The 55,866-nt window shown below is 49.7% G+C and carries 61 protein-coding genes and 2 tRNA genes (2 of these 63 running past the window's edge); 51 read left to right on the top strand and 12 right to left on the bottom strand.

Going from position 1 to position 55,866, the window contains the following annotated elements; all coding sequences use genetic code 11:
- From O4H47_RS00980 to O4H47_RS00875, 22 genes are all read left to right on the top strand, one after another.
- Positions 1-387: the 3' portion of a hypothetical protein gene (locus tag O4H47_RS00980; protein ID WP_269392061.1), read on the top strand. It extends 162 nt beyond the left edge of the window; the window shows 387 of its 549 coding nt (coding positions 163-549); its start codon lies off the left edge, out of view; it ends in the stop codon at positions 385-387.
- A 164-nt stretch (positions 388-551) separates the two neighbouring features.
- Positions 552-624 (top strand) — tRNA-Cys (locus O4H47_RS00975).
- A gap of 355 nt (positions 625-979) precedes the next feature.
- The gene (locus O4H47_RS00970) at positions 980-1,276 is read left to right on the top strand and encodes a Gp49 family protein (protein ID WP_269392060.1); all 297 of its coding nucleotides are present in this window, start codon (positions 980-982) and stop codon (positions 1,274-1,276) included.
- A 24-nt stretch (positions 1,277-1,300) separates the two neighbouring features.
- Positions 1,301-1,528, top strand: coding sequence for a hypothetical protein (locus O4H47_RS00965; RefSeq protein ID WP_269392059.1), 228 nt, complete (start codon positions 1,301-1,303; stop codon positions 1,526-1,528).
- 3 nt (positions 1,529-1,531) lie between these two features.
- Entirely contained in the window at positions 1,532-1,708 is a 177-nt protein-coding gene (locus tag O4H47_RS00960) for a hypothetical protein (RefSeq protein ID WP_269392058.1), read from the top strand.
- Positions 1,709-1,993, top strand: coding sequence for a hypothetical protein (locus O4H47_RS00955; protein ID WP_269392057.1), 285 nt, complete (start codon positions 1,709-1,711; stop codon positions 1,991-1,993).
- Between the two features lie 48 nt (positions 1,994-2,041).
- Positions 2,042-2,221, top strand: coding sequence for a hypothetical protein (locus O4H47_RS00950; RefSeq protein WP_269392056.1), 180 nt, complete (start codon positions 2,042-2,044; stop codon positions 2,219-2,221).
- Between the two features lies 1 nt (position 2,222).
- Positions 2,223-2,444 (top strand): hypothetical protein, encoded by a 222-nt coding sequence (locus O4H47_RS00945; RefSeq protein ID WP_269392055.1) that lies wholly within the window; start codon positions 2,223-2,225, stop codon positions 2,442-2,444.
- Between the two features lie 87 nt (positions 2,445-2,531).
- Positions 2,532-2,831: a hypothetical protein gene (locus O4H47_RS00940; protein ID WP_269392054.1), complete on the top strand. Its 300-nt coding sequence runs from the start codon at positions 2,532-2,534 to the stop codon at positions 2,829-2,831.
- On the top strand, positions 2,824-4,107 hold the full coding sequence (locus O4H47_RS00935) for a hypothetical protein (protein WP_269392053.1): 1,284 nt from the start codon (positions 2,824-2,826) through the stop codon (positions 4,105-4,107). The genes O4H47_RS00940 and O4H47_RS00935 overlap by 8 nt, the downstream gene beginning before the upstream one ends.
- 19 nt (positions 4,108-4,126) lie before the next feature.
- Positions 4,127-6,340, top strand: coding sequence for a portal protein (locus O4H47_RS00930; RefSeq protein ID WP_269392052.1), 2,214 nt, complete (start codon positions 4,127-4,129; stop codon positions 6,338-6,340).
- A gap of 98 nt (positions 6,341-6,438) precedes the next feature.
- On the top strand, positions 6,439-7,452 hold the full coding sequence (locus tag O4H47_RS00925; protein WP_269392051.1) for a hypothetical protein: 1,014 nt from the start codon (positions 6,439-6,441) through the stop codon (positions 7,450-7,452).
- 43 nt (positions 7,453-7,495) lie between these two features.
- A complete protein-coding gene (locus O4H47_RS00920; RefSeq protein WP_269392050.1) occupies positions 7,496-8,674 on the top strand; it encodes a P22 phage major capsid protein family protein in 1,179 nt (392 codons plus the stop codon).
- A gap of 60 nt (positions 8,675-8,734) precedes the next feature.
- Positions 8,735-9,385 (top strand): phage adaptor protein, encoded by a 651-nt coding sequence (locus tag O4H47_RS00915; RefSeq protein WP_269392049.1) that lies wholly within the window; start codon positions 8,735-8,737, stop codon positions 9,383-9,385.
- Between the two features lie 60 nt (positions 9,386-9,445).
- Entirely contained in the window at positions 9,446-10,987 is a 1,542-nt protein-coding gene (locus O4H47_RS00910) for a hypothetical protein (RefSeq protein ID WP_269392048.1), read from the top strand.
- 1 nt (position 10,988) lies between these two features.
- Positions 10,989-11,354 carry a hypothetical protein gene (locus O4H47_RS00905; RefSeq protein ID WP_269392047.1) on the top strand — a complete coding sequence of 122 codons (366 nt, stop codon included), beginning with the start codon at positions 10,989-10,991 and terminating at the stop codon, positions 11,352-11,354.
- A 64-nt stretch (positions 11,355-11,418) separates the two neighbouring features.
- A complete protein-coding gene (locus O4H47_RS00900; protein ID WP_269392046.1) occupies positions 11,419-12,069 on the top strand; it encodes a hypothetical protein in 651 nt (216 codons plus the stop codon).
- Between the two features lie 160 nt (positions 12,070-12,229).
- On the top strand, positions 12,230-14,437 hold the full coding sequence (locus O4H47_RS00895; protein WP_269392045.1) for a hypothetical protein: 2,208 nt from the start codon (positions 12,230-12,232) through the stop codon (positions 14,435-14,437).
- Positions 14,434-14,832: a hypothetical protein gene (locus tag O4H47_RS00890; RefSeq protein WP_269392044.1), complete on the top strand. Its 399-nt coding sequence runs from the start codon at positions 14,434-14,436 to the stop codon at positions 14,830-14,832. Before O4H47_RS00895 ends, O4H47_RS00890 begins: the two co-directional genes overlap by 4 nt.
- Positions 14,822-15,676 (top strand): hypothetical protein, encoded by an 855-nt coding sequence (locus O4H47_RS00885; protein WP_269392043.1) that lies wholly within the window; start codon positions 14,822-14,824, stop codon positions 15,674-15,676. Before O4H47_RS00890 ends, O4H47_RS00885 begins: the two co-directional genes overlap by 11 nt.
- 9 nt (positions 15,677-15,685) lie before the next feature.
- Complete coding sequence (locus O4H47_RS00880; protein ID WP_269392042.1) at positions 15,686-16,912, top strand: hypothetical protein; 1,227 nt, start codon at positions 15,686-15,688, stop codon at positions 16,910-16,912.
- A complete protein-coding gene (locus O4H47_RS00875; RefSeq protein WP_269392041.1) occupies positions 16,912-19,107 on the top strand; it encodes a hypothetical protein in 2,196 nt (731 codons plus the stop codon). Before O4H47_RS00880 ends, O4H47_RS00875 begins: the two co-directional genes overlap by 1 nt.
- On the opposite strand, the gene O4H47_RS00870 is transcribed toward O4H47_RS00875, so the two are convergent.
- From O4H47_RS00870 to O4H47_RS00855, 4 genes are read right to left on the bottom strand one after another with little or no spacing between them, the layout of a single operon-like run.
- Positions 19,104-19,304 (bottom strand): hypothetical protein, encoded by a 201-nt coding sequence (locus O4H47_RS00870; RefSeq protein ID WP_269392040.1) that lies wholly within the window; start codon positions 19,302-19,304, stop codon positions 19,104-19,106. The two genes, O4H47_RS00875 and O4H47_RS00870, sit on opposite strands and share 4 nt — an antisense overlap.
- A complete protein-coding gene (locus O4H47_RS00865) occupies positions 19,301-19,801 on the bottom strand; it encodes a hypothetical protein (protein ID WP_269392039.1) in 501 nt (166 codons plus the stop codon). The genes O4H47_RS00870 and O4H47_RS00865 overlap by 4 nt, the downstream gene beginning before the upstream one ends.
- Positions 19,802-20,125: a hypothetical protein gene (locus O4H47_RS00860; protein WP_269392038.1), complete on the bottom strand. Its 324-nt coding sequence runs from the start codon at positions 20,123-20,125 to the stop codon at positions 19,802-19,804.
- 48 nt (positions 20,126-20,173) lie between these two features.
- Complete coding sequence (locus O4H47_RS00855; RefSeq protein ID WP_269392037.1) at positions 20,174-20,476, bottom strand: Arc family DNA-binding protein; 303 nt, start codon at positions 20,474-20,476, stop codon at positions 20,174-20,176.
- A 102-nt stretch (positions 20,477-20,578) separates the two neighbouring features.
- Between O4H47_RS00855 and O4H47_RS00850 the strand changes: the two genes are divergently transcribed.
- From O4H47_RS00850 to O4H47_RS00835, 4 genes are all read left to right on the top strand, one after another.
- Positions 20,579-20,788 carry an Arc family DNA-binding protein gene (locus tag O4H47_RS00850; RefSeq protein ID WP_269392036.1) on the top strand — a complete coding sequence of 70 codons (210 nt, stop codon included), beginning with the start codon at positions 20,579-20,581 and terminating at the stop codon, positions 20,786-20,788.
- A gap of 55 nt (positions 20,789-20,843) precedes the next feature.
- Positions 20,844-21,662, top strand: a complete 819-nt coding sequence (locus tag O4H47_RS00845) for a KilA-N domain-containing protein (RefSeq protein ID WP_269392035.1) — start codon at positions 20,844-20,846, stop codon at positions 21,660-21,662.
- Positions 21,659-21,991, top strand: coding sequence for a hypothetical protein (locus tag O4H47_RS00840; protein ID WP_269392034.1), 333 nt, complete (start codon positions 21,659-21,661; stop codon positions 21,989-21,991). Before O4H47_RS00845 ends, O4H47_RS00840 begins: the two co-directional genes overlap by 4 nt.
- A gap of 72 nt (positions 21,992-22,063) precedes the next feature.
- Positions 22,064-22,438, top strand: a complete 375-nt coding sequence (locus tag O4H47_RS00835; protein WP_269392033.1) for a hypothetical protein — start codon at positions 22,064-22,066, stop codon at positions 22,436-22,438.
- 17 nt (positions 22,439-22,455) lie between these two features.
- Here O4H47_RS00835 and O4H47_RS00830 read toward each other — a convergent pair whose 3' ends face one another.
- Positions 22,456-22,662, bottom strand: a complete 207-nt coding sequence (locus O4H47_RS00830; protein ID WP_269392032.1) for a hypothetical protein — start codon at positions 22,660-22,662, stop codon at positions 22,456-22,458.
- A 90-nt stretch (positions 22,663-22,752) separates the two neighbouring features.
- On the opposite strand from O4H47_RS00830, the gene O4H47_RS00825 reads away from it, so the two are divergent.
- The 7 genes from O4H47_RS00825 (at position 22,753) to O4H47_RS00795 (ending at position 28,040) form a co-directional block, all read left to right on the top strand.
- On the top strand, positions 22,753-24,696 hold the full coding sequence (locus tag O4H47_RS00825) for a cell wall hydrolase (protein WP_269392031.1): 1,944 nt from the start codon (positions 22,753-22,755) through the stop codon (positions 24,694-24,696).
- 242 nt (positions 24,697-24,938) lie between these two features.
- Positions 24,939-25,601, top strand: coding sequence for an N-acetylmuramoyl-L-alanine amidase (locus tag O4H47_RS00820; RefSeq protein WP_269392030.1), 663 nt, complete (start codon positions 24,939-24,941; stop codon positions 25,599-25,601).
- Complete coding sequence (locus O4H47_RS00815) at positions 25,601-25,855, top strand: hypothetical protein (RefSeq protein ID WP_269392029.1); 255 nt, start codon at positions 25,601-25,603, stop codon at positions 25,853-25,855. Before O4H47_RS00820 ends, O4H47_RS00815 begins: the two co-directional genes overlap by 1 nt.
- A gap of 132 nt (positions 25,856-25,987) precedes the next feature.
- The gene (locus O4H47_RS00810) at positions 25,988-26,200 is read left to right on the top strand and encodes a hypothetical protein (RefSeq protein WP_269392028.1); all 213 of its coding nucleotides are present in this window, start codon (positions 25,988-25,990) and stop codon (positions 26,198-26,200) included.
- 8 nt (positions 26,201-26,208) lie between these two features.
- Positions 26,209-27,444, top strand: a complete 1,236-nt coding sequence (locus O4H47_RS00805; protein WP_269392027.1) for a hypothetical protein — start codon at positions 26,209-26,211, stop codon at positions 27,442-27,444.
- Positions 27,441-27,791, top strand: a complete 351-nt coding sequence (locus O4H47_RS00800; RefSeq protein ID WP_269392026.1) for a dATP/dGTP diphosphohydrolase domain-containing protein — start codon at positions 27,441-27,443, stop codon at positions 27,789-27,791. Before O4H47_RS00805 ends, O4H47_RS00800 begins: the two co-directional genes overlap by 4 nt.
- 159 nt (positions 27,792-27,950) lie before the next feature.
- Positions 27,951-28,040: transfer RNA gene (locus O4H47_RS00795), tRNA-Ser, on the top strand.
- Positions 28,041-28,212: 172 nt separating this feature from the next.
- Here the strand turns inward: O4H47_RS00795 and O4H47_RS00790 are convergent.
- Positions 28,213-29,211: a hypothetical protein gene (locus tag O4H47_RS00790; RefSeq protein WP_269392025.1), complete on the bottom strand. Its 999-nt coding sequence runs from the start codon at positions 29,209-29,211 to the stop codon at positions 28,213-28,215.
- Between the two features lie 437 nt (positions 29,212-29,648).
- Here O4H47_RS00790 and bioB point away from each other — a divergent pair, with 437 nt between their 5' ends.
- From bioB to O4H47_RS00755, 7 genes are read left to right on the top strand one after another with little or no spacing between them, the layout of a single operon-like run.
- Complete coding sequence (gene bioB, locus O4H47_RS00785) at positions 29,649-30,620, top strand: biotin synthase BioB (RefSeq protein ID WP_419719588.1); 972 nt, start codon at positions 29,649-29,651, stop codon at positions 30,618-30,620.
- Positions 30,617-31,774 carry an 8-amino-7-oxononanoate synthase gene (locus O4H47_RS00780; protein ID WP_269392024.1) on the top strand — a complete coding sequence of 386 codons (1,158 nt, stop codon included), beginning with the start codon at positions 30,617-30,619 and terminating at the stop codon, positions 31,772-31,774. Before bioB ends, O4H47_RS00780 begins: the two co-directional genes overlap by 4 nt.
- Positions 31,767-32,396, top strand: coding sequence for a dethiobiotin synthase (gene bioD, locus O4H47_RS00775; RefSeq protein WP_269392023.1), 630 nt, complete (start codon positions 31,767-31,769; stop codon positions 32,394-32,396). Before O4H47_RS00780 ends, bioD begins: the two co-directional genes overlap by 8 nt.
- Entirely contained in the window at positions 32,393-33,679 is a 1,287-nt protein-coding gene (gene bioA, locus O4H47_RS00770; RefSeq protein WP_269392022.1) for an adenosylmethionine--8-amino-7-oxononanoate transaminase, read from the top strand. Before bioD ends, bioA begins: the two co-directional genes overlap by 4 nt.
- Complete coding sequence (locus tag O4H47_RS00765; RefSeq protein ID WP_269392021.1) at positions 33,679-34,302, top strand: pimeloyl-ACP methyl esterase BioG family protein; 624 nt, start codon at positions 33,679-33,681, stop codon at positions 34,300-34,302. Before bioA ends, O4H47_RS00765 begins: the two co-directional genes overlap by 1 nt.
- On the top strand, positions 34,292-35,074 hold the full coding sequence (locus O4H47_RS00760; protein WP_269392020.1) for a methyltransferase domain-containing protein: 783 nt from the start codon (positions 34,292-34,294) through the stop codon (positions 35,072-35,074). Before O4H47_RS00765 ends, O4H47_RS00760 begins: the two co-directional genes overlap by 11 nt.
- A gap of 11 nt (positions 35,075-35,085) precedes the next feature.
- The gene (locus O4H47_RS00755) at positions 35,086-35,403 is read left to right on the top strand and encodes a Dabb family protein (RefSeq protein ID WP_269392019.1); all 318 of its coding nucleotides are present in this window, start codon (positions 35,086-35,088) and stop codon (positions 35,401-35,403) included.
- Here O4H47_RS00755 and O4H47_RS00750 read toward each other — a convergent pair.
- Both O4H47_RS00750 and O4H47_RS00745 read right to left on the bottom strand, forming a co-directional pair.
- On the bottom strand, positions 35,400-36,809 hold the full coding sequence (locus O4H47_RS00750; RefSeq protein WP_269392018.1) for a hypothetical protein: 1,410 nt from the start codon (positions 36,807-36,809) through the stop codon (positions 35,400-35,402). The two genes, O4H47_RS00755 and O4H47_RS00750, sit on opposite strands and share 4 nt — an antisense overlap.
- A 93-nt stretch (positions 36,810-36,902) precedes the next feature.
- A complete protein-coding gene (locus O4H47_RS00745) occupies positions 36,903-38,216 on the bottom strand; it encodes an Hsp70 family protein (RefSeq protein WP_269392017.1) in 1,314 nt (437 codons plus the stop codon).
- Between the two features lie 444 nt (positions 38,217-38,660).
- On the opposite strand from O4H47_RS00745, the gene O4H47_RS00740 reads away from it, so the two are divergent.
- The 3 genes from O4H47_RS00740 to O4H47_RS00730 all read left to right on the top strand — a co-directional run bounded on the left by O4H47_RS00740 (position 38,661) and on the right by O4H47_RS00730 (position 44,799).
- A complete protein-coding gene (locus tag O4H47_RS00740; RefSeq protein ID WP_269392016.1) occupies positions 38,661-39,806 on the top strand; it encodes a hypothetical protein in 1,146 nt (381 codons plus the stop codon).
- A 304-nt stretch (positions 39,807-40,110) separates the two neighbouring features.
- Positions 40,111-43,989, top strand: coding sequence for an OmpA family protein (locus tag O4H47_RS00735; protein ID WP_269392015.1), 3,879 nt, complete (start codon positions 40,111-40,113; stop codon positions 43,987-43,989).
- 171 nt (positions 43,990-44,160) lie between these two features.
- Positions 44,161-44,799 carry a hypothetical protein gene (locus O4H47_RS00730; protein WP_269392014.1) on the top strand — a complete coding sequence of 213 codons (639 nt, stop codon included), beginning with the start codon at positions 44,161-44,163 and terminating at the stop codon, positions 44,797-44,799.
- 51 nt (positions 44,800-44,850) lie between these two features.
- Here the strand turns inward: O4H47_RS00730 and O4H47_RS00725 are convergent, their stop codons facing one another.
- Positions 44,851-45,777, bottom strand: a complete 927-nt coding sequence (locus tag O4H47_RS00725) for an alpha/beta hydrolase (RefSeq protein ID WP_269392013.1) — start codon at positions 45,775-45,777, stop codon at positions 44,851-44,853.
- A 59-nt stretch (positions 45,778-45,836) separates the two neighbouring features.
- Entirely contained in the window at positions 45,837-47,873 is a 2,037-nt protein-coding gene (locus tag O4H47_RS00720) for a lytic transglycosylase domain-containing protein (protein ID WP_269392012.1), read from the bottom strand.
- A gap of 278 nt (positions 47,874-48,151) precedes the next feature.
- On the opposite strand from O4H47_RS00720, the gene dapA reads away from it, so the two are divergent.
- Entirely contained in the window at positions 48,152-49,027 is an 876-nt protein-coding gene (gene dapA, locus O4H47_RS00715) for a 4-hydroxy-tetrahydrodipicolinate synthase (RefSeq protein ID WP_269392011.1), read from the top strand.
- A 6-nt stretch (positions 49,028-49,033) separates the two neighbouring features.
- Positions 49,034-49,516 (top strand): SsrA-binding protein SmpB, encoded by a 483-nt coding sequence (gene smpB / locus O4H47_RS00710; RefSeq protein ID WP_269392010.1) that lies wholly within the window; start codon positions 49,034-49,036, stop codon positions 49,514-49,516.
- Between the two features lie 8 nt (positions 49,517-49,524).
- Here the strand turns inward: smpB and O4H47_RS00705 are convergent, their stop codons facing one another.
- Both O4H47_RS00705 and O4H47_RS00700 read right to left on the bottom strand, forming a co-directional pair.
- Entirely contained in the window at positions 49,525-50,172 is a 648-nt protein-coding gene (locus O4H47_RS00705) for a uracil-DNA glycosylase (RefSeq protein ID WP_269392009.1), read from the bottom strand.
- A 21-nt stretch (positions 50,173-50,193) separates the two neighbouring features.
- On the bottom strand, positions 50,194-50,739 hold the full coding sequence (locus O4H47_RS00700) for an NYN domain-containing protein (RefSeq protein ID WP_269392008.1): 546 nt from the start codon (positions 50,737-50,739) through the stop codon (positions 50,194-50,196).
- Positions 50,740-51,016: 277 nt separating this feature from the next.
- On the opposite strand from O4H47_RS00700, the gene rpoZ reads away from it, so the two are divergent.
- The 6 genes from rpoZ to rnc all read left to right on the top strand — a co-directional run.
- Positions 51,017-51,388, top strand: a complete 372-nt coding sequence (gene rpoZ / locus O4H47_RS00695) for a DNA-directed RNA polymerase subunit omega (protein WP_269392007.1) — start codon at positions 51,017-51,019, stop codon at positions 51,386-51,388.
- Positions 51,389-51,493: 105 nt separating this feature from the next.
- Positions 51,494-53,773: a RelA/SpoT family protein gene (locus O4H47_RS00690; protein WP_269392006.1), complete on the top strand. Its 2,280-nt coding sequence runs from the start codon at positions 51,494-51,496 to the stop codon at positions 53,771-53,773.
- A 3-nt stretch (positions 53,774-53,776) separates the two neighbouring features.
- Complete coding sequence (pyrE, locus tag O4H47_RS00685; protein ID WP_269392005.1) at positions 53,777-54,361, top strand: orotate phosphoribosyltransferase; 585 nt, start codon at positions 53,777-53,779, stop codon at positions 54,359-54,361.
- A gap of 12 nt (positions 54,362-54,373) precedes the next feature.
- On the top strand, positions 54,374-54,772 hold the full coding sequence (acpS, locus tag O4H47_RS00680) for a holo-ACP synthase (RefSeq protein ID WP_269392004.1): 399 nt from the start codon (positions 54,374-54,376) through the stop codon (positions 54,770-54,772).
- A gap of 49 nt (positions 54,773-54,821) precedes the next feature.
- Positions 54,822-55,598, top strand: coding sequence for a signal peptidase I (gene lepB, locus O4H47_RS00675; protein ID WP_269392003.1), 777 nt, complete (start codon positions 54,822-54,824; stop codon positions 55,596-55,598).
- Positions 55,595-55,866, top strand: the 5' end (the start) of a protein-coding gene (gene rnc, locus O4H47_RS00670) for a ribonuclease III (protein WP_269392002.1). 439 nt of this gene lie beyond the right edge of the window; 272 of the gene's 711 nt are visible here — the first part of the coding sequence; it begins with the start codon at positions 55,595-55,597; the stop codon falls past the right edge of the window. The genes lepB and rnc overlap by 4 nt, the downstream gene beginning before the upstream one ends.

Raw genomic sequence — 55,866 nt, 5'->3', positions numbered from 1 at the left:
AACAGGACAGCGGTGCGCGAAGAAATTGCAACCCGGTTTTTGTACACATATGAACGCGGCATGATTGGCGGGGGTACTGATTACACCCTCAAAGAGGCGGTTGATAGCAGTGGGGCAAATCCTGAATTAAACCTGATCAAAGGTGCGGATGCGCGGGCTCTAATCATTGAAGCGCAGATGATTTTGGGCTATTATTACGACTTCTTAGAGTGGGTAATAGTTCGGGGCGAAACCACAACGCAACTGGCCCGCCGATACCCGCGCATGTTCACAGGTTCTGAAAAAACCGCGCGTATTAAAGCTGGTGAGGCCATTCATAAAGGCTTGGATATGTTAGCTGAGAAATGGGGCATGGTAACGATAGAGGTTGGAACCAAGCGTTCCTGATTGAGTCACGACTTGTTCACGTTTTGCACTTGACAGATCGGACAAAATCAGCGACACTTGTGTTATCATTTACAGTTGCGCCTAGAGATGGCGAAAGATGAATTACTGGCGCGGCGCTGAAAGTAGAAGCGTAACCCTTAATGGATTTGCAATTGAAGTTAAGGGCTACTTGTAGCTCAAGTGGACAGAGCGCGTGTGCAAAGCGAGGTTGCGGGTTCGAGCCCCGTCAAGATAGCTAGAGTAACGCCTAGCCGCCAGTAATAACAGTTTAGAAGTTTGCAGGTAACTGACCAACCAAAACGAGAGTGCTAACTGGCATGTAGCGCGATGGTCAAATAGTTTGAAGGTTCATGGCCTTCTTTCGCGGTGAGTTGAGATGCCCAATAATTCCGCGCCTGCGTCCAGTTTAGCCCGTCCTATTGTGGTTTACACGGTGGGGTTAAAGTGCAGCACCCGGGCTGAAAACTAATCTGGAGCCCATGTTACTTTGTGGTGTTTCTAGAAAGCTGGCTGGCTAGATCAGTCGTAATAAGCCCTCGTTCATTCACTTGAGCGGGGGTTTTTCTATACCCTCAGACAGAAAGTTAGACAGATGAACGAGACTGACATTGAAAATGAAATCCAAGCCAAAGGCCTAACAGCACCACGGCTTACCCCTCAACTAATCGACGATGCGATTGTTTCAGAACAATACCACGTATTCCAAGGCACTACGATGACTGTTTGCGCGTTGACGCTAAAGAACGGCTTTATTGTCATTGGTGAAAGCGCAGCCGCATCACCGGAAAACTTTGATCAAGAGATTGGCCGAAAAATCGCCCGAGAAAATGCCCGGAACAAGATTTGGGCTTTCGAGGGCTATGCGCTTCGCACCAAGTTAGCATCCTAGTTTCTATACCGAAAGGTAAGACACATGAGCAACGTTATCCAATTCACAGGCCTTACTCGCAACGACATGGAGCCGGACTCTATCCTAGAGAACTCAATTGGAGAACTTTCAGAGGTGGTATTGGTCGGTTTCGACAAAGAGGGCGATTTCGTATTCGCGTCATCGAAAGCGGACGCGGGCGAAACTATTTTTCTCCTTGAACGCGGTAAGCACAAGCTAATGCAGTGCTGCGACGACCTAGAGGACGAATAGAACATGAACACTCACTCAGTCATAGACCTAAACGCTGATGAAAACGCGGACGCAATTCGCGCATATAATCTAAGCGCAATGGAGCTAATCCTCCAAGACATGTGCGAACATGAGGGCATTGCTGACACTGAGGCTGAAATCGACGCAATGTTTGAGCGCATTAAAGCAGGCGTGAACTAGATGCTTGGTTGCATGGGGCAGTTAAACGAAGGCGAGACTTACGAAGAAGCGCAGGCCCGTGTCGCGGCAACCAACAAGGCGACCGAAGAAGCAAGATTAGCAAAGCGGTTTGAATTACGCGACTACTTCGAAAGCGACCCGGTTCTGAAGCCACTAGACGATGCTCTATACGCGGCAAAGCTTGAAAGCGTAATTGACCGCCAGATAGTCGTTGCAGAAATTGATCGTCTTATCAGGTTGCGCGTCGCAGAAGCGCTTCAAGACACCCAAAAGGCTCCCAAATAGCGGGGCCAAGATAATTGCATATTCAGTTAAACAAAGAAGCGCAGCACCATGAGCAACACCCAAACACTTGCAATGGACATTATTGATGACGACGGGAACTTAGTTCAAGCCGATCATTATACAGCAGCATTTTTTATACTCAAAGACATGGCTGAACACTCAACAGTTGACGACATGGAAGCCAATGTTGAGCGCATAATTGACGAAATCCGTTTAGGGGCAAACTAGCATGAATGAAGTTCAATATGAAAGCGAAATACTCGCTGGGGCAATTTACCACGTAGCTATGCACGATAGCGACGATGAGTTGACGATGAAGCAAGCCGGAACAATTCTTGCAGCGGGAATGAAGGAGCATCACTCAAACGTCGAATACCGAGTGACCGTGCATAAAATTCAGAAAGATGGCGGCAAAGTGTACAAAGTGTTGTGCGCCCGCCCTAAGGACTAACAGGGCATAGTTTTATTGCCTGACCTGCCAATTATCAAAATTCAAATAAGTTTAATATCCAAGCACCAACCCTAGGGAGTGCGCCACATGACCAACACTAAACTAGTGGAGAATAGAGCTAGACCAAAGCCCCCCAACGCGGGCAAAGGACGCCCTAAAGGGTCACCAAACAAAACCACAGCTTTGCTCAAAGACGCTATTCTAAAAGCGGCTGAGAAGGCTGGCAATTCCGTCGGTGATGAGGGTCTGGTTTCATACCTTGAACACCAGGCGACTGAGAACCCCGGCCCATTTATGAGCTTGTTAGGCAAAGTACTGCCAATGCAGGTGACGGGTGAAGATGGCAACTCGCTAGAAATCAATGTGACAATCGGCGGGCATGACTAAGGTCAACCTGCATATCAAGGCTAGGGATCAGTTTTTACCCTACCTGAACAGATCGGAACGTTGGTCTTGTGTGGTTGCACATCGAAGGGCTGGTAAAACCGTAGCTTGCATTCAAGACATAGTGAAGCGGGCAATCGAGCATACGGGGCGTGAACCACGGTTCGCCTATATCGCTCCAACCTACACACAAGCAAAAGATGTGGCTTGGTCATATCTCAAAGAATTTACGGCTTCCATTCCGGGGGTTGAAAAGTCCGAAAGTGAGTTGAGCGTAACGCTACCTCACAACGGCGCACGAATTAGGCTTTACGGCGCAGAAAACTATGATCGGTTGCGCGGGCTATATTTGGATGGCGCAATTATTGATGAGGCGGGGGATCAAGACCCTAGGGCATGGTCAGAGGTTATCAGGGCTGCGCTAAGTGACCGCAAGGGATGGGCAACGTTCATTGGCACCCCAAAGGGCAGGAACTCTTTCTACAAACGATTTATCGCCGCCAATGACGATCCTGCATGGATGACTTTACGACTTAGGGCTTCAGAGACAGGTATTATTGACGCGGCTGAACTTGAAGACGCCAAGCGCAATATGACACCAGAGGCATACGCGCAGGAATACGAAACGAGCTTTGAAGCAGCGGTTAAGGGCGCATATTACGCGGCTGAAGTTGAGCAGGCTGAAAAAGAGGACCGGATCACCAGTGTCCCCCACGATAAGGCGGCTGACACAATAGCAGCGTGGGATTTGGGGATAGGCGACAGCACATCAATTTGGATTGGCCAGATTGTTGGGCGCGAACACCACATGATCCACTATTACGAAAATTCCGGTGTAGGACTTGATCACTATGTCGATCACATCAAGTCGCTACCCTACCCAATACACCAACACATTCTACCACACGACGCGGCTGCTAGGGAATTACAAACAGGTAAAAGCCGCATCCAGTTTTTGCGCGATAGAGGTCTAAGTTGCAATGAGCCACTGCCTCAACACGCTGTTGACGATGGCATTAACGCGGTGCGGATGAAATTCAACCAAATCTGGTTCGATAAAAAAGGATGCGAGCGCGGCATAGATTGTTTGCGCATGTATCGCTCTGAATACAACGAAAAGCTCCAAACGTTAAAGCCTCGCCCCTTGCATGATTGGGCGTCGCATGGATCAGACGCATTTAGATATTGGGTAATGGGCGCACATCCAATTGACCCAGGCCCAACCGAACGACCTGAACCGGATTACCGCAATAGCGGCCCCGGTGGCTGGATGGGCTAGGCCCCACAGAAAGCATTCTATGACAAAAGACCGCTCTAAGGGCGAAGAGCGCGACCTGCTGCAAGAAGGCAGGGACGAACTCGCAATCGCTGTTGAATATGAAGGTCCCAACCGGTTAACCGCCGAAGATGACACTGAATTCGCGCGGTTGGGCAAACAGTGGCCAGAAGATATCCGTAAAGAGCGTGAGCGCGACCGCCGCCCATGCCTAACCCGCAACATGATGAACTCGTTCATTCGCCAAGTGGTGAACGATGCGCGGCAAAACAAACCATCAATTAAGGTTCACCCAGCTGATGATAAAGCGGACGTTGAAACCGCTGATATTTACAACGGTCTAATTCGCAATATTGAATATACCTCGGACGCTGAAATTGCTTACGACACAGCCACAGAAAACGCGGTGTCAATGGGGTGGGGTTATTTCAAGATTGAATATGACCGGGCCTATGACGATAGCGACGATTTGGACATTGGCATTCGCCGCGTTGCTAATCCGTTTTCGATTTATGGCGATCCATATTCCACAGCGGCTGACTCATCTGATTGGAATTCAGCCTTTGAGGTTGAATGGCTTACTGAAGACGCATTTGAAAAACAATTCCCCAATGAAGAGAAAATTGATTTCGATTTTGATTTTGAAGGGGCTGAAGATTGGAAGCGCGATAAAGAAATTCTTGTCGCGAAATGGTGGCGTCGTGAAGAAGTTGACCGCCCTATGGTTGTTCTTTCCAACGGGCAATCAATTGACAAATCTGTTTATGAAGCAGAGGCGTCGCTCTTATCGTTGGATGGGATATACCCCGTTCGCGAATATGTTGGGCGCAGCCACAAAGTTAAGCGCCACATTCTAACGGGCGCAAAAGTTGTCAAATCAGAGGATTGGTTGGGTCAGTATATCCCGATTGTCCCGGTTTATGGTGATGAGGTTGTAGACGCAAACGGCAAGCGTCATTTCCGCTCGCTGATCTGCGATGCAAAGGACACGCAGCGTCAATACAACTATTGGCAATCAGCGGCTACTGAACTTGTGGCACTGGCTCCCAAAGTTCCCTATATCGGGCCTTTAGGTTCGTTCAAGTCAGACGGGAAACGATGGGCAACCGCTAACACAGCTAATCACCCGTATCTTGAATATGATGTGGTGCCGAACGCGAATGGCGACAAGCCACAACGCCAGCCATTAGACTCTGGACCAGCGGCGGGCGCTTTGCAGCAAGCCATGACCGCCCGTGAAGACATGCAAGCAATCATTGGCCTACACGACCCATCTATGGGGCAGGTAACAGGTGATCAGTCTGGCATTGCAGTACACAGGTTGCAGCGCCGTGGTGATGTGTCAACGTTTCACTTCCAAGATAATATGGCGCGGGCGATCCGTCATGCAGGTCGTATTGTCATTGATCTTATTCCAAAGGTTTACAATTCCGAGCGCGTTATTCGCATTATGGGCGAAGACGGTGCACCTAAAAACGTACCACTAAAACGCCCGGTCCCGGCCAAAGACGAAAACGGCAAGCCTATCATGCAGCCGAAAGTGGACCAGAACGGCAACCCTGTTATTGGGGACGACGGGACGCCGCTCAAAGAGCAGGTTGAACGCATCTATGATTTGGGGATCGGCAAATTCGACCTAACAGTCACCACAGGACCTAGCTTTACGACAAAACGTGAAGAAGCAGCTGTTCAAATGATGAAATTCATTGATCGCAACCCTGCTTCAGCCCCGTTGATTGGTGATCTGGTCGCTAAAAACCTTGATTGGCCGGGCGCAGATGAGTTTGCCAAGCGGTTCAAGAAAATGTTGCCACCTCAACTCCAAGAGGGCGGGCTACCACCAGAAATCACACAGTTGATTGAGCAAGGCAAGCAAACAATCGCGGGTCAAAACGAGACCATCGCGCAATTGCAAGCCTATGTGTTGAAACTTGAGTCTGACCGAACCAACAACGCCCGCAAGGTTGATGTTGACGAATTCAAAGCTGAGACAGACCGCTATGAAGCGGACACAGACCGTATGGAAGCCCTAAGCAAAATGGGGCAACAAGCGCCAAAGGTTACACCGCCTGTTCATGCAGGAATGAATGCGGTTGACCAGGCGCGGGCAAACAGCCTGAACGCATCGGCGGCTCTTGCTCGGGCTAGGGCGATAAAAGAAATGCAGCCTGAACCACAGCCATATGAGCAGGGCTTAGACCCACGGTTCGCGCCGCCAGCAGACGACCAGTTTTAAACACAGAAATACCAATTCAGGCTCCCTAACGGGGGCCTTTTTCGTAATGCGCCAACGTCATGGCGCTTAATCACCAACTTGCATTGCAGGAGTGAACTATGAACCTCGAAGATGGAACCCCTAACGATTCAGACTATTCCTCACCGGATGAAGAACCGACAAGTGAAATAGTTGAAACGGACGAAACCACTAACGAGTCCGATGTTGGCGAAGAAGTCCTAGAAGATGGCGACGACACCGATTTGGAAACAGACGGTGAAGAAGGCGACGAAAACGTTGCCAACGAAGACGAAGCTGATCCTTCAGAAGCAGAAGTCGAAGAATACGACATTGATGGGAAAAAGTACAAGTTACCCAAAGAAGTCATTCCTCATTTGATGAAGGATCGCGACTACACGCAAAAAACGCAAGAACTCGCAGAGCACCGCAAAGCACTGGCAGAATATCAGTCTCAAAAACAGGCTGAAATTGACCAGCAAGTGGAGGCGGCTCAACAGTTCACGCAAGAGTATGCACAACTCCACACTATTGACGGTCGGTTGCAAGAGTTCAACAAACTCACACCAGCCGATTGGGCGTCGTGGGAGCAAGAAGACTACATGGAAGCCCAACAGGGCTTTCGTGAATACACCGTTCTGAAAGACCAACGCGAGAAACTTTTCAAGTCGGTCGAAGAGAAACAAAAACAGGTCCAGCACGAAAAAGAGCAACGGTCTCGAGTTGAGCAGCAAGCACAAGAAAAACAGCTTGCCAAGCTCCAAGAGGAAGCCATTAGCGAAGTGAAACGTGTGGTCCCAAGCTGGGATAAAGAGCTAGCCGCAAAAGTGTCCAAATTTGCCATCGAAAACGGTTTTTCAAATGAAGAACTGCGACAGGCATCAACGGACAAGCGGTCAATGCTCATGTTCCACAAAGCGTGGCGCGGTCACCAGCTTGAAACCGAACAAAAAGCGGCAGCACAAAAGGCAAAAGCCGCCATTACTCCACAAGGTCAACCACTTACTCAAGTCGCCAAGGGGCGAACAGCACCAGCGACAACCGGGCTAAGTGACGACCTGCCAATGGATGAATGGCAACGCCGCCGCAATGCACAGCTGCGAAGTCGCAGTTAAACCTCACATTGCGTGGCCATAGAGCCACATAGGAACTTCACAAATGGCTAATACACTTCTCACCTCAACCAAGGTGACGCGCGAAGCTTTGCGCATCCTTCACCAAAAACTCAACTTTATCGGCAACGTTAACCGGACTTATGACGATTCATTCGCCAAAGACGGTGCCAAAATTGGCGATAGCTTGAAAATCCGATTGCCGAACCAGTACACCGTTCGTACTGGTGCGACACTTTCGGCTCAAGACACCACAGAGTCTAGCACTACGCTTCAAGTTGGCACTCAAAAAGGTGTGGATTTGAACTTCACATCATCTGACCTCACGCTTTCAATGGACGACTTTTCGTCTCGCGTGTTGGAACCTGCGATGTCAGTTCTTGCAGCAAATATTGAGTCTGACATGCTCACAAGCGTTTACAAAGACGTTTATCAGCAAGTTGACAACCAAGGATCCGCTGCAACCTTTGCCAAAATCCTAGCAGGTCGTAAAAAGCTTGTTGATGCGTTGGCCCCGACAGACTTGAACTGCACGTTGAACACTCAAGACAACGTTGATTTGGTTGACGCCCTCAAAGGCCTATTCCAAGACAGCACAGAAGTGGCAAAACAGTACCGTGAAGGCATGATTGGCCGGGGTGCTGGCTTCAAGTTCTGGGAAAACACCCTTATGCCAAGCCACACAGTGGGTGCGGGTGCTAGCTACGTTTGTAATACATCTACTGGCATTACAGACGGTTCTGCAACCATTACGCTTTCTGGTGGTACTGGCACTATTTCTGCTGGTGACGTGTTCACTATTGCTGGCGTGTTTCGTGTGCATCCTGAAACGAAAGTTTCAACTGGCGTATTGCAGCAGTTCGTTGCAACAGCGGATGGCACAACTTCAATTGTGGCGTCACCTACACCTACCACTACTGGTGCGGGTCAAAACATCACTATTTCAGGTGCTGGTTCTGGTAAAGCGGTTGTTATTTCCGGTACGGCCTCAACGGCTCACGGCATTTCAATGGCTTACCACAAAGACGCGTTTGCCTTTGCAACAGCCGATTTGATCATGCCTAAAGGTGTGGACTTTGCGAAACGTGAAGTGCTTGACGGTATTTCAATGCGGATCGTGCGCCAATACGACATTAACAACGATAAAATGCCTTGTCGTGTTGACGTTATGTACGGCTACAAAACCATCCGACCAGAACTCGCTGCCCGCGTGGCGAATAACTAATCAAACTCAATATTGGGGGGCTTCTGGCTCCCCTTTTTCTTTTATGCGGGGCAATAATCTATGGCTTTAATTACCGATTACGACACCCTTAAAACCGCTGTAGCGCTTTATCAATGGCGCACAGATGACACAGCTTTTGAAAACAATGTAGACAGCATGATCCAAAATGCAGGAGCGCGGCTAAATCGCAAGCTCCAGTTACGGGTAATGCAGGTCAACACAGACCTAACCGGAACCATTGGTTCACGCGAAATTGCGCTTCCATCTGATTATGTTGAGCCGATTTCGCTACACCTTACCACCTTTGGTGAGCCTTGCGAACTTAGACCATCTATTGCGGGGCAAATGCCGCTTCATACGGGCAACGCTTCACCGGACGCCTGGTGCATTGATGGAACGAATATCAGCCTAGATCACCCTTGCGATGTGGCACACACATTCCGCTTTCGATATCGCAAATCTCTTGTGCTGGATGCGACCACAACAACCAATTGGCTGCTTACCAACCATCCTGACATTTACCTTGCCGCTGTTTGTGTATGGGGCGGTGTTTTCATGCGCGACCAAGAAGAAGCGGTGAAGCATAAGGCGCTGCTTGAAGAGGGGCTAGAGGAGCTTGGAAACATTGAAAGCCGCAATACCTCGATAGCACCCCTAACGGTTGATGCTGCGCTTGTTTCGCGCGGCGGGTTCAACATCAACAACGGCTAACCAATTCCGACATTCACAAATTCACAATGCCTTGTGCAAGCACGGCAATAGGAGGGGCGTATGCCTTCACCAACCGCGACCGCTGTTATACGCGCTAAAAAGCAAGAACAATACAGCAACAACAATACGTGGGGTCCCATTTTAAACACCGACACATTGGACCCGTTCGACGAGGCGTTTACAACTGTTGAGGTAGCTGTCGAAGCCAATGTCACGCTTTCTGTAGCAAATTATGTTTCAGACGAAGCGCGGCGTCTTGGGATTGTTCTAACAGGTACTGGTGGGTTTGTTGTAACGGCTCCAGCAAACGCCAAAGCATATTTTATTGTCAACAATTGCACTAACGATAACACATTTAAGCCTTTAGGTGGCACCGCTGCAACTATACGAGCAGGGACAGGTGTTTGGTATTATACAACAGGGTCATCACTGGTCGGCAATGTTGTTGACCCCACTTTAGATAAAATCAAAGCCCCGTCCGCTTCTGTAAGCCTTAATAGCCAAAAGTTGATTAATGTTGCAGCAGCTACTAGCACGTCAGACGCGACCACACGCGCTAATAAAATTACAGATTTTGCAGCGGCTGGGGGCAGTCTTAATCTTAATTCTAACAAGATAATCAATGTTACAGATCCAACCTCTGCGCAAGATGCTTCTACTAAGGCCTATGTTGATGCTGAAATTGTGACTGTTCTGGCAACAACAGCGGATGATGTGGCGACAACCAACGCAAATGTGATTTTGACCAATGCTGATGTTGTATCAACGAACGCGGACGCAGCCACCACAAATGCAGATGTTGTTTTAACGGGTCTTGATGTTATCGCGGCGGCTGCGAGTGCAGACGCGGCGGCTGCGAGTGCAGACGCGGCGGCGGCAAGTGCAGCTAGTATCAATTTACCAGCAAAGGTAGCAAATGAGTTTTTGCAGGTTAATGCTGGGGCCACCGCATACGAAAGCAAATCAGCCACAGAAGTTGCAACCGCAATTGGCGCGTTAACCGCAAGCGATGTGGGCACCGGGGCAAATGATCTTGTGCAGTTAGACGGGTCTGCCAAACTGCCTGCTGTTGATGGTTCGCAACTAACAGGTATTTCTGCCTCTCAAACGATCTACGGCACGACCACAAGCCTATCAAGTGATGCAACCGCTGATTTCACCTTAGAGGCTGGCGCTGATGAATGGTTCTTTTCTGTTAAAAACGTGATTCCTGCAACAGATAATAAGGGTTTCTCTTTTTCGGCGTCAGATGACGGTGGCTCGACATTTGCGGTCACCACTAACACAATTAGTATTGTGTCATCAACTCTTGGTGGGCCTACGCTGAGCGCGAGTTCCGGTGCCTTAGTTAAAACTCCAGTATACATGGGGTCTGGCGCCAGTGAATATGGAGCATCAGGAACTCTTCGCATTCTTCCTTCTTCGTCAGAATGGCCTAGGTTTAGGGCCGAATGGGTCTATATGTCAGAAGCAGGCAACATTACGCATGTAACTTTGTTTGGCGAGTGGAAAACCACGACGACCTTAACCCATATACGATTTAACATGACAGGCGGGAACCTCGAAAGCGGCGAAATCACGCCCGGATATGTGAGCTATTAGAATGAAATACACACAGCTAATTGACGGTAAGCGGATTGAGATTTCAAAGGCGAAATATGACGCCTTGTTCCCAGATATCCCAGTGGAAGAAGAAATTGAGCAACGTTTGGTCGAAGCAAAAGCTGAATGTCGTACGCGTATTCTGGCAGTTATGAACGAAACCGCGCAATCTGCAATGACTGCAACGGCTGCGGCAACTTTGTTTGATGAAGTTCAAATGTCGCTCTATCGCGAAGGGCTTCAATGGATCAATGACATGCGCTCTACATGGCCAGAATTAGCCAAGGACAGGCGGAAGAGCATTGATAGCGACAAGCACTGGCCAAAGCCTTCTAAAGCGCTCCTCGACTTTGTGAGTGGATTTTAAAAACCAAGTAAATCAGTAACCCGCACCGCCTCCGCAAGGGGGCTTTTTTTATGGAGAAATTAACATGGCAGGATTTGGTAATCCAAACGGCTTTGGTGGTATGGGGGCAAACAGACCTTCATTCCCAATGCGACAAAGCCACCCATACTCAACCCGCGTTGATTCAGATGATGAGTTCGTTAACGACTGGCAGAGCAACGCGCCTAGTCGGCTTATTGGTGGCAGCGAGCCAGAGTATGGTTATCAGATGTTGGGCGGGGCGTACACAGAGACACAAGGCACCCCGACTACGATTACAAATGCGGATGGCACTGTCCAAATGTTGGGGGGTGGTGTTTCCACTGAACAGGGCACGCCTTCAGTTGAACGAACGATTATCAACCCTGGCACACCTCAAACCGAAAACCCCGAGTACGCTGAGTACATGGACCGCTTCAATAATGCGGTAACGCTTCGCCAAGAGAACCAAACCCGCCAACAACAAAACTATAACCAAATGGCTGGCAATGGCATGTTGGACGGTATTTTGGGCGCTGAATACAGCAACCCAAACTTTGGCCAAGTTACAGGCCAAGAAAACAACCAAAGCTCATTGCCCCTTTTGGGCAATCCTGAAGGGTTAGACGGCCTTACAGCGGGGGCATATGAGGGGCTGCAAAGCCAAGGCGTTTACGCCCCGGCTGCGCGTTCAACCAAACCTAAGTTCTCATTCTAATGCGGGTTTCAAAGCCCGTACTGCACGACGATGAGCTTGAGGCCAAGTCGGGGGCAAAAGCAGTGAGCGCCCGTAAGAAAATCGCGCAAAAGCTGCAAGATTCTTACAACAAAACACCCCCTGCCAGAATTTACACACCACAAAATAACGAGAACGCGTAATGACCGTATTGCCGCTCCAATTTCGCCCGACTGTTAATAAACGCGACACCGGGCTTATGAATGAAGGCGGGTGGGTTGGCTCCAACTTTATGCGGTTTTGGCAAGGATTGCCACAAGTTATTGGCGGTTGGCAGCTTAACTCAACCACAATGGAGGGGGCTGGGCGCAAAATACATACTTGGCGCACGATAGAGGGCAAAAGCGCGGAAGCAATCGGCACGTCTAGTCACCTATATTCCCGCATAAATGGCACTCAGCGCGACATCACTCCTAATCTATTCGACACAGTACTTGAGGATGCTTTTACAACGGTAAACGGCTCTCCAATTGTAACGGTAAAGTTCGAAAATGTTCATCGCTTGTCCGCAGGCAATACGGTTGTGTTTTCCAACCAACAATCCACTGTTGGTGGTCTTACGATTGATGGGTCCTACACCGTTACAGAAGTAGTCACAGAACGTCAGATCACGATCACCCATGGTTCGAACGCTACGTCAACCGCATCGACCCCCACAGGTGGGTTTGTTGATTTAGTGGCCCCTTTACCTGTTGGACTTGGCAGCAACCCTGATGCTGGCTTTGGTAGCGACAGTTTTGGGGGTGGCCCATATAGCGGATCTGATGCTCCAATTGAAGAACTAAGGACCTGGAGCCTTGATAATTGGGGCGAGAACCTCATTGCGAACCCGTCTGGCTTTCCTATTTTTGAGTATCAAGCCGAAACGAACTATCTTGATTTAGCGTTCAATGGTGATTTTGCCACAGACGCAAGTGGATGGGCTTTAGGTACTGGTTGGGCTTATGGAGCCAGCAAGGTATCAAAAACCGCTGGCACTGGTGCAAATCTAAGCCAAAATATTGAAGAGGTTCTTGAGGGTGGCAGATATTATGTCGCAACCTTTGATGTAACCAGAACAGCGGGCTCATTAAAACTACGGGTAAATGCAGGGACAACCCCGGCTGTTATTGATGTTGGGGCTGCAAGTTCTGCCATTACTAAAACAGGGACATATCGCCGCTTATTCCTTTGTCCAGCCGATCCTGTTGATATTGTGTTTGAAGCTGATTCAACTTTTGCGGGTGATGTGGATAATGTCACCTATACGCTCTACGACAAAGCCTACCGCATTACCACAGCTCCCCCGCGCGTTGATGCGATGTTTGTTGAGCCTCGTGGTGTTGTTGTCGCCCTTGGCACAACCCTTTTAAACGGTTCGTATAGCGCGACTTCTTATCGTTGTTCTGCGCTTGGCAATAACCGTTTATGGATTCCTGACACTGACAATATTTCATCTGAAGAAACCCTAAGCGGGGGCGGTGGTCGCCTCATGGCTGGAATTGCAACGCGCCAACAAAACCTTGTTTGGGGTGACGATGGGGTGTTTTCCCTTCAGTACCTCGGGGAAGTAGGAAAAGCCTTCAATGCCAACTTAGTTGGGCCGGGGTGTGGTCTAATCTCGCGCAACGCAATGGCCGCTTCATCTGGATTTGTGATGTGGATGAGCAATTCGGGTCAATTCTATATGTTTAGGGGCGTGGGGTCTACCAACCTTGGTGTGCCTGAAGCCATTATTTGCCCATTGGGCGAAGACGTATTTGCCAATCTTGACCGCAACCAAGCGCTGAAGGTTCACGCGGGTATTAATTCCAAATTTGATGAGTGTTGGTTCTTCTACCCCGATGCAAGGGATGGGCGCGAGTGTTCACGCGCTGTAGCTTGTTCTTGGACGCAAAGCGCGGGGGAAAATGAAATTCCATGGGTGCCGCACCAACTTGCACGGACAGCCTGGAAAGCCGCGGGGGTGCTTGAAAACCCGATCGCTGTAACGGCCCCAAATAGCAGCGGTGAAAGCTATATTTCTGAACATGAGAGCGGCCAAACAGCGAACGGCGCGGCCCTAAACGAATATATTGAAAGCGGTGATTTTGATCTAGGCGAGGGCGAAAACCTATTCTGCATCAATACAATCATTCCAGACATTCACAACCAAGAGGGCAACCTCAAATACACGCTTACCACCCGTCTTGATCCGCATGGGACCGATAAGGTTTGGGAAAGCGCGGCAATCACCCCTTCAACCACAAGAGTTTTCCCGCGAACCCTTTCCCGCCAAGCCCGCATACGCATCGATGGGCTGACAAGCGGGGCCGCATGGCGGTTGGGCAAGCTAACACTTGATGTAACCCCAACACAGGCTCGGAGATGAGCGCCCCTGCAAAAGTTTGGGATGCGTACCTAGAAGAATTTGAGCGGTGCGTACCGTTTATTCAACGCGCTGTTGATCGGGTAGGTGGCGAGTTCACCATAGACCACGTTCGACACGAAATAATGAGCAACCAAGCGCAGCTTCACTCACGCGAAAGCAGCGCAGTTGTGACCCGCATCGAAACCACGCCAAGCGGCAAGACGTTTGTTCTTTGCTGGCTGGCGGGCGGTATCGAACCCGAAATCTTAGACCTCGAAAAATCCATAGAACAATGGGGCAAGTCTCTTGGCTGCACCCAAATCAAAATTATTGGCCGTGCGGGGTTCTTAAGAACGCTTCCCGGCTATTCAGAGCAAGCTAGAATTCTAGCCAAGGAGTTAACGCATGAGCTTTAAAATTGGCGAAAGCAAAACCTCAACATCTCAACAATATTCCCCTCAAGTTGAGGCGATGATGGATGAGTATCAGAAAAAAGTTGGCAGCACTGCCCAGCACTATTGGAATTTGGGCGGTATGCCAGTGCCACCTAAAACGGACCGCCAGAACGCCACACGAGCGCTTGTGGACGGTATCGGTAGCAATACGGGCCATGACTACACCAGCGAAATTGCAGCGGCTGGCGGCGGCTATACGCCAAGCACAGCGCAAGCCCATACGGTTGATGGTGAACAGATCATAGAGGGTATGAACCCCTATCTTGAGGGCGTAGGGCGCGACACAATCAACACTATGCGCCGGGAACGCGATAATACAGATGCAAAAATCGGGGCGCGACATGCATCGGCGGTTGCCTTTGGCGGTTCTGGTTCTGCATTGGAACGCGCACAGCTTAACCGTGGGTATGGCGAAAACGTTGGCAAGGCAATCAACGGCATTATGGCGCAGGGATATGATAATTCGACAAATCTTGCACTAAACAATGCCCAAATGAAAAACCAAGCTGACCTTGCAAATGCGCAAATGGCGAACGAGGCGGCAAGGTTTGGGGCAAGCAACAACCTCAATTCAAAAATCGCTGCATCACAAGCCGTAAATGACCAACATGGGCGCAAAATCAACGCCTTTGGTGCAATGGAACGACAAAATATATTCGACCTTGCGCAGAACCAAGAAGAACAAAACCGTTTGCTGAATTTGCTGGATTGGACGCAAGGCAAGTTACCTACTCCAGGCGTTACGCAAACCTCAACCAAGCCTCTCAATTTCAACCCACTCGCAGTGCTTGGGTCTATGCTTTAGGAGCGTATTATGGCTGGATTATTTTCAAATATTCAGAACGGCTTTATGAATCCTGAAACGGGCAAAAAGCTTGGTTTCATGGATGGCTTAGGGCTTGGCGCAGATGACCCAAACCGTTATGGCCGTATGGCAATGTTGGGCAATGCTGTCACAGTTGGCGACCCCGGCAATTTCATGGAAGGCGCACCACAGGCATTCGCGTTAGGCCATGATATACAGCGCCAAAAAGAACAAGACCAACTTGCACAGCAAGAACGTGAGCAACAAGGCATGGATCGCCAAACCTTGGTTGACCACGCGCTAAGTGTTGTCCCTCCAAAATATCAATCATTGGCACGATCACAGCCTGAACTAGCCATGAAGTTTGCACAACAAGAACAGCAAGGCATGGCGGCGGACGCGGAAACACAGGCCATGTTTGAATACGTGGACGAAAATATGCCAAACATGTCTTCGTTCGCGCGCGCAACACCGGGTACCATGCAGAAGGTTCTCGAACAGCAAGGCGTTAAATTAGCGGGTGGGGGCGACAAGCAGCCTGCCGATGTTCAGGAATACCAATTCTATGCTGATCAGGCTAGGGCATCAGGACAAGAACCTCTTAGCTGGTTAGATTACAATACCGCGTTGAAGCAAGCGGGGGCAACGAGCATTACAACCAACGTTGGCTCTGAATATGGCACCATTCCGCAAGGATATGAGTTGTTCAAAGACCCTGTAACAGGTGCAACTTCCATGCAGCCTATCGCTGGGGGGCCAGAAGACACGACAAAACACGAAGCATTGAAGTTTGAACAAGAGCGGCAAAAAGCTACAGTTGCACGTCAAGCGATTAGCAATATTCGCGCTAAGATTGACAATGGTGGGCTGTTTGATCTGCCAGAAGTTGGTGTTTGGGGTTCTAAACTTGCGGGCATGAACCAAGAAGCAACAGATGTTCGCAATAACCTTGCTACATTGCAGTCTATTGTTTCGTTTGATCGACTCCAAGCGATGCGAGATGCAAGTCCTACAGGCGGCGCTTTGGGTGCTGTTTCTGAACGCGAACTGGCGTTGCTGCAAGCTAGCCTTGGCGCTCTTTCTCAAGATAGTTCAGAAGAACAAATGCGCCAAACGCTGGAATTTATTGACGGCATTATGGCCAAGTTCGAAGCCTACCCCGATGTAAACGGTGCGCCTACACAACAGGCCGGTAGCGGGTTGAACGACCTCAAATCAAAATATGGGCTTGAATAATGGCTGATCTCGCAAAAGTTAAGCGTAACGTGGCAAAAATGGTTAGCCAAGGTGCGCCTGAAACTGACATAGACGCCTATATTTCAGGCGAAGGGACTTCCATTGAAGCTGTTCGCCAATTCAAGGCAGCTCAACAAGCCCCGGCCAACACAAATGATATGGACTTTGGCCTGCCAGTACCAAAAGGCGCACAAGGTCATAATGAAGGCGAACAATTCTGGCAAGAACAAGAACGTTTGGGCCGTGAACAGAAATCGGCTGAAGAAAAAGCGCTCGAAGAGCAATACGGCAAGATGGATTTAGGTCAACGTATTGGCACATTTGCCGAAAACACACTCGAGGGCGTTCCCGTTGTTGGGCCGTTGGTGCAGCGCGGCGCAGATGCCGTTATGGCTGAAACCGTGGGGCGCTTGCAAGGTTATGACCCCGCAATGACCCGTGACGTATTAGCACAAAACCGTGACATTAGGGAAAGCCGCGCCCCAGTTGAGGCTTTTACCGGGAATATGACAGGTGCGATCGCATCTATGGGCAAGTTGGCGCAAACCCAAATGGGTAAACAGGCGTTGGGCCTTGAGGGCAAGAATGCGGCAACACGTTATGCGGCGGGTATTGGCACAAACGCGACCCTTTCCGGTGCTGACACATTGGCGCGTGGTGGCTCTTTGCAAGATGCGGCGGGTAGTGTCGCATTGGGCGGCGGCTTATCGGCTGCAATGCCTATTGCTTCTAAAGCTGTAAAGTTTGGAGCGGATAAGGTCAAAAACGCCGGACATTTCGCAAAAAGTATGTTTGACCCAGCTTATGAGGGCGCAAGACGTGTTGTATTGGCAAACAGCATAGATCAGGCATCAATGCCAAGTAGCGTACTAAACCAAGCAGATGAAGCGACAGCACGTCTTAACGGACAAAACATTATGAACGTTGACCGGGGCGGCGAAACAACCCGCGCCCTTGCTAGATCAGCGGCCAATACTTCACCCGAATTTCGCGGCCAAATGGAGAAGGTCGTTAGCGATAGGTATAAAGGTCAAGCAGGACGGGCAATCCAAACTCTTACCCGTCTTGTCGGCGGGAATGTTGATGACCTAAAATTCCAAAGCCAATTGAAAGAGGCGGCTAGAGCGGCCAATAAACCAGCGTATTTAAAGGCTTATCAGTCTCCAAAAGCACAAGCCATGTGGGATGATAACTTTTCGCAGCTAATGCGTTCTCCTGCTTTGCGTAGTGCGGTTAAATCAGCAGAAACAAGCGGGGCGAACCGGTCCGTTGCAGAAGGTATTAAACCAGTCAAAAACCCGTTTGTGTTCAATAATGATGGTTCTATTTCATTGCGTAAATTGCCAGATGGTTCGGTTGCCAAACCGAATTTAGCGTTTTGGGATCAAGTGCAGCGCGACTTGAGGAAGCAAGCGGAGGCGGCGGGGCATCCGGGCAGCGCAGCATTTAATGAAATTAACGGTGTTCGACAATCCTTAAACAACGCTCTTGATAATGCGGTGACTGAATTTAAAGACGCGCGCATCGGAGCTGCCGCATTCTTTGGCGCTGACGACGCGTTAGACGCGGGTAAAAAATTCGCCCGCAACCGCAAACTTGTACCAGAAGCAAAAGCCGCATTTGAAGGCATGAAAGACGCTGAAAAGAAAGCGTTTCAGGCTGGCTATTCTAGTGAGATGATCGACACTATGCGGGCCGCATCCGATAACCGCAATATTGTGCAGCAAATGTTTGGTAACCCCGCCGCTCGTGAGTTAAACGAAATGGTTTTAGGCAAAAATGCCAGCCGTGAACTTGAGGCGTTTGTTCGTGTCGAAGACATTATGGACAAAATGCGCGGGGCCATGGGAAATTCTAAAACAGCTCAATTCCTTCATGAACTAGGCATGGCTGGTGGCGTTGGTGCGACTGGCGCAGGTTTAGGCGCAGTAACAGGACAGGACTGGCAAACAAGCCTTGGCATGGGGGCAATGCTAGCGCTTGGCAGGAAAGGGGCTGCTACATTAGGCGGCAAGATTGACGAGCGCGTTCTCAAAGAAGTTGGGCGCATTCTTCTTTCCAACGATCCGAAATTGCTTGCCAAAGCTCAATTCAACGCAATGGCAACCCGAGGATGGATGAAAGCGCTTGAGGCTTATGGCGTTGGCCTTGAAAAAGCCTTGCCAATTGTCGCAAGCCGCCCTCAGCTAAACTAGAATACTGGGGTGTCCGGTAGAAACGGGAAAAGGATTGCCCCAACATCAGAGCCGTATCTAGCAGCGATTGTTAGCGCAAAAGCCGAAATAACCAAAATGACAATCCGCTCTATAGGATCGGCAACGTTCCATTCCCTTTTAGGCGGTGCGTCTTTTCGGCGGGCTGTGCCTTCAATGATTTTGGGTTCTTCAGTCATTTGGTTATCCAATCGCAGGTTCCAATTGAAATGGCGGGGGTGTTCTTGTTATTGTCATCACCACTAACATAGCCAATTTGATAGGCGGATGAAAAACGCCCGTTCTCAAAGTTGAAGTTGTATCTCGAAAGGAAAGCCCTACACCAAACAACGGGCCCGTACACATTAAGGTCACTAAAAATACTAGCATCATTGGAGCAGTCGGTGTAGGTTTCAAACCCGGTCGGCTTTAGCGATATTTCATATTTCTGGTAGGCGCTTTTGGTGTCTTTTGGCGTAATTTTCTCGCTTGTTGGTATTGCGCGCAAGAAAAATTCGTCGTCTGCCTTGAATTTAGTTGAGCGCCACATGTCGCTGGTGGCGTCAAATGAAATTCCCCCAACTGCTGTGTCTCTGCAAAAATACACGCCCGGCTTTATCAAGTCCGAGGCGACCGCCGACGTGCAAACAACAGCCAAACTAAAGAGGCTTCTTACCAGTAGAGATAAAATAGTCATTTAGAACCGCTGAGTTTGAGGGCAAAGGGATATGCTTGAAACTCTAATGGCCCGTTGCTCGCCAAGAACGTCGTACACACAGACCTTGTTTAGCCCGTCCTGATACTCGCCTTGGTAATATCCGGTCCCGCCGCCAAACCCCGGCGCACTGTCTTCAACCGACATAGGGCAAAGATCAGTCGAGTTAACCGCATATGTTTCGTCATTTGAGTATAGACAATGGCGCTGAAACCCAACGACGCCAAGGTCACGTTTGAGGTTGTAGGTCCAAGCATTGGCGGGGCCTACGAATAATAGTGAGATCAATAAAGCTTTTTTAAACATGCGCTGAGAATGCAACAGCCAAGGAACCCTGTCAATTTGAAAGGCTTCTTACTTTTCGGAATCTTCGGGGCTACGGCGGTTCATTTCTACCTGTAGCGCCAGCGTGTTTTGTTCACGCAACTGTGCAATGCGCTTATCGGCCTTGTCCATCATGTCCTGTAGCCGCTTGTTTGCTGCATCTATGTCTTCAATGGAGGTCGCTACGTTGAAGCTTTGCTCAAGACGGTGAATGATTTCGGCGTTTAAGCTGCGGCCATTCTCAGCCGCAATGTCTTTGAGCTTTTGACGCATACCGTCTGGGAAACGAACAATATATTGATCAAGTTTACGACTTTTGCTGTCCTGTGGCATATTTGGCCCCTTTTTTTATCTCATTAGGCGATATCTTGTGTTGACACAATCATCGCAGTAGGCGATACATGAATTATCGCAATAGGAGATAAAGGAAATTTGATGACATACTATGGTGAAGCAGGACGAGGGGCTGACCAATACATCGTTCGGTTCCCAATCGGAATGCGCGACGACATTAAGATGCAGGCTAAACGCAATCGCAGGAGTATGAACGCGGAGATTGTTACATTGCTGGAACGTGCTTTGGCAGGTTCTGGGGCGGTGGAAGGTGAGGGCCTAGACAGCAACACACCCTCCGCCGCGAACTAACCAGCACTGTTAGCGCAGTGCCAGAACATTCAAACAGGTTTTAAAGGAACCCAGAATGAACGAATTAATTAAACCAGAAATACAACCGCTAGTCTACAATTCTGTAGAGATCAGCGTTCGTGATGAGAAATTGTCGCTTACCAATATGTGGCGTGCTGCCGGAAGCCCCCCAAATCAATCGCCTTCGCAGTGGCTCCGTACTCCAAATGCAAAAGGTTTTGTTGAGGCTGTGAGTTTCAATGTGGGAAAATCCCATATTGAATTAGTAACATCTAAACGCGGCGGTTCTCATCTTGGAACATTCGCGCACTGGCAGATTGCGTTGGCTTACATGAAATATCTCTCGCATGATTTCCATATGTGGGGGAACGAAGTTATCCGTGAGCGCATGGAAGGCAAGTCGATTGCAGTTCATGACTTACCAGATGACATAAAGGAACTCTTGCGGCGTGATGATGGCATGTTGAAAATGCTTGCCAAAAAAATCACGGCAATGGAGCAAGCATTTCCTTTGATGGTCTTTGACATGTCAGAGCGCATGATTGAGCCGATGGTTCGCGCCAAACTTGCCGAAAACAACATTCTTTTACGGCATGGCCGCACCGCAAAGCAGATTTGGGACCGTTACGACCTACCCGGCAAACTCCGAGGCTCATCTACTTGGTTTGGTAACCGGCTAAACGAGATGGGATGTTCAATCGCAGATGAGGGAAGGGCGGATATTGGCAGTGGCACTGTTCGGTTATTTGACCCAGATAAAGCAGCCTTGTGCATGCGCAATGGGTTGAAACTGACAGCGGAACGTTATGCAATCGAACGCCAAGGCCAAAAGAAGCTCCGCTTCAAGCAAACAGAACAAGGGTTGGCTAAATGAATAAAGTGAATAGTTTCCAGCACTTAAGTCCGACTGCCAAGAAAGCGAGAGTTCTCGCAGATGTTCTTTTTTATTGCGCCACAGTAAAACACGAATGCACACATGGAGAAATCTTAGAGCATGTCATGACCGCAAATTCTGAGATCGAAGAAAATGTTGGCAGTGATGTCACCGCATCTCTCTTTGCCCTAACCCGAAGCGGCTCAGTCGAAACGAATACAATTGGAACCATTGGACAAGAAACCCGTTTCAAAGCTCACCCTCTGCATATGCAAATGGTTCATCACGGGGCGTGGGAGCCAGAAACTTTTGAAGATGACGAAGCCTAACACAAAAACAGCCATGACGGGTGCTGGAACACCCGCCACGGCCTAACCAAACCAGACCGTAGGAGGTCCGAAGTGGCTAACTGTTCAAATACCAAAATAAACGGCTTGTTGCCAATTGATTTCACACAATTCTCAATCCGAGAACTTTCACAGGCGTACGATGCAGCTTTGGCTGCTGATCTAGCATTAATCGGCGTCCTATCTAGGCCGGGCGTAGAAATTGATGAGGTTGCAGGCGGCTGGATGGATGAGCAAGCACAGGCGTTCACCTTTATGTGCCAGTGCATCCGAGATGAAATGCTAACGCGGTCAGAACCAGAATGCTCTATCGAAGCGTGTATGCGCCGAGACGTTGTTATCGGGTATGCGCTGCGATGCGGTGATAGCACAGATGAACTTGGCAAACTGCTTGTCGATTTATCGAATGTGCAACAAAAAGCAGCTTAAACAATAGGTTGGGCGGTTTATCTGCCCAACAACCAAATGCCCATCTGAAGGCCAACGCTCCAAAATACCAAAATGATTACAACACAGGCAACCCAAACAATCGGGTGTAGCTTGGCGTGTACAGGCTCTTCGTAAATCGGCTGGTCGTTATAAACAATCGGTCCATTCATTAAATCTTCTATCTCTGACAATTCATCACGCTTTGGCGTGTTTGGAAGTCTCATAATATGGCCTTTCAGTATTCGGCCATTTCACAACAATTCTGCAATGCAATCAACCCTGCTTCACGGCGGGGTTTTCTTATGGGGTGAACTATGTCTCGTTTAAATTATACCAACCAAGGCGCGATTAGGAATTTGCCCCTCACAAATTCGCTTGAAGACGCAATCGATTTAGCCGTGCTTGATGTTTACGGGCCGGGGTATGTCGCCAAGGTCTATTCAGGCGGGCAACCAACAAGTGGCAAGCGCAGAACTGGTTCACATCGGCATGATGAGGGCAAAGCTGGTGACTTCCATATTTTCGGACCAGACGGGCAACAGGTCAAAGGTGATGATCTAGCACCTATCATTCAGTATTGGTCTGCCAAGAAAATTGGCGGCGTTGGTGCTGAAATGAAGGGCGGCGGCATCCATCTTGACGAACACGCGACCCCACCAAAGGGCGGCGGCATGTTTTGGGATTACCAGAACCAAGGCGGGCGGCTAACTCCAAAGCAGCGTGAAGCGTACTTGGCGGGCAAAGAAGGCCAATTACCTGCACTGGTTGAGCGCAAGCCACCCCCATTTGTGCCAAACCGTGAGCAAGGTTTAAACGACGATGTTTTGCACACAGCGGCTTTGACATTGCTTGGTGAAGCGGCGGGCGAGGGGCGTAAAGGGCAAGAGGCGGTTGGACACGTTATCAACAACCGTGTTGCGTCATCACGTTACCCGAACGACCCTAAATCTGTAATGCTTCAGAACAAGCAGTTCAGCACATGGAATAAAGGCGCGGGCGGGAATAATCCTGATAAGCGGTTTAAGCGCACCGACCCCGCATATTTGGCAGCGCGGGCAACGGCGGCGGACGTTCTTTCCGGGCGCACAAAAGACCCTACCAACGGTGGTCTGGCATATTTTGCGGGCAAAGACCCGTATTGGCTAAGTGCTGAAAACAAAAACGGCACAAAGAAAATTGGCAACCACACATTTTTGCTTGGCAAGGGTGAACAGCCAACAACAGCCCTTGCAGCGATTGAAAGCCTTTCACCAACTGCTAAAGCTGTTGTGCCAGCACTAGGTTATTCACCTTCACCACCGGACAGACCATCAACAGCACGACGCACGACACGATCCAAACAAAAAGGCCCGTCGTTTTTCGACAAAGTGGGGGGGTATAACAATTTCAAGAAGCTCGAACGTCAAGCCGCCCCGTCTACCCTCAAGGTTGCAAGTGCAGTTGGCAATTCAATTTTAGACACAGGGCAAAACCTTTGGGGCGGTGCTCAAAAAGCGCTAACCCCGCAAAAGCCTGTCAATCTACCCCGGCCACGGCCAACGCGCACGGCATCTGTTAACCCCGTTGCATTGCCCCGGCCAAGACCACAGCAAGACCCGCGCTTTGATTTCTCAAGTATGGGCAATCAATCATCCCCAGCCCTGCAAATGGCCTTGGATATGAAGGTCGCAAGCCTAAACAACCCAATCCCGTCGCAGCCTAAAATTGCCACCCCACGTTCCACACGCAACTTTGACCGGGCAGAGGCGGGCTTTAACGTTCCTTACACCCGGCAAGTTGGCAAGGCCACGATAAACCCAATTGATCCGATCCAGCCAATTCAACAAGTTAGCCAACCGAACTATTTGGACCCGGTGGCACCAAGAGCACCAGCAAGACCAGCGGGCCTTGGCGGGCAAATGAACGGGCTGCAACGCACGGTCAATAATGTGCGCGGTGCATTGGCTCCGATCCGCAACGTTCGACACGATATCGCAGGACAAATTGACGGGCTGAAACTAGCGGCAAGACGGGCGGCGCAACAGCAAATACAACAGGCTTTGGGCAACAGACCTTCACATATGATGGGCCTTGATCGTGCTGCATCAAGCGGCAATGTCGTTCATTCCAATGGCTACATTTATGCGGGTTCACCGGGCAATTTCCGTCAAGTCGGCAAAGTGCAGGGCAATGACGCCAAGATGTATTCCACAAGCAACGAAAAGCCTAAGGGCTATCGATATTACGATCAGATTGAAAAAGAATGGAAGCACAAATGAGCGACGGGTGCACGGGCTTTCAATGGCTAGAAGGCATCTTTCAAATTCGCCAGTGTTGCGTAATCCATGACACGGGCGGCTCGGACGGGGTTTTGCTCGATTGTCTTTTAGCCAATACCCCGCCAGAAATATCCATTCTGGTCGTGTTTTGCGTCTTTCTCATGGCGCTGTTTAGACCAATTTACCGAATGATCAAACCTTACCTCAACCGCCGCTAGGGCGGTTTTTTTATGGAGAAACCCATGCGAAAAATAAATGAACTGATCTGGCACTGTACAGCCACCCCGCAAGGTCGCAAAACCACTGTGGCCGAAATTGATAGCTGGCACAAACAACGCGGATGGAACGGCATTGGCTATCACAAAGTTGTGCATTTAGATGGCACTGTTTCAGATGGGCGCCCAATCAGCAAAATCGGGGCGCACGTAAAGGGCAAGAACACAGGCACCATTGGCTATGTTTACGTTGGTGGCACCGATAAGGCCGGGAAAGCAAAAGACACGCGTACGGCTGCTCAAAAGGCCACTATGCGCCGATTAACACTAGAAGCTATCCGCGAGTACGGCCTCACTAAGGTAACGGGCCACAATCAATACGCAAACAAAGCTTGCCCCTGCTTTGATGCACAAGCCGAATATGCCGATTTGCTCACCATGAAAAACGGTATGCCGAACAAAGACCCTGCCAAACTCACAAGCTCACGCACCCTAAAAGGTAGCGCGGCGAGTGGTGTTGGTGTTTTGGGTACAACCGCAACAGATGCTGCAGCACAATTGCAGCCACTTGTGGAAATCTCAGGTTATTTGAAGTTCGCGTTTATCGCTTTGACGTTGGTTGGCTTGGCGTTTGTTGTCTATGCGAAACTAGACGATAGCGGTGCATTCACTGAAAAGAAGCCCAAATAATGTGGGGCATTTTGGCATGGCTGGCTGGTTCTAAAATTGGCCGCTTAATCGCGACAACCGGGATTGTTATCGCGTCAGTTTTCGTTATTGCGCTGCGCCTTATGGCAATTGGTGCGGCTGGCGAAAGAGCAAAGCAAACAGAGCAAAGTCTCAAAAACATTAGAGAAAGGATCAAGACCGATGAAAAAGTTCGCGACATGCCTATTGATGATGTGCGTGACAAGCTTCGCTCTGACTGGATGCGCAACGACTAGCGGATCAAGCTGCGACGGCTGGAAGCAAATCAGACTTAACTCAAACGATATTGAAGTAATTTCAAACAATAGCGCCCGCCAAGTTCTGCAACATAATGAACACGGCAAAAGCATTGGGTGCTGGAGCAAATGATGACAAGCAACGAACGAACAATCGGGGCTTTAATCGCCCGCGTTGAAATACTGGAAAAGCAAAACGACGAACAGGCAAAGCTATTGCGTGAGGTTCGGGACGCCATTGTTGGCGCAAAAGGAGGGTGGAAAACGCTTCTTGGCGTGAGTGCTGCAACGAGCGGTGCCACGGCGCTAATCTTGAAAATCTTACCCTACATTCAAATCAAATAGGGGGCTTTATGGCCAATCCCGGCTACTCTGACGAGCAGTTAATTGACGCCTTGCAAAAGCTGGCAAAGTGGGGCGGTGTTGTTGCTCATGCAGCGCGACAAGAAAACCTGCCCGAAAGCACGTTTCGCCACCAGATCAACACGGCGCGAAATGCCGCGCGGGCAGGGCGATTTGGAACCGACCCGGTAATCCCCGGCTTTGAAATAACCAAAGTTAGCACCACAGAAGATGTTGACGGGAATGTTAAAAGCCGCGCAATTCAGCAAAAGCCTGAAACTGACAAAGCGCCTTTCAACATGCCAGATGGCCATGCGCTAAAAGGCGTTTCGGCCCTTGTTGATGAAAACGGCATAGTCAAACAACAATGGTTTAAAACAGACCGCAAAGCAGAAATCGCCTTATCGGTTATTGAAGCCGCAAAAGAGGCAATGTCAGAACTTACGGCAACCTCACCACTTATTGACCCGCCCAAATTAGTTGATAGCGATTATGTGTCGGTTATCCCTCTTGTGGATTGGCATATCGGCCTTATGGCATGGGCAGAAGAAACGGGCGAAAATTACGACCTCAAGATAGCTGAGAACGTCATAATGGACGCCATGCAGCGCGTTATGGCTTTAACACCCAATTCCAAAGAGTGTGTTATTCTTGGCCTTGGCGATATGTTGCATTCTGACGGGTTTGACCCGGTAACCAGCCGCTCAAAGAACATTTTGGACGTTGACGGGCGTTGGCCCAAAGTTCTCAAAACCGCCATTCGTATGATCCGTGCCACAATTGATTTGGCGTTGCAAAAGCATGAAATTGTGCATGTGCGTATCTTGCCGGGAAACCATGACGACGAATCCGCCGTGGCAATCTCAACCGCATTAAGCCTGTTCTATGAAAATCAGGAACGAGTGCATTTTGACGATGGCGTATCGCGATATTGGTGGAAACGGTTTGGCAAAGTTTTCATGGGCGCTACGCATGGCGATAAAACCAAAATGAAAGACCTGCCCTTGGTTATGGCTTGCGACAACCCGCACGATTGGGCCGCGTCAACATACAAACGGGTTTGGACAGGCCACATTCACCACGAAAGCAAAATAGAGGAGGGCGGCGTTATCGTTACCTCTATGCGCTCACCAGTGGCGAAAGACGCCTATCACAGCTTTTCAAAATATCGGTCTGGACGTTCTGTCTACACTGAAACATTCAACATTAACGGCTCTATGGCCGGGACAACACAGATCAACATATGAGTGGACGTAAAAACGACGAGGGCAAAGTACGCCTTGAACTGTTGCCACCTGAACTATTATTTGCGGTTGGCTCAATTCTGACATTCGGTGCCGAAAAGTACGACGCCCGGAATTGGGAAAAAGGTATGAAATGGGGCAGGGTATTTGGCGCTCTTATGCGTCACCTTTGGGCATGGTGGGGCGGCAAAGGCCCAACAACGAAAAGCTTCCTATTTGATGATCTAGATGATGAAACAGGCAAAAGCCACCTTTGGCACGCGGGATGCTGCATTGCATTCCTTATAGCGTATGAAGAGCGCGGCGTAGGTGAAGATGACCGCGCCGGGACCATTATTGATCCTGAGTAGAACGCAACGTGAACAGAATTGTGTCAGTTTTGTACCAATTCAAATAGATGTTCTTGGTTTGTAACAGATTCAACCGGAAAGTTCCTATTTCTAAGGAAATTTGAGAACATCGAAAAAAGTGCTTGCATTCCAATGGTTATAGCGGTTATTCACGTCCCCGGAGAGGTGGCCGAGTGGTCGAAGGCGCGCCCCTGCTAAGGGCGTAGGCGGGTAACTGTCTCGAGGGTTCGAATCCCTTCCTCTCCGCCATTTCCTTGAAAATCCGACATAACAACAAAAGTCTTGAGAGCATGTGCTGCGCCGCTATGCCTGCAACGCCGTTCCTTGGGTTGATTTGCCCATAACGAGCGCCAGAATCCAAGGCGCTCGCATCCATTTGTTGCATGCATCAAAGGTGCCATCGGTTCCCAATTTTGAAAGCCTATATGGGAGTTGCGGATACAGATCTTATTGCCTTTTCTGCGTTTAGCGGGAGTGCGGTTTCTCCGCTTACACTCAAGAACTCAACCGTTGAACTGTCATCATACTGAACGGTTAACTGCTGCGGCTGAGTTGGCAACAGCAATGTTATTGCATCTTGAGCTCGAACTTGTGTGCCTGCATTTGAGGTCGGTAGTGGCGATGAGACCGTAGTGCCCTTCGTCGCGAAGGGCATGCATATTGCACAGCGACGGTGGAAAAGCTCTCCCGGTAGAACATTGTTCCAGCTATAGAACGCGGCAATTCTTCCCGCTGAAATGTCGGATATGGGTTTTGTTTTCGCCACTTTATCGCCCAAACTGGACAGATCCAGATTGTTGATGATCCCCCCAAGGTTGTTCAAAAACCCATTTGATGAATTGCGCTCTTGGATTTGCAGAATGTTTTCTGGTGCAGTGCAAGTGTCGTCGCCAAAGGTTTGCATAAGTTCAAATTGCCCGCCAACCGTCCAATGTTCGCCAAATAGTGCTTCCACATTGCAAAACTCAATACTGCCTCCAACTGCTGAGCCACCCGACGTGTTGTCCAACGTTAGGTCGAGCACAATTACGTCCAAACCATCAATGTTTGTTAGCGAGATAATCTCAATGCTTGTCCAGGAGCCCGCATACCAGCCAGTTGGAATGGCCCCGCCAGCGCCAATTGATCCAATATTGGCGCCTGAAAAAGAAGAGTTGGTTGGGTGATAGGTTTCAGCGCTCTCCAGTGATAGGCCCTTGTTCGTGATGGCGGCTATATCGGTGGCGAAATTGTGCCAGTGTCCATCCGCATCAAGCGCTAACTTGGTGGAAGCGCGTGTGAAGCTAAAAGCGTTGGAGTTCGAAACCTCCAGTCCATTTTTCATGTAACGTATATTGGCAAAATCCGCATAAAACGTTGCGCCAGTTGGCCACCATAGTTGTTGCCTGCTCAGGAGGGGCGACACACCTACGCCGATCATTGAATGGACTCCAGTTTCAATGATGGGGAATAAGTTGCCAAAAAGTGATGCCTGATCGACATGTGTAAAACTCCATTTTTGTTCGATGCAACAATAATGACTGGGCTTTTTGGGTCGGGGATAGATTTTTTGCATCTAGCTTGGACTGCCCCAAGATCAAGACGGGGGGATGCATTGTCGCGTTTGGCCGGGGATAATTGGCACAATTGCCTATGAACGCTGCACTTGTTCATTTTCCAAACTCCGCTATAAATGTGAAAAGTGCGCCATAGAACGTTTGCGCGGCCAGTTGTCACTTGCACAATTGTTGGTTTATCTATAAAAAAGCCACCATATAGTGATGGTGAAAAAAATTATCTATAAAATGGAGCGGTGATTTGGATTTGGTGAACGAAACGACCGAAGAACAAGCAATTGACCAGATTACAGTCTATAAAGTGAGCGGTCGGCGCGCCGATGTGGTTAGCCGTGAAGAGGCGGATGCCATCTACAACCAGCCCTTTATGGACTTGTTGTTCAAAGCTCACACTGTTCACCGCGAAAACTTCGATCCAAATCAGGTCCAGCGCTCAAAGCTTTTGTCGATTAAGACGGGCGGTTGCGCTGAAGATTGTGCATACTGCAGCCAATCTGCGCGCAACGGGTCAACTTTGTCCGCATCTAAACTTATGGAAGTTCAGGCTGTTTTGGCTGAAGCGCAAAAAGCCAAAGAAGGCGGTGCCAGCCGCTATTGCATGGGCGCGGCTTGGCGCTCACCAAAAGATCGTGACATGGCCGTGCTTGAAGCCATGGTGCAGGGCGTTAAAGAACTTGGCATGGAAACCTGCATGACGCTTGGCATGCTTGAAGATGATCAAATTCACCGCCTAAAAGACGCGGGTCTTGATTATTATAATCACAACATTGATACCTCTGAGCGCTATTACTCAGAAATCATCACCACGCGCACATTTGCGGACCGCATTGAAACGCTCAATCGTGTGCGTGATGCGGGGATAAAAGTCTGTGCAGGCGGCATTGTGGGCATGGGCGAAAAGCAAATGGACCGCATCGATATGCTGCTCACATTGGCATCACTCAAAGAACATCCTGATTCTGTGCCCATCAATATGCTAATCCCAATTGAGAACACGCCAATGGCTGAAGTTGAAAAACTTGATCCTATTGAGTTTGTTCGCACGATTGCGCTGGCGCGAATCCTCATGCCAAAATCCCACGTCCGCCTGTCAGCTGGCCGTACGGACATGACTGATGAGTTGCAGGCCATGTGTTTCTTTGCAGGCGCAAACTCAATCTTTGTTGGCGATACATTGCTCACAGCCAACAATCCGGGCGAAGACAAGGACGCGATCTTGTTCAACAAGCTTGGCATCACCCCAATGGCTGCGGGTTGCGACGGAAAAAAATGAGTGTATTCCCCCGCCATCATGGCGTGTTGGAAGCCTTAAAAAACCGAGCGCGATATCGCGAGCTCATTCCACGCCAGGGGCATGACTTTGCCTCCAACGACTATATCGGTTTGGCCGGGTCTGATGTCCTGCGCCAAGCAGGCATTGATGCGCTTAATCGTGGTGTGCCAGTAGGGGCAGGCGGGTCGCGCCTTTTGCGCGGCAACGACGCTGAACATGAATTGCTAGAACATGAAGCCGCCGCCTTTTTCGGTGTGGAGAGAACTCTGTTTTTGGGCAATGGATTTGTGGCCAACATGGCGATCTTTTCAACCTTGCCGCTCAAAGACGATCTGGTGTTGTACGATGAATATATTCACGCCAGCGCCCACGAAGGCATGCGTCTGGGACGGGCCACGACACAAGAATTTGCGCACAATGACGCAGCTGATGCAGCACGAAAGATCCAAGCTTGGCGCGCGCAGGGTAATGAAGGTCATATTTGGATCGCGTGCGAAGCCGTCTATTCAATGGATGGTGATTTAGCGCCGGTTGCTGAACTTTATGAGTTTGCGCAGCAATTTGGCGGCACACTGATTGTCGATGAGGCTCACGCAACCGGGGTATTTGGTGATTTGGGTCGCGGCTTAACGCACGAAATCGCACGCGATCCAAACGTTTTAGCTCTGCACACCTGCGGCAAAGCTTTAGGCGTTTCTGGTGCTTTGATATGTGGCGCTGGGGTTTTGGTTGAAACGCTCATCAACAAGGCGCGCGGTTTCGTGTTTTCAACAGCGCCTTCGCCGTTAAATGCAGCGTTGGTGCGCGCGGCGCTGAACGAGCTGCAAACAAATCCTGAACGTCAATTGGCAGCACTCGAGCAGTTGAAACAAACCCATGTGTTAGCCAAGTCAATTTGCGGGCTTGAAGGGTTCGAAAGCCAAATTTTGCCCGTAATCATTGGCGAAGATGGGCCGACCATGGCCCTTGCCAAAACCATGCAAAACAAAGGCTATGACATCCGCGGCATTCGGCCACCGACAGTGCCAAAAGGCACAGCGCGATTGCGGATATCCATTACCTTGAACACGCCGCTTGATGTGATTGAGCAAATGTTCAAAGACCTAAGTGCCGAGATGAAAAAACAACAATTGCCGGAGCAAGCCAATGGCTAATTCAATTGTGGTGACGGGCACCGACACGGGCATTGGCAAAACTGTTTTCTCTGCTGGTTTGGTGCAGGCGCTTGGTGCAACCTATTGGAAACCTGTGCAAGCAGGGCTGGAAGAAGAAACAGATAGCCAAGTGGTCGCGCGCCTATCTGGGTGCACTATGTTGCCCGAAACATATCGTTTGAAAATGCCCGCATCGCCCCACTTAGCGGCGGAGGCTGAACAAGTTGAAATCTCATTGGATGACTTGTCTATCCCCAGCGTGGATGGCCCATTGGTGATTGAAGGGGCAGGCGGTTTGATGGTACCGTTGAACCGCAAGTCGCTTTATCTCGATGTATTTGCCGGCTGGAAACGGCCCGTCATCCTTTGCGCACGCACGCAATTGGGAACCATCAATCATAGTCTGATGTCGCTCCTGGCGCTGCAACAGGCGGGGTGCAAAGCCGTGGGTATCGCGTTTATTGGTGAGCCAGAGCCAGAAGTTGAGCAAACAATTTGCGACTTTGGAAAAGTTGAACACCTTGGCCGTCTGCCAAAAATTGATCCACTGAGCTCGCAAACGCTTGCAGAAGCCTTTCGTCAAAACATCAAGCTCGACACCATTCGCAAGGCCCTAGCATGATGACCCCGCTAGAATTTGACCAAAAGCACCTGTGGCACCCCTACACAAATGTAGAAAAACCCGGTCCAACCTTCGTTGTTAAAAGCGCAGAAGGCGTGTGGTTGACCCTTGATGATGGAACCAAGGTAATCGACGCCATGTCATCATGGTGGTGCATGTTGCATGGGCATAAACACCCCAAAATCACTAAAGCAATTCATGATCAGCTTGATGTGATGCCCCATGTTATGTTTGGCGGACTAACTCACGACCCTGCCATTGAATTGGGCAAGAAACTGCTTGAGATCACGCCTTCAACGATGCAGCGCATTTTTTATTGTGACAGCGGCTCGGTTGCGGTGGAAGTGGCCATGAAAATGGCCGTGCAATATCAGCACGCGCTCGGATTTGAGGGCCGCAGCAAATTTGCCACCGTGCGCTCTGGTTATCACGGCGATACGTGGAAAGCCATGAGCGTATGCGATCCCGACACGGGCATGCATCACCTGTTCCAAGGTGCCCTGGCGGTTGAGCATTTCATCGACCGACCACCGATTACGATTGATGAGACCTGGAACGAAGAACCGTCGGCAAATGGTCTATCAGAATTGCGCGCTATTTTTGAAGCGCATGGCAAAGAGATCGCTGCCTTTATTCTAGAGCCAGTTGTGCAGGGGACGGGGGGGATGTATTTCTATCATCCCGAATATTTAAACCAAGCCCGTGCCCTGTGCGATGAGTTTGGCATCCTGTTGATTTTTGACGAAATCGCGACCGGATTTGGCCGTTTGGGCAAAATGTTTGCGACCGATTTTTGTGCAATTGAGCCTGACATTATGTGTCTGGGCAAAGCGCTAACGGGTGGTCACATTAGCTTTGCCACCACCATGACCAATGATCGAGTGGCGCAAACCATCGGCAACGGATCGCCGGGTATTTTTATGCATGGCCCCACCTTTATGGCCAACCCATTGGCCTGTGTTGCGGCAAAGGCAAGTTTGGACCTTTTGGCTGAAGGCGATTGGCAAAGCCAGACGGCAAACATTGCAGCGCAGCTGCAAACAGAACTGGCACCCGCGCGCGAATTGCCCGGTGTTGCAGATGTGCGCATAATCGGCGCGATTGGCGTCATTGAAATGAAGCACACCGTAAGCGCTGACCAAGCTCATGGCATGGTAAAAGAGAACGGTGTTTATCTGCGACCATTCGGTAAGAATATTTATTCAATGCCCCCCTTTGTGTCGTCACCCGACGAAGTAAGCAAAATCGCCTCTGCAATGATTAAACTGGCAAAGGTGCTGTGATGCAATTTGATTGGGTTAAGCGGGACAACAACAAAGACATTATCGTGGTCTTTGGCGGTTGGGCGGTTGGCTTTGCGCCTCTTGCGCACCTTCAAGGTGACGTTGATGTTCTGTTTGTCAGCGATTTTCGCGATATATCGGCAGACCTTCCAGATCTCGCGCAATATGAGAATAAATCGCTGGTCGCATTCTCATTTGGTGTGGCGGCTTACGCCCATTGGCAGGCCATTCACGCTGATCCATTTTCGTTTAAAGTGGCGATCAACGGCACCGTAACGCCTGTCGACCGTCAATCTGGCATTCCACCAGTTATCATGCAAAAAACAATTGATGCGCTTGATCCGGATAGCTTGCAGGTGTTTTTGATGCGGTGTTTTGGCGAGAAACAACCCTATCTTGATGCAGACATCGCCGCGTTGAAGGAAGAGCTTGAAATTGTTCAGCAGCGCGGCGCAGCGCCGATTGTTGATTTTGACAAGGTGATCGTTAGCGATAAAGACCGGATTTTTCTAAGCGCCAATCTCAAGCGCGCTTATGAAAATAAGGATTTTGCAACCGTGTCGGGACCACATATTCCTTTTGGCGCTTGGTCGCGTTGGGAAGAGGTCGTACATGTTGCATAAAATCGCCAAGCAGACTTTTGATGATACACGTGTGGCGACAAGCTTTCGCCGTGGCCTTGATAGCTACGAGAAGAATGCGGTCGTACAACGTCAAATCGCCCAGCATCTGGCCAATGAGCTCATGTCCGTTCGTCAGGCGAACCAGTTTGATCGGGCACTGGAATTTGGGTGTGGTACAGGCTACCTCACGAAACAGCTGACAGATCAGTTTGAAATCAACGACCTGATTATCAATGACTTGGTCGCTGAGTGCGAAACCAAGGTTGGGTCTATTGCACCCCATTCGAGATTTGTTGCTGGTCCAATTCAAGAAATTGAATTGCCCGAGCAATTGGATTTGGTTGCATCAAGTTCTGCAATACAGTGGATTCCGGACCTTTCGAGCCTTGTCGAAAAAACAGCCAATAAACTGAAACCGGGCGGTTGGATGGCCCTATCAGGTTTTGGCTCTGATCATTTTCATGAATTACAAGCCTTGGGCTCTCGAGCAGCAGCACCCAGCTATACAGATTGCGCCGAGCTTGAAGTCATGTTGCCGGACTTTATGGACGTCAAACACCTCAAAATGGATCAAATCCAGCTTGAGTTTGATGGGTTGGCTCCGCTTTTGCGGCACCTGCGCAACACAGGTGTAAACGGCAATGCAGATGGTATCCTGACGAAAGCCAATTTCAAATCCTTTGAAGAACGCTATGCAAACCAGTTTGGCCATGGCGGCAAGCTGCCACTAACCTATCAGCCGGTTTGGTTGATCGCGCAGCGCCAGCAATAGGGTTTGAAACAATGATCAAACACTGTGTCTTCTGTTCATTTCGCACCGGCGTATCTGAAACTCAAAGACTTGAAGCGGTGCAAAGCTTTGAAGCTCTTGTTGGCCAAATCACAGGGCTGATTTCAATTAAAGCCGGCCCGAACAAAGACTTTGAACGAAAGTCTGACAAATTTAGCCACGGCTTTATCGCCAGTTTTACAAATGAAGCCGCCTTGCAAGACTACGCCAATCACCCCGCGCACCAGCAATTGGGCAAAGAACTCGTCGCCCTGTGCGCAGGCGGAGCGGACGGGATTGTGGTGTTTGATCTAGTCGTTGATGCCAACTAAACAGTGTGTGGCCCGCAAACCAAAGCACGTTGAACACCTGGTGCTAAACTGTCTAACCCGTTGATCAGCATTTCCCGTTTGGCAATAACATCAACGATTTGCCCCGAATATGTAATCGCAGTTTCGCGCATCATGCCCAGCATCGGCCAGCCCCAGAGGGCGGAAACGGTTACACCGTGGGTTACAAAATGCGGTTCGGTCAAAAATGTGCAGGATAGAACAGGTTCAATCGGTGAGCGATTGGTGGGGCTGCCGCCAACCAAATCAATGATCACCGACCCATCAGGTATGATTTGTTCCAAATGTCTATTCTCAACCAAATAGTTCCGGCCGCGCAGGTTGACCGGTTGATCCGCGCCATTGACGATGAGATCCGCATCCTTGAGCCAATACTCAATTCGTCCAGACTTAGTGTGCGTCAAGCCAAGCACGTTGATTTCTCGCACGCCTTTGTCCGATAGTTCGCGCATAGCGCCTTGCGCCACATTGCCATAGCCCAGCACAACAACTTTGGCGTTTTGAACGTCCAAATCTGGTTTGTTTTGAGCCAATAATTCCAACCCATAGCGCGCGCCTGCTTGCCCGGTTTGGTGCAAACATTGGATGCGCCGTAAACCGAAAGGCAGGGGCGGGTGGGTTTCTCGCCATTGCTCGATCGCAGTTTGGCCATGATTTTTGTCGTAATCAACTAAGTCAAACAGATTTGTGTCTGTCTGCATGAGGTGCTCTATCAAATGGTCGCTTGTCGTTGACGCGCTATCATAGAAATAAAGCGCAGTAGGCCCAGTCGCATCAAGTTGTTCAATGCTTGCCTCAGAATGGATCACTTTTAAAGAGCGTGGGTCGCGGTTGCCAGCGCGGCGGATGGCGGCCAATGTGCGTGGTGACCATTGCAAAACTCTAACGTCTAAGCCACCTATGGAATTGTCATTCAAGTAGGGCTGCAGGGCTGATGCCATTGCAGTACGTGATAGAATTGCTTGATCGGGATCGATTTTGGGCGATTCAACGATTTCCTCCATCGCAATCACATTGATCTTATTCTCTTCAAGCACACGGGCCCGGTCCGGGAATGATCCAAAATGTGCCATGCACAACAGGGTACATCCGGGCCGCATGTGAGCAATGCTTTCAAGTGATGGACCTTTAAATTTGACGATCAGGTCTTTATCGCGATAAATCTCACGTGCTGGCTGCAGAATTGCTCCGGCTTTCACATATTCTTCGTCAGAAAAACCAACACCAAGGCCAGCGCCTTCTTCCACATAAACATCTGCACCCGTTTGCAGTAGCGTGCCAATGTCTTGCGGAACAACTGATACTCGTTTTTCCAAGCCGCTAGGGTTCTCTGGTGATTCAATTTCTCGAACAACTGCGATGGATTGGAAACGGTTGTGACCTGGCATGTGCAAAAAACTCCTGCAAACTGACGCAAAAATGGCGTTAATTCACCAACGTAACCATTCTTGTTGTGCAAACAAGACCAATCAGTTGCTTTGCTATGAAGTGCCTTCAGCCAGCCATGGCGTCAGATCTGGTTCTTGGCCAATCAATGCAAGGCCAAAAGCGACGGACTGGAATTGATTTCCACCTGCCAGCTTTTGATCGCCAAAACGATCAGAAAATATACGTTGGACCGCCGGAATAAAGGAACTGCCGCCAGTTAGGAATATATTGTCGATGTCGTCCGGAGAAAGTGCAGTATCAGCCAATAGGCCATCAACAGTGCTGCCAATTTGGGCTAAATCCGGCGCAATCCAATTGTTGAAATCGTCGACCTTCACTTCAGCACCAACATCAATGTCGCCAAGTTTCAATTTGAAACTGGCGGTTGGGTTGGAGGAAAGTGCTGCTTTGGCCGCAGAAACAGCGCGATAAACGTCAAATCCACGATCATCGATTATGGTCTCAATCAGCGCTTCCACTTGTTCAGGCTGTGTGGAGCTTTTGGCCAAGTTTTGTAGCTCACGGATTGTTCCCGGGGTCTTTAAAAGCGCCAGCTGATGCCACTTCGCGAACTGGGTATAATAGTGTTTGGGCATCTCAAGTAGTTTGTCGAACGACTTATATTGTCCATATTTGCCAAGCTTGGGAGAAATAACCGCGTCAATGATGCGGTAGTCAAATCGATCCCCTGCGATCCCCAGACCTGAAAATCCAACCGGATGCGCTATGGTGCGCCCATCGCGCTTCTCAAACCGGATGATGGAAAAATCGCTGGTACCACCACCAAAGTCACCAACTAGAACGGTTGCGTCTTTTTCTAACCTTTGCGCATAGCTGTATGCGGCGCCAACTGGCTCATAAACATGGCGAGGTTTTGAAAAGCCGGCGAGTTGATATGCCCCTTCATAACGGTTCATGGCCAAAGCGTCGTCCGGCTTGCTGCCGACAAAGGACACTGGGCGACCTGAAACAAACTCAGCAGGGAAATCCGTCAACGCACCTTTGGCATCGCTCACAGCACATTGCAGAAATGTCGACATCAAGTCTTCAAATTTAAACGCGTTGCCGAAAATGCGGGTTTCTTCAAACAGATGACTTGCCGCATGGCTTTTAATGGATTGAATAAACCGTACGTCGTTGGCACTTGTGAGATAGGCATCAATCGCTTCGATACCGCCGGATACCTCGGTTTTTGAATTTGCGCCGGAATCGTCGCGCTGAAAGCAAAGTACCGAACGATAAACGTCGTTCGAATTTGTCCCTGCGCCAAACGTCACGCTTTTTATCTCTCCGGTCGGTGAAGCAAATGCAATTACTGTGTTCGTCGTGCCAAAATCCACGCCCATAGAATAGCCGAGTTCGTTCATGTCTAGTGTCCTAAGGTGTGTATTCGTGTGCCGGGTGCCAGTTTGGGAAGAGCTAGATGCAATAATGTGCCCTAGCCGTCAACCATGCACCAACGGCAAAAATAAAATTTGACGTGACCTTAATGGTTTAAAAAGGATAAAGATCTGGCGATGCACTTGCGAATTGCTAGGTAAAAAATGCCGCCTTATCCACTGCAGTTCAAGGCCGAACGATAATCTGTGTTGAAAATGCAACAGCGCTCGGTCAAGCGTCATAGGGCAACACATCTGTGCTTGAATGTTTAGTGCGTATGAGTAGTTTGGCTAATGCGAAACCATGCATGGATTCGTTTGTCGGTCGCATACGCGGCGTCAAACACACCAATAAAAAGTGTGGCCTCGTTTCGGCAAACAGCCGGTAACAACCGGTCCTAAACAACTAACTGATTTTTGGAGGTCAGTATTATGACAATTAAGAACCTACTTCTCGGTTCAGCAGCAGTTCTTGCTCTTGGCACATCAGCACAAGCAGCAGACCCAATCGCTGTAGCACTTGACACTTGTGATCTATTGAACATCACAGGCTTGACCATTTCTTCTGAAAGCAACTGCTTGAAGATCGAAGGCGACGTTTCTTACGAGTGGTCTTGGACAAACAATGCGGCTGGCGTTAACTCAACAGTTTCTGATCTTGATTGGATGCTTAAGTTTACTGCAACTGCAGACAGCGACTTCGGTCCTACAATGGCAGTTATCGAGCTTCGTGAAGCAGCTGACAAAACTATCACTGCAGCAAACTCAACACACGCAGTAATCAACAATGCATACGTTGCTATTGGCGATTCTTCTGCAACAGTGTTTTATGCTGGTAAAAAAGGCTCAATCGCTAACGATGGCGACGACGAGACTTTCACAGCAATCTACTCACTTGACCTCGACGGCAACGACGAAGGTATCGCTTTGACAGGAAACACTGGCGGCTACGTGTTGCAAGTTTCTTCAAGCTTGGGTGATGGCGTAACTGCAGCTGTTGGTCTTGAAGATCTTGGCCGCGTTTCTGGCGAAGCTTCTTTGGTTGGTGCTCTTGGTGTGAGCCAAGACTGGGGTACTGCACACGCTTCATTCGTTTATGACGATTTGATCGCTGCTGCAAACGCTTGGTCTTTCCACACTGGCGCAACATTCAATGTTGATGACATGAGCTTCCGTGCTGCATTCTCAACAGACAGCGCATCTGCATGGACTGCTTTGATCACTGCTAAAGCAACTATGGACATGTTCACATTGGCAGCTGGCGCAGAATTCCGCCCAGCAAACGTTTGGGAAGCTGCGGTTTCTGGCGTTGCAGCAGTTAACGACGCAACAACAATCACTGTTGCTGCTCGTTTTGACAATGCAAGCAACTGGGATCTTGGCTTGAAAGGCGCGTTCAAAGTTTCTGATACTTTGACTGCAACTGCCAAAGTTAACTTCGACGAAGCAAGCGTAACAGCGTTTGAAGGTGACTTGGACTGGGCTCCAGGTGGCGGTGCTACTGTTAATGTTGGCTTCAACATCGACAGCAACAACGTTTCTAAAGTATCTACAAAATTCAAGAAAACATTCAACTAAGCCATTTGGTTTAAGTGAATTGAATTTTGGAAAGGTCCGGCACTTGCCGGGCCTTTTCTTTTGTCCGATCGTTTTTCTAAACACGTTGAATTTTCAAAATATTCGATCGAGACACCTGTTAAGTGTTAACAGCTACAACAAATTCAAAAATAACACTGGAACTCTGCCGATTTGTGCTTAAACTTTCGCCCTATGCCAAGGGTGGAGAATGTGGGCGGCGGATGACGGCCTTGGCGAACAAATAAACATCTTGTTTCAATTTGTGTTTTGATCATTGCGTGCCCTAATTGGAGTAGCTTGCCAGATGGGAATTTTTCGACGCGTTAATTGGGTCATGTTGCTTGGAATGGGTGTTCTGACGGTCGGGATTGGAGCGCCATTTGCCGTTTGGCAAAATCAGCCGAATGTCGAACACCATATTGAAACGATATTGCAAACAAAACTCGACAATCTCGGGTTGTCGTGGGCACGAGTCCAAGTTGATGGGCGCGATGTCCATGCCGCGGGCCTCAGCACCAGCGCAGAGCAAATCTCAAAGGTAAATCAAATTCTTGCCGAAGCGCCTGAAACGCGCAGTGCTTCGCTTGACGCTGCACTTGCGCCCAAACTTGACCCATTTTCGCTGCGCCTTTCAAAGGATAACAAGTCACGGTCAATGGTAGGTGGCATGCCCAGTGAGGCGCTGAGCGATCAAGCAAAGCAATGGTTCGGGGAAGGGCAGGTTGATTTACAACTTGCCTCTGGCGGTCCAGCCGCGCGAGATTGGCGTGACGCCACGCAGTTTGCGATAAGACTACTTCAACATTTTGATGAAGGTATCGTGAGCGTTGATGGGTTAAAGGTCTCAATTGATGGTCGCGCAAAAGATCAAGAGTCGTTTCATACACTCGATGTGGTATTTGGTGCAGGGTTCCCAGACAATTTAGTGCGTGGCGAAGGAAACATAGTTCCGCCACTCGCTTCACCATTTGTTTTTGCCGCCAAAAAAGAAAATGCACCATCTATTGCTCTGTCTGGCAACGTTGAATCCAAACAACAATTGACTGACCTTGAACAGCTGGGCGGTTCAGTCGCAACATTGGCCATTAGTTCTGGCGGCCCAAAGGGATTTGCCGATGCCGTAACGAAATTGCTTAGGGCTTTGGATGGGTTACCGCACGGTGAGTTTGAGATCTCCGACGAAGTGATCAAAATGTCAGGTGCGGCTGATAGCTTTAAGTCGTTTGATGAAGTCTCAGGATTAGAAAAGAAACTCACGCCATTCAAAGTTTCAATTCAGATTGAAAGACCGACAATTAAGCCGTTTACGATCAAATTTGAACTCGTGGACAACAAAATGTCTGTCGTCGGGTACGTTCCGGCCGACAATGAGTTGAAAACCATTTCGGCTTTGAATGGTGGTGAAGACCTAGGTGAGGTGCGCGTTGCAAATGGTGCACCAGAGAAGTTTGATGAAGCGATGAATTTGCTCATCAGCACACTTGAACACCTACAAACCGGTGCGGTTGCACAGATTGAAGACCAACGGATTATGGTTCAAGGCAAAGCCATTAGCCCGCAAGACTTCCTTATTTTGCAGGATAAATTTGGCAACAACATACCCGATGGTTACGACCTTGCTTTGGCCAACATTGAGCTGCCAGAAGTGTCACCGTACAGTTGGTCATTAAACAAAGAAACGGATGGACGCGTTCGCTTAGCCGGGTACTCACCATCCGCGGATTTGAATGAAGATGTCTTCGCCATATTGTCTGATACTCAAGTTGTCGATGAAACCTTGCCTGCTGCCGGTCAACCCCAAGACTTTGAAAAGATCGCATTGGCAAGTGCATCCGCCTCAAATTTGATGGTAGAGGGCCAGATTGCGCTGCAGAATGATGCGTGGGCACTAAACGCCACCGTTGAAACGAAAGAACATCAAAACAGTCTTTTACGAGAGTTTTTAGACAAGAAGGTTGAGGTAGAAACTTGGCAGGCGCAGTTTACAGTTTTGCCCCCACCAGTTGCTAAGCCCTACCGGTTTGAAGCTCGCCGCGCTGAAAACGGGGACCTGAGTTTTGAGGGTTTTGTGCGCAATGAAGACATGCAGCTTTTGCTGAGTGGCATGGGTGTTTCAAACGTTAGTTTGGCCAGCGGGGAGCCTGATGGTTTTGATGAGAAAACCAATATTGGTATTTCAGCGCTCCAACGTCTGGAAACGGGTCGCTTTGGTTTTGACGGTCAAGATTGGTTTTTAACTGGTGTCGCAGACCATCAAGACACGGTGACTGCGATCAGCAATGATTTGGGAAATCTGGCAAGCGAAGAAAACAATTGGAAAATTGAAATTGACGCGCGCATCGTCCCCATTATTCCCTATTTGTGGGCGGCAGAAAAACCATCAACGGGCGAGATCGTGATTACAGGGTACGTTCCTGACGACAAAACGCTTGCGATATTTCAGGTACCAAACGCCCAAACTGGCAACCTAAATATTGGCGTTGGGGCACCAGACGGGTTCGCGGACAAAGCAGAGGCGGCGTTTGATGCGCTGCAGCTCCTTGATGCGGGGCGTGCAAGTCTATCCGGCGACGTTTGGACACTCATGGGCAGCGCACGTTCAGATCAAGACATCGAGCAAATCACCAAAATACTGTCGCCATTTGGTTCGGCATTTAGATTAGATTTGCACGTTGTGTTGCCAATTGAACAGCTGACTTGGTCAGCGGTTAAGAATTCGAATGGTCTAATCACCTACGACGGTTTTTTGGCTGATGATCTGGTGTGGGCTCAGCGTGACAATCGCTTGGAACTTGCAAACAGCCAACCAGAAGAGCGACGCGCATTTTTGGAGCGCACAGAACGTGGCCTTGGCGCATTAGGTTTGTTGCAGGAAGGAACTGTGGCTTACGATGGGTCACAGTGGCAGCTGAATGGCTTGGCCGCTGACAAAGCTGTGGGCGCAGCTGTTGAGTACATGTTGAGCGTAGACCAAGAGCCAACTTGGCAGCTTGCACTTGAAGATGCAGAAGCCATCGCAAAAGCGAAAGCAGAAGAAGAGGCACGGCTAGCGGCAGAAGCAAAAGCTGAAGCACAAGAGCAAGCGCGTCTGGCGGCTGAAGCAGAGGCAGCAGCTAACGAAAAGGCCCGTCTTGAGGCCGAAGCAAAAGCAAAGGCTGATGCAGAAGAAAAGGCAAGACTGGCCGCTGAGGCAGAAGAAAAAGCACGGCTAGCGGCAGAAGCTAAAGCGCAGGCTGAGGCAGAAGAAAAGGCGCGCCTAGCGGCAGAAGAAGAAGCTCGATTAGAAGCTGAAGCAATCGCGAAAGCCGAAGCGGAAGAGCAGGCGCGTTTTGCTTTGGAAGCGGAGGCGCAGGCCAAGGCTCAAGCCGAGGCAGAACAACAAGCGAAGTTGGCAGCGGACGCTGAGGCTGACGCTGCGGCTGAAGAGAAAGCGCGATTAGAGGCTGAAGCAAAGGCGAAAACTCCAGTTGCTGACGCGTTCACGTGGAGCGCGACAAAATCTGAAAACGCCATCACCCTGTCGGGCAATGTGCCAAACGCGAGTGTGCGCTACAGTTTGCAGTTGGCAACGGGGCAAACTGATGCGCCTGAATTGAGTGTATCATCTGGCGCACCGGATCGCTTTTCCGCCGCTGCATTTGCAGGCTTGGAAGCTTTGTCCAATCTAGAAGAGGGCACAGCATCGCTTAAAAATGGAAAATGGCACATATCTGGAAGCGCCAAAGACTTTGTTGCCCGCGACAAAGCTGTTTCAATTCTAGCAAAAGCGCCCGTTTCTTGGGAAACAGCCATTGAAACGCCACCCGGCTGGGTGATCTGTGGCGAAGTCATTGCCGATTTGGTGAAGCAAAATGCACTCGCGTTCCAAAGCGGAAGCGCAAATCTTAGCGGTGCATCAAAACAGGTTTTGGCAGAGGTCGCAGCACAATTAAATCAGTGCCCCAATGCCGTGGTGGAAGTTGAAGGGCACACGGACAGCGATGGTGCAGCGGACGCCAACCTGACACTGTCAGTCATGCGTGCGGAACGCGTTGTTGATGAGCTGTTAGAATTAGGCGTTGACGCAACAAGATTGTTTGCTGTTGGATATGGTGAAACGCTACCGATTGCATCAAATGAAACTCAAGGCGGCAAACGTTTGAACCGACGCATTGTGTTTGCAGTGCGCGAGGCAGTGGAGTAGGGTTTGCTCACAACTGGAGAGAAGCTATGTTTTTTGAAACTATGGGATTTCTAATCTCGCAATACTGGCCCTATCTAACCATAGCGTTGGTCATTGGCATCCTTACTGGCTGGATGAGCTACGCCAGCGAAACTCAAAAATAAGCGCAGTTGAAGTCAAAGGGGAATTGGAATGAATACACCACATCTGATTGAAATTGCGCTGCTCATGTTGGCTGCATTTCTAATTGGTTGCCTAATTGGGTATTTTTTGCGCCGCCTAATCAGTGGCGACACAAGCACAGCAACTGCTGCTGATGGCAGTCAAACTGCAACCGACGCACCACAACCAAGCGCCAACAGTGCAAATGAAGCAGCGTCTGCTGCGGCGGCTAAAACCGCGCCCCCGGCAAAGCCTGCAACAACGACCCAGGCGCAAACCAAAACAGCGGCAAAACCCGCAGCGAAAAAAACAGCGACCAAGCGCGCGGCGCCCGCGAAAACGACAACGTCCAAAACGGCTGCCGCAAAACCTGCTACACGCAAGCCAGCGGCCGCGAAGGCGGCATCAAAGGCACCAGCTGCAGCTGACGGCAAGCCAGAAACCTTGGCTACGCCGCGAGGCGGTCAGAAAGATGACCTGAAAAACATCAAAGGCATCGGCCCAAAAATTGAAGGCATCCTCAATGGAATGGGCATTTACCATTTTGATCAGGTTGCTTCATGGGGGCGCAAAGAGGTGAAGTGGATCGACGCCGAATTGTCTTTTAAAGGGCGCATTGATCGTGAGAAATGGATCGCGCAAGCCAAGGCGTTGGCTAAGGGCAAATAGGGCTTTTCGTTGAGGATTGTTTTGTGAAGCCGAAACCTCTCGTTTCGGCTTCTATTTTTTTAGCATATTGCTGTTCGTATGCATTACGAATTCTGCGATGGCGCCCATTTCCTCTGAGTTTTCAAGCAACGCAGGCGAGCCTTCGCCCTCGATTTCCAACGAAATAGCATCTGGACGCCGGGTAAGCATTCGTTGATAAACATCTGCCCGTAACAGGTCTGTGTTTCTGGTGCGCATCATCAACAGGGGCACGCGGCCTAAACTGTCAAACATTTCCCAATTGGCATTAAGCACGTCATCATTGTCGAATGAGTCCAATCGTTCCATCAAACGCCAATCAAACCGGGGGACCAATCGACGCCGTTTTTTGTCCCAAGTGTGTGTGCGCCCACTAATGCTGTCTAGTTTCCCTGCGCCCAAAGAGGGATAGTCTGCACCCAAAATTTGTCGCATGGCATGCAATGCATCTTCATGGTTGCGAATTTTTGCGAGAAATTTCAAATTGTTGCGGAGCCGAACAAGCCCTTGTGCGCTGATCAAGGCGCCCGCATCGCAAAGGATCGATGCTGCAATGAGCATCGGGTTTTTAGCACCAAGGGCCATAATGACCTGCCCACCGTGGGACTGCCCGAACCAGATCGCTTTGTGAATGCCCAATGCACGGCACATTTCTACCATATCAGACGCATCGTCTAATGTTGAGTATTCATCGGCCTTTGGCGCGTATGACGCTTCTCCTCGGCCCAGCAAGTCTACCCGAACGATTGGCCAGTTTTTTTGCGAAAACTCAGAGAATTTCTCGGCAAAGGCAAAGAAATCGCTCATATTACGATGATAGCCAGAAATGCAAATAATCGGCAAACGCGAAGCATCGTCGAAATCGCCGCACATGCGCACCGCGATTTTTCGCGATCCATTGCGCACGCTGATCATGCGCGGTGTCGCGTGCTCGTTCCGAACTGCTAGATCTAGATCCATGAAACCCGATATATCAACAAATGAGACAAGTGAACAGTTAAGAACCTTGCGGCCACTGGTTAGTCGATGGTGCGCAGAAACTTGGCCATCTGCAATCGATTGTCGCCAAGACGCAGTTTGTAAATTTGATAATTGGCCAACACTTTTTGCACATAACCACGCGTTTCGGTGAAAGGAATGAGCTCAATCCAAACCACAGGATCAACATTGGCAGACCTCGGGTCGCCATATGCTTTGAGCCACTTGTTTACATTTCCAGCGCCGCCATTGTATGCCGCAGCCGCAAGGACCAGTGAACCATCATAGCGCTTTAGCTGGGCCTTTAGGTAAGTTGAACCAAGCAAAGCATTATAGGCTGGGTCACTTGTCAGTTTTGAGGGCGAATAGGATAGGCCTAGTTTTCCAGCGGTTTCTTTGGCTGTGCCTGGCATAAGTTGCATGAGGCCCCGTGCGCCAGCGTGGCTGATTGCTGTGCGATTGAATTTGCTTTCTTGTCGGGCAATTGCATAAATCGCCGCATTGTCGACATCGGCAAGTTTGTGCCGTGGCAAACCGTCTTTTGGGAACGCGAAGAGATCAAGTCCAACACCACGACTATTCGCCACATCCGACATTTGAATGGCCAAATCATGGGCATCGATGTCCTGCGCTAACCGCGCCGTTAGAAGCATTTCCCCAGCGTCCTTGACCTGATAAATCAGCCGAGTTGTGAGCGGGCGGGCAAACTCAAATGCTTTGTTGGCTTCAAACAGCCGAATGGCTCGCACGATCTCGCGTTGATTGAACGCTGCCTCGCTTTGCTGCCAACTGGGCATACTGCGCAAAGATACTGTTTCTTTGCCCAACCGAACCATCGCCAGCTGCCCATAATAATACTGATTAAACATCGCCGCTTGCTGGAAATGGGCAGTTGATTGCCCCTGATCGCCCAGTTTTGCATAGGCACGGCCCAACCAATAATGTGACTTGGATGCACTTGTTGCCAGCGTTGACATGCTGGCCATTTTTTTGAAGTGTTTTACCGCTACGTCGGCTTGACCCAAAAATTCTAATGCGATCCAACCTGCGTGAAAACTGGCATCAACCAGTCGCCCTTCAGGGCCATTGGTGTATCCCGCAGATGCAAGATAAGCGGTTTCAGGCTTCCCTACGGCCAATAGCTGGCGTGTCAGCAAACGACGCTCGTACCACCACAATTGCGCCTGAGGTAGGGTGCCCGTGGCTTTGTTCAGTTCAGCGACAGCCGCGCTAATGGCACCATTTTGCCGTAACCGTTGAGCGTTCGCAAAGTAAAACAAAGGGTGATTGCGCAAACTCGGATCAACCCGATCCAACAAGCTTGCCGCATTCTGTTGTTTGCGAGAAACAGCAACGCGCGCGACCACCAGGCTGCGCTGGGCGCTGGTCAACTGGTCCATTATTCGTTCAGCACCGCTGGCGCGGTCGTGCATCAACAAACGCAGGGCACGGGACCAATGATCGTCTCGCGTCAGCAACCGCCCATAGCGCGCTTTCAAATCATCTTCGACTTCGCGCGTCAGAAAATTATTGACCCATACCGATTTAATAATCCGACCGGCACGCTCAACTTGGCCATCTTGCACATATGCGTCTGCAAGGGCGATTTGAGCATCCAAGGTATTGGGCATTGATCCGCCCAAAAGCGCGATTGTGGTTTTCGAATCTGCTGGGCTGCTGGTCAGCGCCTGTTCCATGCGGATCTTGTAGGTTTTGGCCGTGGCAAAGTGTGGAGCGTCTTCTTGAAAGCGCAACACCGTATCGTGATCAACTTTGCCGTTGCCAAAAAAAATAGCCGCCCACTGGATGGCCCGGCGCTCAACGTCATTATCGATGCTGCGTGCCGCGCCGTAAGCTTCAACAAAGTCGCCCTTGCTCAACGCGGCGAGGGCGTTTTGGAAGCGTTGGCTACCTTTTTTACTTGTAGTTTGGCTGGTGTTGCCAATGGAGCTTGTAACTGTGTTGTCGATTTGCTGTTGCGCGAAAGCTGGTGTGTGTTGCGAAAGCGAAACGGCACAGGTGAGCGCTGCGAAAGCGCGCAGAAAGCTTTTTGAAAATGTTGGAACCTGTCTGGGCATTTAATGATCCATAATGTGTACGCAAAACAAAACTCAATGATTGTGAAGCCCCCTGAACACAATCAATATCCGAACATAATTCATTAAGGTGAATGATCAGTTTAAAGCCTGCGCACAAACGTCCCATTTTCACCATTGCCGACTTGCGGCCATAATCAACTGACATTATGTTCAACAACTTCGGCACTTTCAGGTTCAAATTGCGGAAATTATTTGACCTTTTGACGACAACATGTTGTCAACAGTGCGTATTGATTTGAGTGAGAAGGGAAACTTCGATGTTTCGTGGTTCTATTACAGCGTTGATCACGCCATTTCGCGATGGTGTAGTTGATGAATCTGCGTTTTCTCGTTTTGTTGATTGGCAAATTTCTGAAGGAACTAAGGGATTGGTGCCTGTTGGCACCACCGGTGAGTCTCCAACAGTCAGCCACGCCGAGCACGAACGCGTAATTGAGATCTGTGTAGAAACTGCAAACAAACGGGTGCCGGTGATCGCCGGCGCTGGGTCAAATTCAACTCAAGAGGCAATTGGCTTCGCCCAATTTGCGCAAAAAGTCGGCGCCGATGCCATCCTGTCAGTATCGCCCTATTATAATAAGCCAAACCAAGATGGTCTGTTCGCGCATTTTTCTGCGATCGCCAACGCGACCGACTTGCCAATGTTCTTGTACAACATTCCAGGCCGTTCGATTGTTGATATCAATATCGACACCATGGTGCGATTACGTGAAGCCTGTCCAAACATTGTCGGTGTAAAAGACGCAACAGCCGATATGGCCCGCATGTCATTGCAACGCCATTATTTGGACGATGATTTTATCCATTTGTCGGGTGAAGACATTTCTGCGCTTGGTTACAACGCACATGGCGGGCAGGGCTGTATCTCGGTCACCTCGAATATCGCGCCCAAACTTTGCAATGAAATGCAAGAAGCATCGCTGTCGGGCGATTTTGCCAAAGCATTGGCAGTTCAAGACAAGCTGGCGCCATTGCACACCGCATTGTTTAAAGATCCAAATCCTGTGCCCGTTAAATATGTGGCATCGCGTTTGGGGCTTTGCGAAGCCGATGTTCGCCTGCCGCTGACTTCCATTTCAGCTAGCACAAAAGCAGCTGTCGACGCAGCGCTTGCACATGCGGGGCTAGTGTAGGTCCAAATGGCCGCAAAAAAAGTCAAAGACAAAGCAATATCGGGTTTGGTGGCTGAAAACCGCCGAGCCCGCTATGATTATGAAATTCTGGATACTGTTGAGGCAGGGTTGGTGCTCGAAGGCACCGAGGTCAAATCACTGCGTGTTGGCAAAGCCCAAATCACAGAAGCCTACGCTACGCCGGAAAATGGCGAAATCTGGCTGATAAATGCTCACATCCCTGAATATTTGCAGGCCAATCGTTTCAACCACAATGAACGCCGCAAACGCAAACTTCTCTTGTCGAAAAGAGAAATGAACCGCTTAATGGGCGCTGTGGAAAAACACGGCAATACCATTGTGCCGCTAAAACTCTATTTCAATGAGCGCGGTCGGGCCAAAATACTGATTGGCTTGGGCAAAGGTAAAAAGTCTCACGACAAACGCCAGACTGAGCGTGATCGGGATTGGGCGCGCCAAAAGTCGCGCGTAATGAAAGACCACGGCTAGACGGCGCTTTACTTCCCCACGATCTCTCTGACCCGTGAAAAGATGTTTTCAAACATCTCTTCGGTCAAACGACCTGTGTTCGTGTTGTAGCGCGAGCAATGATAGCTATCGATGAGCAAAGTGCCGTTGGGCAGCTGATGTTCGTTGCCGTGCCCAAATTTGAAGTCTTTCTTTTTGACGTCAAACAAGGTCAAAAAGGAATTATGCGCAATGCCACCAAGCGCCACAACGCACTGAACAGATGTGGTTTGCTCCACAGTTGCGCGCAAGAACGGGCGGCAATTGTTGATTTCTGCGCCTATTGGCTTGTTCTCGGGCGGCACGCAACGCACGGCGTTCACGATTATCGCATCGGTAAGTTCTAAACCGTCCTCACGCGATTTGCCGTAATTACCTTTGGCAAAATCAAATTTCACCAGCGTTTGGTAAAGCAAGTCTCCCGCCCAGTCGCCGGTAAACGGACGACCGGTTCGGTTGGCTCCTTTAAGACCGGGAGCCAATCCAACAATCATCAGTCGAGGTGAGGGGGCGCTCCAATTTGGCACCGGAGCATTGTGCCAGTCAGGGTATTTTTGACGCGCGTCATTAAGATACGAAACCAGCCGCGGGCATAAGGGGCAGTCCAGTGGCGGATCCGTATCTTGCAATTTGCTCATACAACCTGAATTCGGCGTGTCTTAGCTAGAAGACTCGCTTGTGGTGTCGCGACCAACAGATTTTGCCAAGTCAGCAATATCCATGAAATAGTCCGCTTGGCGACGAAGATCATCTGAGATCATCGGCGATGCGGTTGCTTTCGTGGAAACAACAGTCACTTTTTTGCCGCGTTTCTGCAGTGCAGCAACAAGGGCTGTAAAGTCACCGTCTCCGGAGAACAACACCAGGTGGTCATAGTGATCTGACAATTCTAGAGCATCGATGGTAATTTCGATGTCCATATTGCCTTTGATTTTGCGCCGACCTTGAAAGTCCACAAATTCTTTGGCGGGCTTCGTGACAACCGTATAACCGTTGTAATCCAACCAATCGATAAGGGGGCGAATGGATGAATATTCTTGGTCTTCAACAAGCGCTGTATAATAATAAGCACGAAGAAGGTAAGCTTGGCTCTGGAATTCAGCCAGCATACGACGATAATCTAACTCTGCGCCCAATGCCTTTGCGGTGGCATAAAGATTGGCACCGTCCATAAACAGGACAATTTTTTCACTCGGATCAAACATTAAGCAAATTTGCCTTACTCTGCGTCAACAAGCAATATTAGCTTGTCACTTTTGACATAATATTACCATATGATTCGGTATAAGCTCGCACTCCGCAAAGTTTACCAGTTTTAATACGCAAATCACACTACTTTGGTTCTGTGCACTTCTTAGATCAATTCGTATGAGTGAGTCGATGACGAATCATTGAACAATGCAGAGATAATTAGCCTCTTGTAATCAATTTCCCTTTGTTGTAAGCACACCCGTCTATACATTTAGTTCTGGAGAACCCACTTTGGCACGCGTCACAGTTGAAGATTGCATCGAAAAAATTCCAAATCGGTTCGAATTGGTATTGCTTGCGTCACACCGCGCACGTTTGGTTTCATCAGGTTCACCGATCACAGTTGATCGGGACAATGATAAAAACCCAGTTGTTGCGTTGCGTGAAATTGGCGATGGAACGATCTCACCTGGTGACCTCAAAGAGGACCTGATTCACTCACTTCAAAAATATGTTGAAGTTGATGAGCCAGAACCAGAAACAGCGCCAATGATTGAAAGTCGCGGCGATGATGACGACGGCATGGTCTTTGACACAATGAGTGAAGAGGAATTGCTGCGCGGCATCGAAGGCCTTGCTCCACCAGAGCGGCGCGACGATTGATCTTGCACAAGATACCGACTTACAGCTAGATTCAAGGCGTCGATTTCGGCGCCTTTTTCGTGAATATACTCCACTTGCCAAACAACCGGAGCAGCGCAAAGCCCCATGATGCGTCAATATGAGCTGGTCGAGCTCGTACAAGCTTACAATCCGAACGCTGACGAGGCCCTTTTAAACAAGGCCTATGTCTATGGTATGCGCAAGCATGGGTCTCAGTTCCGCGCGTCTGGTGACCCCTATTTCGCCCACCCTTTGGAAGTTGCCGCAATTCTAACAAAGCTGCATCTTGATGATGCAACGATTGCTGTGGCGCTTCTTCACGATACAATTGAAGACACGGACGCGACGCGAGCTGAAATCGATCAGCTCTTTGGGCATGAAATTGGCGCGATTGTTGACGGCTTAACCAAAATTGATCGCCTAAATCTAACGTCACGCCAGGAAGCTCAAGCTGAAAACCTACGCAAACTGCTGCTCGCTATTTCAGAAGACGTGCGGGTATTGTTGGTCAAATTGGCGGACCGCTTGCACAATATGCGCACGCTAGACTTCGTGCCAGAGCACAAACGGCGTCGCATCGCGCAAGAAACAATGGAAATCTATGCGCCCTTGGCTGGTCGTATGGGAATGCAAGACATGCGTTCTGAACTGGAAGACCTGTCGTTCAAAACGCTTCATCCCGAACATTACGCAGCAATTTCCGACCGCCTTGCCGATTATGAAGAAGAGAATCGCAAGGTTGTTGACGAGATCCGTCTTGAGCTTGCGGCGCGTTTTGTCGAAGAAGGTATTCTCGCTGATGTCTCTACGCGTCTAAAAGCGCCGTTCTCGATCTTCAGAAAAATGGAACGCAAGTCCATTGGCCTTGAGCAACTCTCAGATATTATCGGATTTCGGGTTGTCGTTGATGATGTGGCCAAATGCTATCAAACGCTGGGTGTTGTGCACACCACATGGTCTGTGGTGCCAGGGCGTTTCAAAGACTACATCTCTACCCCAAAACAAAACGACTATCGCTCTATTCATACAACAATTGTAGGCCCGAGCCGACAGCGGGTTGAACTGCAAATTCGCACAAAAGCAATGCACCGGGTCGCAGAACTCGGCATCGCTGCCCATGCTTTATATAAAGAGGGCATTTCAGGCGACATGAGCCGACTTGAAAAGGAAAGCCGTGCTTACGGCTGGCTGCGGTCAACGATTGCCCATTTGACTGAGGGCGATAATCCTGAAGAGTTTCTTGAGCACACAAAGCTGGAACTGTTCCAAGATCAAGTGTTCTGTTTTACCCCCCGCGGACGCTTGATTGCCTTGCCACGCGGTGCCACTTCCATTGACTTTGCCTATGCGGTGCACACTGACATTGGCGAAACATGCGTTGGCTGTAAAATCAACGGCACCGTGATGCCGCTCAACACCCAGCTTCGCAATGGTGACGAAGTTGAAATTGTGCGCGATCCAGACCACACCCCACCGCCGAACTGGGAAAACATCGCCATTACCGGCAAAGCGCGCGCGGCTATTCGCAAGTCCTTGCGGCACGCATCTCAAGAACGCGCCTATTTGCTGGGTCAGCAGATATTTGAAGCAATTCTCGAGCGGGAAGCCATCGTGCTCGACAAAAATGAAACAGACAAATTACTTGCAGCAACGCATGTCAGCAATTTGCGCAATCTCTATATTGCACTGGGCGAAGCAACGGTTGCGGGCGACGAGTTGATTAAACAAATCGACATTATTCGTGGTGCCGAAAAAGACAAAAAACGCAAGCCTTTCGATCTGCGCGTGGGCACGTCTGCTGACGGTTGGTTTTCGTTGGCGGAAGGCGTTGGATTTAAGTTTCGTGTGCCCGGTGGCCAAAACCTACCTGCCAGCGTTGCGTTGACGTTTTCAAACCTGGACTTTTCGACACCTGTCACCATCGCCCCAGAAGGCGTGTTGCCAGGAGACCGTTTGGTTGGCATCCTAACCAACGAAAAAGTGCTTACAATCTATCCAATTGTTTCCGAAGCATTGCTCGCATATCACGAGCAAGAAGTGCTTTGGGTCGATGTGCTTTGGGATCTGGCCGACGATGATAGGTCAGCATATCGTGCGGTTTTGGCCGTGCAATCTGTCAATAAACCCGGCATTCTGGCTCAGGTAACCTCTGCAATTGCAGCAGCTGGGGCAAACATCTCCAACTTGCTTTCTCGGTCCGCGGCGGTAGATTTCAACGAGATGTTGTTTGAACTTGAGTTAACCGATATCACCCAACTAAATGATGTAACCGCCACATTGATGCGTATTGTTGGGGTGGCCAAAGCCGTAAGGGCTTCGTCCGCTGAAGCCGAGATTATGCAGAATATGAGTAAACAATACCAACAGCTTGAGCTAGGAGAGTAGAGGATGAACAAAGAAGAAGTGCTTGACGTATTTCGTTCTTGCGGGGCAATTTTGGAAGGACATTTCATCCTATCGTCAGGGCTGCGTTCACCCACATTCCTGCAAAAGCAGCGTGTGTTCATGCATGCCGACAAAGCAGAAATCTTATGCAAAGCGCTTGCAGACAAAATCATTGCTCAAGGATTTGGTGATGTCTCGCAAATCGTATCACCGGCCATTGGCGGTATTATTCCCGGTTATGAGACTTCCCGTCACCTTAAAAAACCAGCCATTTTCACCGAGCGCGTAAATGGCAAGTTTGAATTGCGCCGTGGCTTTGAAGTGCAACCGGGCGAAAAAGTTATCGTTGTTGAAGACATCGTATCAACCGGTCTTTCAATACGTGAGTGCGTGGATTGCTTAAAAGAACTGGGCGCAGATGTTGTGGCCGCCGCTTGTCTTGTTGATCGCTCCGATGGCGAAGCGAACGTTGGTGTGCCGCTGGTTGCTTTGACGGGGTTCAAAGTACCAGCCTATGCGCCAGATGATTTGCCACCAGAATTGGCGGCGCTGCCGGCAGTCAAGCCAGGTAGCCGGGGCCTAAAGTAGGAACATCAAAGCGTGATTATTGGCATGGGCAATGATATTTGTGAGATCGCGCGGGTGGAAAAAACACTTGCGCGGCACGGCGAGCGGTTTACGCAGCGCTGTTTCACACAAATCGAACGTGCCAAATCTGATCGACGTAAGCAACGCGCCGCAAGTTATGCAAAACGTTTCGCCGCAAAAGAAGCCTGCGCCAAGGCGCTTGGCACGGGCATGTCGCGTGGCGTCTTTTGGAAAGACATTGGCGTAATCAATTTGCCTTCGGGAAAGCCAACCATTCAACTTGAAAACGGTGCCCGACGAGCTCTAGAGCGCCTTGTACCTGACAACCATGATGCCCATATCCACATCACTATCACAGATGATAACGGCATGGCGCAGGCATTCGTTATCATCGAAGCTATTGCAGTTTAGGCGTTTTGCGCCGATAAGACGCCAAACAAAGACGAGAATGTAGGACAACATGACAGATAAAAGCGATTCAAAGCTAAAAGCAAAGGGTCAGCCCACGGTCAAGAATGAGATTTGGGAAACCGTTGTTGTTTTGCTCCAAGCTCTTTTGATTGCGCTGGTCTTTCGCAGTTTCTTGTTTCAACCGTTTTCTATTCCTACGGCATCGTTGCAGTCAAATCTGTTGATCGGCGATTACATTCTCACATCAAAATACACATACGGTTATTCCAAATACTCTTTCCCATTCGAAATTATTCCCATGAGCGGCCGCCTCTTTGGGCGCGCACCAGAGCAGGGGGAAATTGCGGTTTTCCGTCCTGTCCCTCAATCAGTGGATTACGTGAAGCGTGTTGTTGGGTTGCCCGGTGATACGGTTCAAATGAAAAATGGCGTTCTACACATTAATGGCACAGCGGTCAAAAAAGAACGTGTTGGAACCCTTATCGATACGGACAGCTACGGTGTTTCCATACCAGTTATTCAATATCGCGAAACTTTGCCGAATGGTTCAAGCTACATCGTGCAAGAGATTTCAGATAATCAAGCGCTCGATAATACAGCGGAATATAAAGTCCCAGCCGGCCACTACTTTATGATGGGCGACAACCGCGATCGCTCAGCAGATAGCCGCGTGCTGCGCTCTGTGGGTTATGTGCCGTTGGAGAATTTCATTGGGAAAGCCGAAGTCCGGTTCTTCTCTATCAAAGATAATATCAATCCATGGCAGATCTGGCGCTGGCCGGGTAATGTCCGCCTCGACCGCATGTTCCAATCTGTTTATCAATGAGCAAGCATAGCCACGCCTTAGACGAATTGGAAACCAGAATTGGCTACCAGTTCAGAGATACATCTTTGTTGCAGAGGGCAGTGACGCACTCCAGTGCTGTTGCGCCCACAAGACGCACACAAAACTCATACCAACGGCTTGAGTTCTTGGGTGACCGGGTGCTTGGTCTTGTTGTGGCCGACAGGCTTTTGCGCGACAATACGGGCGCGAACGAAGGTGGCCTGTCCCGCGCGCTTAACTCCGTCGTGCGCAAAGAAAGCTGTGCCGA

It is taken from the genome of Maritalea porphyrae, assembly GCF_027213965.1.
In the GTDB taxonomy this organism is placed as follows: Bacteria; Pseudomonadota; Alphaproteobacteria; order Rhizobiales; family Devosiaceae; genus Maritalea; species Maritalea porphyrae_A.
The sequence above is the reverse complement of the archived record's forward strand: the minus strand, read 5'-3'. Positions and strand labels throughout refer to the sequence as shown.

Excerpts from the sequence above, each read along its gene's own strand:
- O4H47_RS00970 (WP_269392060.1), top strand. The coding sequence starts at position 980 with ATGAACGAGACTGACATTGAAAATGAAATCCAAGCCAAAGGCCTAACA.
- O4H47_RS00965 (WP_269392059.1), top strand. The coding sequence starts at position 1,301 with ATGAGCAACGTTATCCAATTCACAGGCCTTACTCGCAACGACATGGAG.
- O4H47_RS00960 (WP_269392058.1), top strand. The coding sequence starts at position 1,532 with ATGAACACTCACTCAGTCATAGACCTAAACGCTGATGAAAACGCGGAC.
- O4H47_RS00955 (WP_269392057.1), top strand. The coding sequence starts at position 1,709 with ATGCTTGGTTGCATGGGGCAGTTAAACGAAGGCGAGACTTACGAAGAA.
- O4H47_RS00950 (WP_269392056.1), top strand. The coding sequence starts at position 2,042 with ATGAGCAACACCCAAACACTTGCAATGGACATTATTGATGACGACGGG.
- O4H47_RS00945 (WP_269392055.1), top strand. The coding sequence starts at position 2,223 with ATGAATGAAGTTCAATATGAAAGCGAAATACTCGCTGGGGCAATTTAC.
- O4H47_RS00940 (WP_269392054.1), top strand. The coding sequence starts at position 2,532 with ATGACCAACACTAAACTAGTGGAGAATAGAGCTAGACCAAAGCCCCCC.
- O4H47_RS00935 (WP_269392053.1), top strand. The coding sequence starts at position 2,824 with ATGACTAAGGTCAACCTGCATATCAAGGCTAGGGATCAGTTTTTACCC.
- O4H47_RS00930 (WP_269392052.1), top strand. The coding sequence starts at position 4,127 with ATGACAAAAGACCGCTCTAAGGGCGAAGAGCGCGACCTGCTGCAAGAA.
- O4H47_RS00925 (WP_269392051.1), top strand. The coding sequence starts at position 6,439 with ATGAACCTCGAAGATGGAACCCCTAACGATTCAGACTATTCCTCACCG.
- O4H47_RS00920 (WP_269392050.1), top strand. The coding sequence starts at position 7,496 with ATGGCTAATACACTTCTCACCTCAACCAAGGTGACGCGCGAAGCTTTG.
- O4H47_RS00915 (WP_269392049.1), top strand. The coding sequence starts at position 8,735 with ATGGCTTTAATTACCGATTACGACACCCTTAAAACCGCTGTAGCGCTT.
- O4H47_RS00910 (WP_269392048.1), top strand. The coding sequence starts at position 9,446 with ATGCCTTCACCAACCGCGACCGCTGTTATACGCGCTAAAAAGCAAGAA.
- O4H47_RS00905 (WP_269392047.1), top strand. The coding sequence starts at position 10,989 with ATGAAATACACACAGCTAATTGACGGTAAGCGGATTGAGATTTCAAAG.
- O4H47_RS00900 (WP_269392046.1), top strand. The coding sequence starts at position 11,419 with ATGGCAGGATTTGGTAATCCAAACGGCTTTGGTGGTATGGGGGCAAAC.
- O4H47_RS00895 (WP_269392045.1), top strand. The coding sequence starts at position 12,230 with ATGACCGTATTGCCGCTCCAATTTCGCCCGACTGTTAATAAACGCGAC.
- O4H47_RS00890 (WP_269392044.1), top strand. The coding sequence starts at position 14,434 with ATGAGCGCCCCTGCAAAAGTTTGGGATGCGTACCTAGAAGAATTTGAG.
- O4H47_RS00885 (WP_269392043.1), top strand. The coding sequence starts at position 14,822 with ATGAGCTTTAAAATTGGCGAAAGCAAAACCTCAACATCTCAACAATAT.
- O4H47_RS00880 (WP_269392042.1), top strand. The coding sequence starts at position 15,686 with ATGGCTGGATTATTTTCAAATATTCAGAACGGCTTTATGAATCCTGAA.
- O4H47_RS00875 (WP_269392041.1), top strand. The coding sequence starts at position 16,912 with ATGGCTGATCTCGCAAAAGTTAAGCGTAACGTGGCAAAAATGGTTAGC.
- O4H47_RS00870 (WP_269392040.1), bottom strand. The coding sequence starts at position 19,304 with ATGACTGAAGAACCCAAAATCATTGAAGGCACAGCCCGCCGAAAAGAC.
- O4H47_RS00865 (WP_269392039.1), bottom strand. The coding sequence starts at position 19,801 with ATGACTATTTTATCTCTACTGGTAAGAAGCCTCTTTAGTTTGGCTGTT.
- O4H47_RS00860 (WP_269392038.1), bottom strand. The coding sequence starts at position 20,125 with ATGTTTAAAAAAGCTTTATTGATCTCACTATTATTCGTAGGCCCCGCC.
- O4H47_RS00855 (WP_269392037.1), bottom strand. The coding sequence starts at position 20,476 with ATGCCACAGGACAGCAAAAGTCGTAAACTTGATCAATATATTGTTCGT.
- O4H47_RS00850 (WP_269392036.1), top strand. The coding sequence starts at position 20,579 with ATGACATACTATGGTGAAGCAGGACGAGGGGCTGACCAATACATCGTT.
- O4H47_RS00845 (WP_269392035.1), top strand. The coding sequence starts at position 20,844 with ATGAACGAATTAATTAAACCAGAAATACAACCGCTAGTCTACAATTCT.
- O4H47_RS00840 (WP_269392034.1), top strand. The coding sequence starts at position 21,659 with ATGAATAAAGTGAATAGTTTCCAGCACTTAAGTCCGACTGCCAAGAAA.
- O4H47_RS00830 (WP_269392032.1), bottom strand. The coding sequence starts at position 22,662 with ATGAGACTTCCAAACACGCCAAAGCGTGATGAATTGTCAGAGATAGAA.
- O4H47_RS00825 (WP_269392031.1), top strand. The coding sequence starts at position 22,753 with ATGTCTCGTTTAAATTATACCAACCAAGGCGCGATTAGGAATTTGCCC.
- O4H47_RS00820 (WP_269392030.1), top strand. The coding sequence starts at position 24,939 with ATGCGAAAAATAAATGAACTGATCTGGCACTGTACAGCCACCCCGCAA.
- O4H47_RS00815 (WP_269392029.1), top strand. The coding sequence starts at position 25,601 with ATGTGGGGCATTTTGGCATGGCTGGCTGGTTCTAAAATTGGCCGCTTA.
- O4H47_RS00810 (WP_269392028.1), top strand. The coding sequence starts at position 25,988 with ATGACAAGCAACGAACGAACAATCGGGGCTTTAATCGCCCGCGTTGAA.
- O4H47_RS00805 (WP_269392027.1), top strand. The coding sequence starts at position 26,209 with ATGGCCAATCCCGGCTACTCTGACGAGCAGTTAATTGACGCCTTGCAA.
- O4H47_RS00800 (WP_269392026.1), top strand. The coding sequence starts at position 27,441 with ATGAGTGGACGTAAAAACGACGAGGGCAAAGTACGCCTTGAACTGTTG.
- O4H47_RS00790 (WP_269392025.1), bottom strand. The coding sequence starts at position 29,211 with ATGATCGGCGTAGGTGTGTCGCCCCTCCTGAGCAGGCAACAACTATGG.
- O4H47_RS00780 (WP_269392024.1), top strand. The coding sequence starts at position 30,617 with ATGAGTGTATTCCCCCGCCATCATGGCGTGTTGGAAGCCTTAAAAAAC.
- bioD (WP_269392023.1), top strand. The coding sequence starts at position 31,767 with ATGGCTAATTCAATTGTGGTGACGGGCACCGACACGGGCATTGGCAAA.
- bioA (WP_269392022.1), top strand. The coding sequence starts at position 32,393 with ATGATGACCCCGCTAGAATTTGACCAAAAGCACCTGTGGCACCCCTAC.
- O4H47_RS00765 (WP_269392021.1), top strand. The coding sequence starts at position 33,679 with ATGCAATTTGATTGGGTTAAGCGGGACAACAACAAAGACATTATCGTG.
- O4H47_RS00760 (WP_269392020.1), top strand. The coding sequence starts at position 34,292 with ATGTTGCATAAAATCGCCAAGCAGACTTTTGATGATACACGTGTGGCG.
- O4H47_RS00755 (WP_269392019.1), top strand. The coding sequence starts at position 35,086 with ATGATCAAACACTGTGTCTTCTGTTCATTTCGCACCGGCGTATCTGAA.
- O4H47_RS00750 (WP_269392018.1), bottom strand. The coding sequence starts at position 36,809 with ATGCCAGGTCACAACCGTTTCCAATCCATCGCAGTTGTTCGAGAAATT.
- O4H47_RS00745 (WP_269392017.1), bottom strand. The coding sequence starts at position 38,216 with ATGAACGAACTCGGCTATTCTATGGGCGTGGATTTTGGCACGACGAAC.
- O4H47_RS00740 (WP_269392016.1), top strand. The coding sequence starts at position 38,661 with ATGACAATTAAGAACCTACTTCTCGGTTCAGCAGCAGTTCTTGCTCTT.
- O4H47_RS00735 (WP_269392015.1), top strand. The coding sequence starts at position 40,111 with ATGGGAATTTTTCGACGCGTTAATTGGGTCATGTTGCTTGGAATGGGT.
- O4H47_RS00730 (WP_269392014.1), top strand. The coding sequence starts at position 44,161 with ATGAATACACCACATCTGATTGAAATTGCGCTGCTCATGTTGGCTGCA.
- O4H47_RS00725 (WP_269392013.1), bottom strand. The coding sequence starts at position 45,777 with ATGGATCTAGATCTAGCAGTTCGGAACGAGCACGCGACACCGCGCATG.
- O4H47_RS00720 (WP_269392012.1), bottom strand. The coding sequence starts at position 47,873 with ATGCCCAGACAGGTTCCAACATTTTCAAAAAGCTTTCTGCGCGCTTTC.
- dapA (WP_269392011.1), top strand. The coding sequence starts at position 48,152 with ATGTTTCGTGGTTCTATTACAGCGTTGATCACGCCATTTCGCGATGGT.
- smpB (WP_269392010.1), top strand. The coding sequence starts at position 49,034 with ATGGCCGCAAAAAAAGTCAAAGACAAAGCAATATCGGGTTTGGTGGCT.
- O4H47_RS00705 (WP_269392009.1), bottom strand. The coding sequence starts at position 50,172 with ATGAGCAAATTGCAAGATACGGATCCGCCACTGGACTGCCCCTTATGC.
- O4H47_RS00700 (WP_269392008.1), bottom strand. The coding sequence starts at position 50,739 with ATGTTTGATCCGAGTGAAAAAATTGTCCTGTTTATGGACGGTGCCAAT.
- O4H47_RS00690 (WP_269392006.1), top strand. The coding sequence starts at position 51,494 with ATGATGCGTCAATATGAGCTGGTCGAGCTCGTACAAGCTTACAATCCG.
- pyrE (WP_269392005.1), top strand. The coding sequence starts at position 53,777 with ATGAACAAAGAAGAAGTGCTTGACGTATTTCGTTCTTGCGGGGCAATT.
- lepB (WP_269392003.1), top strand. The coding sequence starts at position 54,822 with ATGACAGATAAAAGCGATTCAAAGCTAAAAGCAAAGGGTCAGCCCACG.